56 protein-coding genes and 1 riboswitch (2 of these 57 running past the window's edge) are annotated in these 57,157 nt (G+C 63.2%); of the genes, 31 read left to right on the top strand and 25 right to left on the bottom strand.

Annotated features, from left to right (window positions below; genetic code table 11):
• Positions 1–186 carry the 5' portion of a DUF3100 domain-containing protein gene (locus AC4CS3_RS04800; protein ID WP_490782421.1) on the bottom strand. 1,224 nt of this gene lie to the left of the window's left edge, so the window shows 186 of its 1,410 coding nt (coding positions 1–186); its start codon is at positions 184–186; its stop codon lies beyond the left edge, outside the window.
• 209 nt (positions 187–395) lie between these two features.
• Between AC4CS3_RS04800 and AC4CS3_RS04795 the strand changes: the two genes are divergently transcribed.
• Complete coding sequence (locus tag AC4CS3_RS04795; protein WP_490782420.1) at positions 396–1,871, top strand: chlorohydrolase family protein; 1,476 nt, start codon at positions 396–398, stop codon at positions 1,869–1,871.
• A gap of 134 nt (positions 1,872–2,005) precedes the next feature.
• On the opposite strand, the gene AC4CS3_RS04790 is transcribed toward AC4CS3_RS04795, so the two are convergent.
• The 9 genes from AC4CS3_RS04790 to AC4CS3_RS04750 form a co-directional block, all read right to left on the bottom strand.
• The gene (locus AC4CS3_RS04790; protein ID WP_490782419.1) at positions 2,006–3,382 is read right to left on the bottom strand and encodes a hypothetical protein; all 1,377 of its coding nucleotides are present in this window, start codon (positions 3,380–3,382) and stop codon (positions 2,006–2,008) included.
• Between the two features lie 107 nt (positions 3,383–3,489).
• On the bottom strand, positions 3,490–4,440 hold the full coding sequence (locus tag AC4CS3_RS04785) for a hypothetical protein (protein ID WP_490782418.1): 951 nt from the start codon (positions 4,438–4,440) through the stop codon (positions 3,490–3,492).
• A gap of 100 nt (positions 4,441–4,540) precedes the next feature.
• Entirely contained in the window at positions 4,541–5,611 is a 1,071-nt protein-coding gene (locus AC4CS3_RS04780) for a Gfo/Idh/MocA family protein (RefSeq protein WP_490782417.1), read from the bottom strand.
• A 109-nt stretch (positions 5,612–5,720) separates the two neighbouring features.
• Positions 5,721–6,422, bottom strand: coding sequence for an ABC transporter ATP-binding protein (locus AC4CS3_RS04775; RefSeq protein ID WP_490782416.1), 702 nt, complete (start codon positions 6,420–6,422; stop codon positions 5,721–5,723).
• Between the two features lie 2 nt (positions 6,423–6,424).
• On the bottom strand, positions 6,425–7,852 hold the full coding sequence (locus AC4CS3_RS04770; protein WP_490782415.1) for an ABC transporter permease: 1,428 nt from the start codon (positions 7,850–7,852) through the stop codon (positions 6,425–6,427).
• 199 nt (positions 7,853–8,051) lie between these two features.
• The gene (locus AC4CS3_RS04765; protein WP_345450042.1) at positions 8,052–9,152 is read right to left on the bottom strand and encodes a substrate-binding domain-containing protein; all 1,101 of its coding nucleotides are present in this window, start codon (positions 9,150–9,152) and stop codon (positions 8,052–8,054) included.
• Between the two features lie 50 nt (positions 9,153–9,202).
• Positions 9,203–10,471, bottom strand: coding sequence for a multiple monosaccharide ABC transporter permease (gene mmsB, locus AC4CS3_RS04760; RefSeq protein ID WP_437772839.1), 1,269 nt, complete (start codon positions 10,469–10,471; stop codon positions 9,203–9,205).
• A gap of 44 nt (positions 10,472–10,515) precedes the next feature.
• Positions 10,516–12,072, bottom strand: coding sequence for a multiple monosaccharide ABC transporter ATP-binding protein (gene mmsA / locus AC4CS3_RS04755; RefSeq protein WP_441413964.1), 1,557 nt, complete (start codon positions 12,070–12,072; stop codon positions 10,516–10,518).
• 138 nt (positions 12,073–12,210) lie between these two features.
• Positions 12,211–13,401 carry an ROK family transcriptional regulator gene (locus AC4CS3_RS04750; RefSeq protein WP_284992024.1) on the bottom strand — a complete coding sequence of 397 codons (1,191 nt, stop codon included), beginning with the start codon at positions 13,399–13,401 and terminating at the stop codon, positions 12,211–12,213.
• 236 nt (positions 13,402–13,637) lie between these two features.
• Here AC4CS3_RS04750 and AC4CS3_RS04745 point away from each other — a divergent pair, with 236 nt between their 5' ends.
• The gene (locus AC4CS3_RS04745; RefSeq protein ID WP_490782414.1) at positions 13,638–14,450 is read left to right on the top strand and encodes a nitrilase-related carbon-nitrogen hydrolase; all 813 of its coding nucleotides are present in this window, start codon (positions 13,638–13,640) and stop codon (positions 14,448–14,450) included.
• 30 nt (positions 14,451–14,480) lie between these two features.
• On the opposite strand, the gene AC4CS3_RS04740 is transcribed toward AC4CS3_RS04745, so the two are convergent.
• The 7 genes from AC4CS3_RS04740 to alr all read right to left on the bottom strand — a co-directional run bounded on the left by AC4CS3_RS04740 (position 14,481) and on the right by alr (position 20,833).
• The gene (locus AC4CS3_RS04740) at positions 14,481–15,017 is read right to left on the bottom strand and encodes a hypothetical protein (RefSeq protein ID WP_490782413.1); all 537 of its coding nucleotides are present in this window, start codon (positions 15,015–15,017) and stop codon (positions 14,481–14,483) included.
• On the bottom strand, positions 15,014–15,331 hold the full coding sequence (locus tag AC4CS3_RS04735; RefSeq protein WP_490782412.1) for a hypothetical protein: 318 nt from the start codon (positions 15,329–15,331) through the stop codon (positions 15,014–15,016). Before AC4CS3_RS04735 ends, AC4CS3_RS04740 begins: the two co-directional genes overlap by 4 nt.
• Positions 15,315–16,742 (bottom strand): hypothetical protein, encoded by a 1,428-nt coding sequence (locus tag AC4CS3_RS04730; RefSeq protein WP_490782411.1) that lies wholly within the window; start codon positions 16,740–16,742, stop codon positions 15,315–15,317. The genes AC4CS3_RS04735 and AC4CS3_RS04730 overlap by 17 nt, the downstream gene beginning before the upstream one ends.
• Positions 16,743–17,510: an ATP-binding cassette domain-containing protein gene (locus tag AC4CS3_RS04725; protein WP_490782410.1), complete on the bottom strand. Its 768-nt coding sequence runs from the start codon at positions 17,508–17,510 to the stop codon at positions 16,743–16,745. It abuts the gene before it with no gap.
• A gap of 20 nt (positions 17,511–17,530) precedes the next feature.
• Positions 17,531–17,770, bottom strand: a complete 240-nt coding sequence (locus tag AC4CS3_RS04720; protein ID WP_490782409.1) for a hypothetical protein — start codon at positions 17,768–17,770, stop codon at positions 17,531–17,533.
• 245 nt (positions 17,771–18,015) lie between these two features.
• Positions 18,016–19,623 (bottom strand): PucR family transcriptional regulator, encoded by a 1,608-nt coding sequence (locus AC4CS3_RS04715; RefSeq protein WP_490782408.1) that lies wholly within the window; start codon positions 19,621–19,623, stop codon positions 18,016–18,018.
• Positions 19,613–20,833, bottom strand: coding sequence for an alanine racemase (alr, locus tag AC4CS3_RS04710; RefSeq protein ID WP_490782407.1), 1,221 nt, complete (start codon positions 20,831–20,833; stop codon positions 19,613–19,615). Before alr ends, AC4CS3_RS04715 begins: the two co-directional genes overlap by 11 nt.
• A gap of 219 nt (positions 20,834–21,052) precedes the next feature.
• On the opposite strand from alr, the gene AC4CS3_RS04705 reads away from it, so the two are divergent.
• Complete coding sequence (locus tag AC4CS3_RS04705; protein ID WP_490782450.1) at positions 21,053–22,483, top strand: amino acid permease; 1,431 nt, start codon at positions 21,053–21,055, stop codon at positions 22,481–22,483.
• Positions 22,480–24,204, top strand: coding sequence for a flavin monoamine oxidase family protein (locus AC4CS3_RS04700; RefSeq protein ID WP_490782406.1), 1,725 nt, complete (start codon positions 22,480–22,482; stop codon positions 24,202–24,204). Before AC4CS3_RS04705 ends, AC4CS3_RS04700 begins: the two co-directional genes overlap by 4 nt.
• Here AC4CS3_RS04700 and AC4CS3_RS04695 read toward each other — a convergent pair.
• From AC4CS3_RS04695 to purU, 3 genes are all read right to left on the bottom strand, one after another.
• Positions 24,201–24,725, bottom strand: a complete 525-nt coding sequence (locus AC4CS3_RS04695) for a gamma carbonic anhydrase family protein (RefSeq protein WP_490782405.1) — start codon at positions 24,723–24,725, stop codon at positions 24,201–24,203. The two genes, AC4CS3_RS04700 and AC4CS3_RS04695, sit on opposite strands and share 4 nt — an antisense overlap.
• A gap of 82 nt (positions 24,726–24,807) precedes the next feature.
• Positions 24,808–25,494 (bottom strand): class I SAM-dependent methyltransferase, encoded by a 687-nt coding sequence (locus AC4CS3_RS04690; RefSeq protein ID WP_490782404.1) that lies wholly within the window; start codon positions 25,492–25,494, stop codon positions 24,808–24,810.
• Between the two features lie 96 nt (positions 25,495–25,590).
• Positions 25,591–26,451, bottom strand: coding sequence for a formyltetrahydrofolate deformylase (gene purU, locus AC4CS3_RS04685; protein WP_490782403.1), 861 nt, complete (start codon positions 26,449–26,451; stop codon positions 25,591–25,593).
• Positions 26,452–26,487: 36 nt separating this feature from the next.
• Positions 26,488–26,573: riboswitch (ZMP/ZTP riboswitch) on the top strand.
• A 90-nt stretch (positions 26,574–26,663) separates the two neighbouring features.
• Between purU and glyA the strand changes: the two genes are divergently transcribed.
• From glyA to AC4CS3_RS04620, 13 genes are all read left to right on the top strand, one after another.
• On the top strand, positions 26,664–27,977 hold the full coding sequence (gene glyA / locus AC4CS3_RS04680) for a serine hydroxymethyltransferase (protein WP_490782449.1): 1,314 nt from the start codon (positions 26,664–26,666) through the stop codon (positions 27,975–27,977).
• Between the two features lie 8 nt (positions 27,978–27,985).
• Positions 27,986–28,897, top strand: coding sequence for a bifunctional methylenetetrahydrofolate dehydrogenase/methenyltetrahydrofolate cyclohydrolase (locus tag AC4CS3_RS04675; protein ID WP_490782402.1), 912 nt, complete (start codon positions 27,986–27,988; stop codon positions 28,895–28,897).
• 99 nt (positions 28,898–28,996) lie between these two features.
• Positions 28,997–30,127 (top strand): sensor histidine kinase, encoded by a 1,131-nt coding sequence (locus AC4CS3_RS04670; RefSeq protein ID WP_490782401.1) that lies wholly within the window; start codon positions 28,997–28,999, stop codon positions 30,125–30,127.
• Positions 30,124–30,789, top strand: a complete 666-nt coding sequence (locus AC4CS3_RS04665; protein WP_437772850.1) for a response regulator transcription factor — start codon at positions 30,124–30,126, stop codon at positions 30,787–30,789. Before AC4CS3_RS04670 ends, AC4CS3_RS04665 begins: the two co-directional genes overlap by 4 nt.
• Before the next feature lie 133 nt (positions 30,790–30,922).
• Complete coding sequence (locus AC4CS3_RS04660) at positions 30,923–31,222, top strand: SHOCT domain-containing protein (protein ID WP_345450074.1); 300 nt, start codon at positions 30,923–30,925, stop codon at positions 31,220–31,222.
• A 229-nt stretch (positions 31,223–31,451) separates the two neighbouring features.
• Entirely contained in the window at positions 31,452–32,381 is a 930-nt protein-coding gene (locus tag AC4CS3_RS04655) for an ABC transporter ATP-binding protein (RefSeq protein ID WP_437773973.1), read from the top strand.
• The gene (locus AC4CS3_RS04650) at positions 32,374–33,195 is read left to right on the top strand and encodes an ABC transporter permease (RefSeq protein ID WP_490782400.1); all 822 of its coding nucleotides are present in this window, start codon (positions 32,374–32,376) and stop codon (positions 33,193–33,195) included. The genes AC4CS3_RS04655 and AC4CS3_RS04650 overlap by 8 nt, the downstream gene beginning before the upstream one ends.
• Complete coding sequence (locus AC4CS3_RS04645) at positions 33,192–34,025, top strand: ABC transporter permease (RefSeq protein WP_490782399.1); 834 nt, start codon at positions 33,192–33,194, stop codon at positions 34,023–34,025. The genes AC4CS3_RS04650 and AC4CS3_RS04645 overlap by 4 nt, the downstream gene beginning before the upstream one ends.
• A gap of 67 nt (positions 34,026–34,092) precedes the next feature.
• Positions 34,093–34,665: a hypothetical protein gene (locus tag AC4CS3_RS04640; protein ID WP_490782398.1), complete on the top strand. Its 573-nt coding sequence runs from the start codon at positions 34,093–34,095 to the stop codon at positions 34,663–34,665.
• Between the two features lie 10 nt (positions 34,666–34,675).
• Complete coding sequence (locus tag AC4CS3_RS04635; protein WP_490782397.1) at positions 34,676–35,509, top strand: exodeoxyribonuclease III; 834 nt, start codon at positions 34,676–34,678, stop codon at positions 35,507–35,509.
• A 19-nt stretch (positions 35,510–35,528) separates the two neighbouring features.
• Complete coding sequence (trpS, locus tag AC4CS3_RS04630) at positions 35,529–36,620, top strand: tryptophan--tRNA ligase (protein ID WP_490782396.1); 1,092 nt, start codon at positions 35,529–35,531, stop codon at positions 36,618–36,620.
• Positions 36,621–36,624: 4 nt separating this feature from the next.
• Entirely contained in the window at positions 36,625–37,317 is a 693-nt protein-coding gene (locus AC4CS3_RS04625) for a 2'-5' RNA ligase family protein (protein WP_490782395.1), read from the top strand.
• Positions 37,205–38,341 (top strand): YihY/virulence factor BrkB family protein, encoded by a 1,137-nt coding sequence (locus AC4CS3_RS04620; protein WP_490782394.1) that lies wholly within the window; start codon positions 37,205–37,207, stop codon positions 38,339–38,341. Before AC4CS3_RS04625 ends, AC4CS3_RS04620 begins: the two co-directional genes overlap by 113 nt.
• Before the next feature lie 22 nt (positions 38,342–38,363).
• On the opposite strand, the gene AC4CS3_RS04615 is transcribed toward AC4CS3_RS04620, so the two are convergent.
• The 5 genes from AC4CS3_RS04615 to sdhC all read right to left on the bottom strand — a co-directional run bounded on the left by AC4CS3_RS04615 (position 38,364) and on the right by sdhC (position 42,764).
• A complete protein-coding gene (locus AC4CS3_RS04615; RefSeq protein ID WP_490782393.1) occupies positions 38,364–39,128 on the bottom strand; it encodes an alpha/beta hydrolase family protein in 765 nt (254 codons plus the stop codon).
• Positions 39,129–39,223: 95 nt separating this feature from the next.
• Positions 39,224–40,006, bottom strand: a complete 783-nt coding sequence (locus AC4CS3_RS04610; protein ID WP_078105990.1) for a succinate dehydrogenase iron-sulfur subunit — start codon at positions 40,004–40,006, stop codon at positions 39,224–39,226.
• A gap of 1 nt (position 40,007) precedes the next feature.
• The gene (gene sdhA, locus AC4CS3_RS04605; RefSeq protein WP_234751269.1) at positions 40,008–41,807 is read right to left on the bottom strand and encodes a succinate dehydrogenase flavoprotein subunit; all 1,800 of its coding nucleotides are present in this window, start codon (positions 41,805–41,807) and stop codon (positions 40,008–40,010) included.
• 93 nt (positions 41,808–41,900) lie between these two features.
• Complete coding sequence (locus tag AC4CS3_RS04600; RefSeq protein ID WP_284981097.1) at positions 41,901–42,380, bottom strand: succinate dehydrogenase hydrophobic membrane anchor subunit; 480 nt, start codon at positions 42,378–42,380, stop codon at positions 41,901–41,903.
• A 3-nt stretch (positions 42,381–42,383) separates the two neighbouring features.
• Positions 42,384–42,764, bottom strand: a complete 381-nt coding sequence (gene sdhC, locus AC4CS3_RS04595) for a succinate dehydrogenase, cytochrome b556 subunit (RefSeq protein WP_078105987.1) — start codon at positions 42,762–42,764, stop codon at positions 42,384–42,386.
• Positions 42,765–43,002: 238 nt separating this feature from the next.
• Between sdhC and AC4CS3_RS04590 the strand changes: the two genes are divergently transcribed.
• From AC4CS3_RS04590 to AC4CS3_RS04525, 14 genes are all read left to right on the top strand, one after another.
• A complete protein-coding gene (locus AC4CS3_RS04590) occupies positions 43,003–44,136 on the top strand; it encodes a mannose-1-phosphate guanylyltransferase (protein WP_490782392.1) in 1,134 nt (377 codons plus the stop codon).
• A gap of 76 nt (positions 44,137–44,212) precedes the next feature.
• The gene (locus tag AC4CS3_RS04585; protein ID WP_345450094.1) at positions 44,213–45,412 is read left to right on the top strand and encodes an amidohydrolase; all 1,200 of its coding nucleotides are present in this window, start codon (positions 44,213–44,215) and stop codon (positions 45,410–45,412) included.
• A 280-nt stretch (positions 45,413–45,692) separates the two neighbouring features.
• A complete protein-coding gene (locus AC4CS3_RS04580) occupies positions 45,693–46,127 on the top strand; it encodes a MarR family winged helix-turn-helix transcriptional regulator (protein ID WP_490782391.1) in 435 nt (144 codons plus the stop codon).
• Positions 46,128–46,187: 60 nt separating this feature from the next.
• Complete coding sequence (locus tag AC4CS3_RS04575; RefSeq protein WP_490782390.1) at positions 46,188–46,619, top strand: organic hydroperoxide resistance protein; 432 nt, start codon at positions 46,188–46,190, stop codon at positions 46,617–46,619.
• Positions 46,616–47,635 carry an NADP-dependent oxidoreductase gene (locus AC4CS3_RS04570; protein ID WP_490782389.1) on the top strand — a complete coding sequence of 340 codons (1,020 nt, stop codon included), beginning with the start codon at positions 46,616–46,618 and terminating at the stop codon, positions 47,633–47,635. The genes AC4CS3_RS04575 and AC4CS3_RS04570 overlap by 4 nt, the downstream gene beginning before the upstream one ends.
• 334 nt (positions 47,636–47,969) lie before the next feature.
• On the top strand, positions 47,970–49,076 hold the full coding sequence (locus AC4CS3_RS04565) for a BMP family lipoprotein (protein ID WP_236816176.1): 1,107 nt from the start codon (positions 47,970–47,972) through the stop codon (positions 49,074–49,076).
• A 164-nt stretch (positions 49,077–49,240) separates the two neighbouring features.
• Positions 49,241–50,791 (top strand): ABC transporter ATP-binding protein, encoded by a 1,551-nt coding sequence (locus AC4CS3_RS04560; protein WP_284990383.1) that lies wholly within the window; start codon positions 49,241–49,243, stop codon positions 50,789–50,791.
• Positions 50,784–52,157 (top strand): ABC transporter permease, encoded by a 1,374-nt coding sequence (locus AC4CS3_RS04555; protein WP_490782388.1) that lies wholly within the window; start codon positions 50,784–50,786, stop codon positions 52,155–52,157. Before AC4CS3_RS04560 ends, AC4CS3_RS04555 begins: the two co-directional genes overlap by 8 nt.
• On the top strand, positions 52,154–53,683 hold the full coding sequence (locus tag AC4CS3_RS04550) for an ABC transporter permease (RefSeq protein ID WP_490782387.1): 1,530 nt from the start codon (positions 52,154–52,156) through the stop codon (positions 53,681–53,683). The genes AC4CS3_RS04555 and AC4CS3_RS04550 overlap by 4 nt, the downstream gene beginning before the upstream one ends.
• Before the next feature lie 2 nt (positions 53,684–53,685).
• A complete protein-coding gene (locus AC4CS3_RS04545) occupies positions 53,686–54,096 on the top strand; it encodes a cytidine deaminase (RefSeq protein WP_490782386.1) in 411 nt (136 codons plus the stop codon).
• On the top strand, positions 54,093–55,403 hold the full coding sequence (locus AC4CS3_RS04540) for a thymidine phosphorylase (RefSeq protein WP_490782385.1): 1,311 nt from the start codon (positions 54,093–54,095) through the stop codon (positions 55,401–55,403). The genes AC4CS3_RS04545 and AC4CS3_RS04540 overlap by 4 nt, the downstream gene beginning before the upstream one ends.
• A 62-nt stretch (positions 55,404–55,465) precedes the next feature.
• Positions 55,466–56,116 (top strand): DedA family protein, encoded by a 651-nt coding sequence (locus AC4CS3_RS04535; protein WP_269993194.1) that lies wholly within the window; start codon positions 55,466–55,468, stop codon positions 56,114–56,116.
• A gap of 240 nt (positions 56,117–56,356) precedes the next feature.
• Positions 56,357–57,046, top strand: coding sequence for a DedA family protein (locus tag AC4CS3_RS04530; RefSeq protein ID WP_490782448.1), 690 nt, complete (start codon positions 56,357–56,359; stop codon positions 57,044–57,046).
• 28 nt (positions 57,047–57,074) lie between these two features.
• Positions 57,075–57,157: the 5' end (the start) of an adenosine deaminase gene (locus AC4CS3_RS04525; RefSeq protein WP_490782384.1), read on the top strand. Its footprint extends 1,072 nt past the window's final position; 83 of the gene's 1,155 nt are visible here — the first part of the coding sequence; its start codon is at positions 57,075–57,077; the stop codon falls past the right edge of the window.

The following is a 57,157-nucleotide window of genomic DNA, read 5'->3' as shown; positions in this document are numbered from 1 at the left end:
GATAGCGGCGTTTCCCAGGGGAATCTTGTGCGTTCCGGCCAGGATGGCCACGGCACAGACGGCAGTGGACAGCAGGATCATCGATCCCCATTGCCGTGCGGTCGGGGTGAAGAGGCGGGCCGGTCCGTGATCGACATTGACTACGGGCGTATCCACCTCCGGAGTGGTTGTGGATTGGTTCTTCATTGTTGTGCGCCCTTCGTGTGCTGCAGTGGCGAAGGACGGAGCCGTCCACACCATTTGGTATACCAAAGATGGTAAGGTGGATCACATCGCAATGCAAGACATGTCACAAATGCCGCTCATAAACCCGGAACCTAGAGCGTTCATGCGTTCCGCCAGTTTCGGACTTGATCTGCGGCTATCTGACCTGGGATACCAAACTTGGAGGGTTTATGATCACTCAGCTTTCTGCCCGGTACGTCCTTGGCTATGACGGGACCGGGCACGGGATGCACACGGATGGGCACGTCGTGATCCGGGATGACGAGATCATCTACGTGGGTACCGACTACACGGGTCCCGCTGACGAACGCCGGGACTTTGGACAGAGCCTCATCGCACCTGGCCTCATTGATCTCGACGCCTTGACGGACATTGATCACATGATCTTCGACTCCTGGCCCACAGACGAGACCGCCCCGGGCTTGCAATGGTCTGAGGACTACTTCCACAACCGCCGGCGCGATGTCTTCACCGCGGCGCAGCGCCAGAGCGTGCGAAAGTTCGCACTGGCGCAGCTGGCCTTGCACGGCGTGACCACTTACATGCCGATTGCTTCGGAGATCCACAGCTCATGGGCTGAAACCTTCGAAGAGATCAAGGGAATGGCGCAGTCCAGCATCGAGCTCGGCCTGCGCGGTTTCCTGGGTCCCGCGTACCGCTCGGGGATCAACGTCACCGACAACGACGGCCAACGCGTGATCCTCTTCGACGAGGAGGAGGGACATAAAGGATTCGCCGACGCCGCACGGTTCCTCGACTACGCCGACGAGCTAGGGCATCCGTTGCTTACCGGTGTCCTGCTGCCGTGCCGAATCGAGACACTTTCGGACGAACTGATGCGCCGGACTGCCGAGCTGGCCACCGAACGCAACGCATTGGTCCGCCTCCATTGCCTCCAGGGGGCGAATGAAGACGGGTTCCTCGTCAACCTCACCGGGCGCACCGTCCTGGAGCAGCTTTCGGATTCCGGCCTGCTGGACACACGGCTCCTCATCCCGCATGGGGTTGTCATCGACGGCACCGACCCGTCCTCCAGCGCAGAAGGCGGCCCGTTGGATGTGCTGGCCCGGCATGACGTCAGCATCATCCACTGCCCCCTGACGTCCTTCCACTACTCAGGCATGCTCAAGTCCTTTGACGCCTTCGCGGCTGCCGGGGTCAACATGTGTCTGGGAACCGACTCGTTCCCGCCGGACCTGATCAAGGGCATCGATATCGGCACGCACCTGGCGCGCATCGCGGAGGGTCGGCGCGACGCCGGCACGGTGTCGGCGTTCTTCGACGCTGCCACTTTGGGTGGTGCCAAGGCATTGGGCCGCGAAGACCTGGGACGCCTGTGTCCGGGCGCCCAAGCTGACATCATGGTCGCCTCTCTGGGGGACTTCCGTGATGGGGTCGTGGAAGATCCATTGCGCACGCTAATCCTCAACGGTTCGGCACGCAATGTCACCGACACGTACGTTGCAGGCCGCCCCGTAGTTGTTGGCGGCTCCCTCCCAGGCGTCGAACTGGATGAACTGCGCGGTGAGGGCCAGCAGCTTTTTGGACAGATGGTGGAAGCCTACGGTGAACGCGACTACCGGCGGCGCGATGCGTCCGAGCTGTTTGCCCCGGTGTACTCCCCGGCGGCGGTCCAGATCCAGTGAACCGACGGCGTAACGCACCGTAGGGTCGGAATTCCCGGTGAATCCACGCATGAACTCCTCCGCGGGGCTGTTTGCCCTGCGGAGGAGCCGGTAACGGGCTATATCCAGTGCGGTGGAGCAGCCCGAGCCAGTGATTATGCGGGAATTGTTGCCCGGATCGTCCGGCTACCTACCATCACGATGAGTCCAAGCAGCAGCAGAGCTGCCGCGAACAGCAACCACAGGCCATTGAAGCCAGTGCTTGCGAGAACGGCCGTTCCAGCCCCAACAGCAACCGCTGCGGTAACTGAGGCCGCATTGGCTTGTGCTGCAGTTCCGGATGCGATTGCCGACGGCGTCCCAACCGAAGGAACGGCTGCAGCCGGATCGACGAAGCCCTGGGAACCGATCGGCTGGTTGACGAGGGGCGGGGTGACTGTCGACGGGTTCGTGGCGCCAGAAGGCAGACCCAAACCTACCGACGCGGTGTCGATCGTCAGCGGGAGCCCCAAGGCTGAGATGAGTCCAGTCCCCGAGAGGATGCCGGTACCTGTCGGTGTGGTGCCGGGCAGGTTGACCGAGGCGTCACCGACGGTGACCGGAGCGGTTACAGGCACCGTGACGCCGGTGCCTCCGGTGGTTCCCGTCGGCGTAGTGCCGAGCAGGTTCAGGGGCGCGGTGAGTCCCGCACCCGAGAGGATGCCGGTGCCTGTCGGTGTGGTGCCAAGCAGGTTGACCGAGGTGTCACCCACGGTGACAGGAGCGGTTACCGGCGCGGTGACGCCGGTGCCCCCGGTGGTTCCTGTCGGCGTCGTGCTGAGGACGTTGACCGAGGTGTCACCCACCGTTGCCAGAGCGGTTACAGGTGCCGTGACGCCGGTGCCTCCGGTGGTGCCTGCAGGCGTGGTGCCGAGCAGGTTGACCGAGGTGTCACCCACGGTGACAGGAGCGCTTAACGGCGCCGCGACGCCGGTGCCTCCGGTGGTGCCGGTCGGCGTCGTGCTGAGGACGTTGACCGAGGTGTCGCCCACGGTGACAGGAGCGGTTACAGGCGCGGTGACGCCGGTGCCTCCGGTGGTGCCGCCTGTCGGCGTCGTGCCGAGGACATTGACCGAGGTGTCACCAACGGTGACAGGCGCGTTGACGGGAGCCGTCGCCTGGGTGCCAGAGGCCGTTCCAGGGGCGGAATTGCTCAGAACTGCCAGTGAGGTGGCTCCGATATTAACAGGGACCGATATCGGAGCCACCACCTGGGTTCCGGACGGGACGGCTGCTCCGCCGGAATTGATCGCCGGGGCCGGAACCGGGGCGAGTGCAGGGGTGGTGGTCGCGGCGCCCGAATTTCCAAGTATTGAGAGCGACGTCGACCCGAGGTTCACCGGAATGGACACCGGTGCAACGACTTGAGTGCCTGAGGCATTGCCTAGCGCACTTGTAGTGGTGTCTGCCGCGTTCGCGGCAGTTGCGCCGAGGGCTATCAACCCACCGGCAAAGAGGGTGCCAAGCAGCCCCTTGCGAATCATGCTGTGCATTATGTTGTTCTCCTGAACGAGTAGTTCCAAAAGGCGCATAGGAGCGCCCGTATCGGCCGTTTGCCGCGGCCCGGAATGAACTTCCGGGAAAGCGGCGGGGCTCGGAACTAGTCAGGTGAAGAACCCGGGTCAAACGACACCGGAGCCGGAACTCTGCCAGCAGCAGCTGTGGACACGAGGGTCCCAGTCAACGGGTAAGAAAGGTTCGTGCCTTGGAGCCACGCAGCGGCAGCCCCCGATGGATTGCTGGAAAGGACTGCAGATCCACTGACGGTGTCGCTGCCGCCTGGTGTACCGGGCGGGAATGTGCCGTCGGACCGGGACGCGGAAGGATCGTTGGAACCGCTAGTAGCGCGGACTGCCGCCTTCGAAGGAGTCCCATTCAGGCCCGGCGGGCCACTGTAGCCAGCGAGGCTGAGCAGCGGAGCCGCGACATCCTGAGCCACCGTTGAAGGGACTCCGGCAGCGGGCTCAATTACAGCGGGTCCCGCTGCAAGGGCTTCAACTATTCCGGTGACATCGGGGACGTGGATGGAAGGGACAGCTATCTCTTGGACGGTGACCGGAAGGCCGCCGATCAAGGAACCGACGCCTGACCCAACCCCGTCAACCGCGCTCGCTGCCGGCGAGACAACGCTTGCAGTCACGGCACCAACGGTCCCCTCAGGGAGGACTGCGCTGACCACGGGCGTGTTGGCCAGAAGTTGGTCGACGCTCCCGGTCAGCTGGGGAAGTTCGTTGACTACCGCGGGCGGCACCTGGACCGCTGGTAGCTGGACCTCGGGGACTGGAGCGGATGCTACGGCCGGGGCCGGCACGGATGCGACAACTGCCGCAACGGCATTGCCGGGGGTTCCGGGAAGTCCCTTTGCAGCGTTATGCACGACGTTTGACACCGCGGAGCCCGCGCCGCCCAGAAGGGTGTGGTTGTTCGTGCTTCCGGAATCAGCGCTTGCTGCCGTGGAAGAGAGGGCCATCCAAACGACAGCTCCGGCGCCAGCGAGCATGACGGAGCGGAGAATATGAAGAACGCGCGGCTTACCTTGCTCTGCTTCCATCTCGACACCCCCCAGCGTCAGCTTGGATCGACGATCGCTCCTATCCTAGGCCTCACTAGTTAACTAGTCCAGACGTTGGAGGACGGATTCGTCATTCAGTTCAGCGGGCGTCGTTGGCGTACCGGACTCCGAGCTGGGATCGCACCCCGTCGAAGAGGCGCATCGTGTTCAATGAATCGTCCAAGGGCATCACAGGACTTTCGGTCAGTCCTTGCTGGACACAGCGGGTAACCTCACGCAGCTCGTAGGTGTAGCCGATCCCTACCGCGTCGAAGCGTTCGGTCCGTGGTTCATCCCAGCCGGTTCGAATCAGAAGCTCGCGCGGATTGTTGATGGACCCCTGCGTCTGCAGGAAGCCCTTGGAGCCCGCAACGGATGCCGAGCGAGGACCATGGGCCAGCAACGAAGAGGTCAGCTGGGCGATGGCACCGCCGTCGTAAGCCAGCGTGAGCGCATTCTGGGAGTCGACGCCGTCGTCCGTCAAAGTGCCCACCGCGCTGACTGACTGCGGGAAACCGAGGGTGCCCAAAGGCCACAACAGAGCGTATACCGTGAGGTCCAAAAGTGCCCCGCCGCCGGCCGCCGGGGCCCAGATGCGGGCGGAAGGATCGAAGGGGGCAGGGAAACCAAGGTCGGCGCTGACCCACTTGATGTCGCCCAGTTCGCCCGACGCGGCAATGGCGAACGCCCTCTGCAGGCTGGGCAGGAACCGACTCCATACGGCTTCCATGAGGAACAATTTCCGTTCCCGGGCCAGAGCGACTAGCTCTGCCGCTTCACGGCCGTTGATGGTCAAGGACTTCTCGCACAGAACGTGCTTGCCCGCGTTGAGGGCGTCCTTGACGATCTCGAAATGCTGGGCATGCGGGGTGGCCACGTAGACGACGTCGACGGCGTCATCGGCGAGTAGCCGCTGGTAGCCGGGCACACCGCCGTCGTCTCCGTAGGACTTCATGACCCCATGCGCAGCAGCAAAGGCATCCGCGGATTCCTGGCGCCGCGAACTCACTGCGTAGAGGTTTGCGTCCTCGAGCTGGGCGAGGTCGCCGCTCACGGTTCTTGCGATCCCTCCCGTGGCGATAATGCCCCAGTTCAGGGCCTTGCCGGTGGCGGCGCGGGGATCCTGGTTCGGCTGGCTGAACAACCACGGCTTGGCGATATGCAGACTCATGCGGCCTATCCTCTCACTGCACCACCTGCGGTTTACAGCACAGGCTCAAGACGCGAGGGCCAGGAACCATGCGGTTCCCGGCCCTCTTTCCGTTGTTTGGAAAACGTGGTCAGGCCCCGGCAGCTACCCGCGGACGCACCGTTTCCTCGCTCAGTTTGCCCTGCTGGAGCCTGAAGCGCCGTTCGGTTTTCTGCGCCAGGCTCCGGTCATGCGTTACCACCAGAATGGTGGTGTTGTGGTTCCGGCTCAAGGAACTGAGCAGTTCGATGATGTGCTCACCGGTCTGCTCATCCAGGTTGCCGGTGGGCTCGTCGGCCAGGATGAGCTTGGGCTCGTTGGCCAGCGCCCGGGCAATGGCAACCCGCTGCTGCTCGCCGCCCGAGAGCTTGTTGACGCGGCGGGACTGTTTCTCCGGATCCAGCTGCACCTGCTCCAGGAGAGACCGCGCCCGTTCCAACCGGGCAGCCTTCCGCATTCCGGCGAACTCCATAGGCAGCATCACGTTGTCCACTGCCGAGAGGTTGGGGATGAGGTTGAACTGCTGGAAAACGAAGCCGATGTCCCGGCGCCGGTATTCGGTGAGTTTGCCGGCGGGCAGCCCGGCCAGGCTGACCCCGTCCACTACGACGTCCCCGCTGGTGGGCTTGTCCAAGGCGCCGAGCAGGGAGAGCAGGGTGCTCTTGCCGCTGCCGCTCTTTCCCACGATCGAGGCAAGGGTCCCCTTTTCGAGCTCGAAGCTCACTCCGTTGACGGGCTTGATGGTGCGGTCGCCGGATTTGAACTGGCGGACCAGGTCTTTGACTTCAATCATGGCTATTCTCCTCGGAGGACTTCGATGGGGCGGATGCGGGCTGTGAGCAGCGCTGGTACCAGGGCGCCCACGACGGCGACGCCGAAGACCGCGGCAACGCCGGCGGCAATGACGCCGGGGGAGGCGCTCGCCGTGACCGAGGTGAGCAGCTGGGAGGCTCCGCCGAACGGGTTTCCACCGGGACCGCCGAAGCCTCCGCCGCCGGGGCCACGCTGGCTCGTGGCCGCCGTCGAGCTGTTGGAACTGATCAGTGCAGAGGCAATGCCGCCGCTGGCGAAGGAAGCGATGGCAGCGCCAACGACGCTGCCAAGCGCCACGAGGACGAGGGCTTCGAGCACGAATTGCAGGCCGATGGTCCGGTTGCGGGCGCCGATGGCCTTCAGGACCCCGATCTCACGGCGGCGCTCGCGGACCAGCATGACCATGATGAGCAGGATGATCAGGCCGGCTGTGCCGAGGGCTGCGATAAAAGCCACGAGTGAGATGTTCTTGACGCTGTCCAGGGAACTGACAGCGGTTTCGAGGTTGCGCTGGCCCTGCGTGACGTCGGCTTTACCCGAGCCCAGGGCGGTCTGCAGTGCCGTCTTGGCGGCATCCACGTTTGCCATGCTGTTGACCGTCACCACCATGCTGGAGAGCTCGCCGGGGGTTGCGGCGAGGGCCTGGGCCTCGGCGAGTGTCGTGTACACCGCGTTGTTGCCGAAAGTGGTGCCGGCGTCGAAGATACCCGCCACCGTGAAGGTCTTGCCGGCGATGGTGAACGTTGAGCCGGCCTTGAGGTTGTTCTTTGTCGCGAGTGTGGTTCCGACGAGGGCCTTGGTGCTCGCCACGGTGTAATCGCCCAGGCCCGTGCCGCTGGTGATGTTCAAGGCCTTGCCGGCGGTGTCCACCTCGGCGCCGATACCTGTAGCGGTGATGGGCAGCGAGAACGCCGGCGCGGTTCCGGTGCTGCCTGCTGCCGTGTTTCCCGATCCGGTGCTGCCGCTGGTGTTGTTGCGGTTGCCGAGCGTGCCGGCGTCGATGGCTGCCTGAAGGTTCGTGGTGACGCTCGTACCGCCGCCGGGACCACCGCCCGGTCCGGCCTGTTGCGCCGTAGTACCGGTTGTTGAGGTGGAGGCCGCCGTTGCGGTCTCCAGCCGCAGCGCCTTGGTGCCCACCACGGAAACGACGTTCGGTACGGCTGCCGCCGTCGCGGTCTGGGCTGCGGTGAGCGGCTCGCCGCCGCCGTCGAAGCCCTGCGCTCCGGCGGGGTTCACAGTCAGGACTGTCCCCACGGAGGCGTTGAGCTCCTGGACTTTGCCGCCAACGGCTTGGTTGGCCACGAGCATGGCCAGCGCCAGCCCGATCGCGACGGCCAGCACTGCCACTACAGCCGCGGTTCTTATCTTGTTGCGGAAGGCATTGCCTACACTCCGGGCGAGGACGCTCACGATTCTCCTTCGGGACCTGGCCCGCCCCAGCGGCGCGCCTGCTCACCTAACAGTGCTCACCACGGCTGTGCGACTGTGCTGCTGAAGCTATGCGGGGCCTGTGAAGAGTTGCGCGACGGCGGATGGAACCGGAGACAGCGACGGCGGCCACCCCCTTGAGTGGGGATGGCCGCCGTCGTTGGTGCCTGGATGAGAACTGCTACTTGGTGATCGGTCCGAGGATCGGATCGTCCACGTAGGCCGTCTTCACGTTGGCGAGGGTCACGATGACCGGAGGCAGCAGGTATGCCGGCACGGTCTTGACGCCGTTGTTGTAGGACTTGGTGTCGTTGATTTCCGGGGTCTTGCCGGACTGGACGTCCTGGACCATGGTGATGGCGTGCTCAACGAGCTTGCGGGTGTCCTTGTTGATGGTGGAGTACTGCTCACCGGCAAGGATGGACTTGACCGACTCAACTTCGGAGTCCTGGCCGGTCACGACCGGAAGCGGCTTGCCGGCCGCCTTGACCGAGGTCAGGATGGCGCGGGCCAGGGTGTCGTTCGGGGAAAGTACGCCGTCCAGCGAAGCGCTGGTGTAGGTGCCTGCGAGCAGGGTATCCATGCGCTTCTGGGCATTCTCTGCCTTCCAGCCCTGGGTGACGGCCTGTTCGAACGACTTCTGGCCGGACACGACCTTGAGGGTTCCATCATCGATCTTCGGCTGCAGGATGCTCATGGCGCCGTCGAAGAAGACCTTCGCGTTGGCGTCATCGGGGGAGCCTGCAAACAGCTCAATGTTGTACGGGCCGCTCGGCTTCTTGGCCTTGAGTCCGTCCAGCAGGGCCTGGCCCTGCAGCACGCCGACCTTGAAGTTGTCGTAGGCCACGTAGTAGTCCACGTTGGAGGTGTTCAGGAGCAGGCGGTCATATGCAATGACCGTAGCGCCGGCGTCCTTGGCCTGCTTGAGCTGCGTGCCCAGCTGGGCGCCGTCAATGGCACCGACGATGATGAGCTTGTCGCCCTTGGTGATCATCGCGCTGATCTGGTTCTGCTGCTCCGAAACGCCACCGTTGGCGAACTGCACATCCGGCTTGAAACCTGCGCTCGTGAGCCCGTCGTTGAAGAGCTTCTCCGCCAGGACCCAGTTCTCACTGGTCTTCTGGGGGAGCGCGACGCCGATCGAGGAACCCTTGGGGAATGCCTCGCTGCCGCTGGATGAACCACCGGAGGTGCCGCTGTCCGTACGGCCGCAGGCCGTCAGCGCCAGTGCCGCGATCGCAGCTACTGCTGCTGCCTTTCCTGCTTTACCAAACATTCGCATATCTTGGTTCGCTTTCTTGTTGTGGATGGAACAATCCGTCTTGAAGCCGGTCAGGCTTCCTTGGAGATGACTTCCTTGGTTGAGGTCGTCTCGTCCGGGGCATTTTCGCTGCTCCGGCCGAAGTTTTTCATCATCATTCCGATGATCGATTTCTTGCCCTGGGTCTTGTTGTAGACGTCGAAGGCAACGGCTGCCAGCAGGACGAGGCCCTTGATGATCTGGGTGAGGTCCGCGCCGACGCCGAGCAGTTGGAGGCCGTTGTTGAGGACAGCCATGACGAGGCCACCAACGATGGAGCCGATCACGGTGCCCACGCCGCCGGTGACCGCTGCGCCACCGATGAATACCGCAGCGATCGCATCCAGTTCCCAGCCGACGCCGTCGAACGGACCCGAAGCGGTGGAGCGGCCCACGAAGATCATGCCGGCGAGGCCGGCAAGGATGGACATGTTCATCATGACCATGAAATTGACCTTCTTGGACTGAACTCCGGAGAGCTCAGCCGCGTGGCGGTTGCCGCCGACTGCGTAGATGTGGCGGCCGATGACCGTCTTGGCGGAAATGAAACCGTAGATCAGGACCAGCACGGCCAGGATGAGGCCCGGGATGGGGAACGAGGTGCCGGGGCGGCCAGTCGCGAACAGGTAGGTCGCGTAGAGGATGGCTGCATTGACGAGCACGAGCTTGGTGACCATCACCCAGCCTTCTTGTACTTCGGCGCCCAATGCCTGGGCGGTGCGGCGGGAACGAATCGCACTGACAATCACGAATGCGACGGCGATAAGGCCCAGCAGGATTGTCAGGTTGTTATACCCCGTCTTCGGCCCAATCTCGGGCAGGTACCCGGAGCCCAGGTACTGGAAGTCTTCCGGGACCGGAACGGTGTTGGACTTGCCGACGAACTGGTTGAAACCGCGGAACAACAGCATGCCCGCAAGGGTCACGATGAATGCCGGAATCCCGACGTATGCCGTCCAGAATCCTTGCCAGGCACCGATCAGGGCGCCGAGCAGGAGCCCGAACAGGACTGCCACGTACCAGGGCAGGTGCCAGTCCCTGATGGCGAGGGCCACCGAGATACCGACGAAGGCCGCTACCGAACCTACGGAAAGGTCGATGTGGCCGGCGATGATGACCAGGACCATGCCGATGGCCAGGATCAGGATGTAGGAGTTGCCGTTGAAGAGGTTGATGACGTTGCCCGGGGTGAGGGTGCGGCCCGAGGTGAAGATCTGGAAGAAGATGACGAGTGCAACCAGGGCGAAGATCATGCCGAATTGGCGGGTGTTGCCACCGAATAGCTTCTTGAGCGCGTTCATTGTTTTGGGTCCTTGTGTCCGTGTGGTTCTGGAGGTGACCGGGGTCAGGCAGCTTTGCGGCTGGATGTCATGAGCTTCATGAGGCTTTCCTGGCTGGCTTCGTCCTTGTTGAGTACGCCAGTGATGGAGCCTTCGAAGATGGTGTAGATACGGTCGGAGAGGCCCAGCAGCTCGGGAAGTTCGGAGGAGATCACAATCACGCCCTTCCCTTGGTTGGCCAGCTGCTGGATGATTCCGTAGATCTCGTACTTGGCCCCGACATCGATTCCGCGGGTGGGTTCATCCAGGATGAGAAGGTCCGGATCCGTGAACATCCATTTCGCGAGAACCACCTTTTGCTGGTTTCCGCCGGAGAGCTTCGATACGCCTTCCTCGACCGAGGGGGTCTTGGTGCGCAGCGACTTCCGGTATTGCTCAGCCACCATGAATTCCTTGTTGGTGTCCACAACAATGCCCCGGCTGATCTTCTTCAAGTTGGCTGACACCGTGGTGGTCTTGATGTCGTCCAGGAGGTTCAGTCCCAGGCTCTTGCGGTCTTCCGTGACGTAGCCGAGACCGGCGTCGATCGCCTGGCGGACGCTGCGCATGGTGATCGGCTTGCCGTCCTTGTACACCTGTCCCGAGATGAAACGGCCGTAGGAGTGGCCGAAGACAGAGCGGGCGAGCTCGGTGCGCCCGGCACCCATCAGGCCGGCAAAGCCGACGATTTCACCGCGGCGCACATGGAAGCTGGAGTTCTTGCAGACCAGGCGGTCCTGGATCTGGGGATGCCCAACGTTCCAGTCTTTGACCTCGAAGAACACCTCGCCGATCTTCGGCGTGTGGTCCGGGAAGCGGGACTCGAGCGTCCGCCCGACCATGCCCTTGATGATCCGGTCCTCGTCGACGCCGTCTTCCACGACGTTGAGCGTCTCGATGGACTTGCCATCGCGGATGATGGTGATCTCGTCCGCGATCTGCTCGATCTCATTGAGCTTGTGGGAAATGATGATGGACGTGATGCCCCGGCCCTTGAGGCCAAGGATCAGATCCAGCAAGTGCTGGGAGTCCGATTCGTTGAGGGCCGCAGTGGGCTCGTCGAGGATGAGCAGCTTGACGGACTTGTTCAGGGCCTTGGCGATTTCCACGAGCTGCTGCTTGCCGACGCCGATTTCCTTGATGGGGGTATCCGGGTCCTCGCGCAGGCCAACCCGTGCGAGCAGTTCGATTGAGCGCTTGCGTGCCTCGGCCCAATCGATGATGCCGCGACGGACGGGTTCGTTGCCGAGGAAGATGTTTTCCATGATGGACAGCTCGGGAATCAGCGCCAGTTCCTGGTGGATGATCACGATTCCCGCATGTTCGCTGGCCCGGATGTCCTTGAACTGCTGGACTTCCGCCTGGTACACGATGTCGCCGTCGTAGCTGCCGTAGGGGTAAACCCCGGAGAGCACCTTCATCAACGTGGACTTGCCTGCACCGTTTTCACCGCAGATCGCGTGGATTTCGCCCACCTTGACCCGGAGGCTAACGTCCGAGAGCGCCTTCACGCCGGGGAATTCCTTGGTGATGGACCGCATCTCGAGGAGAACCGGATCCTGGTGCGTAATGGGGGTCGACATACCCTTGCGCCTCCAATGTTTGACGTCGTTGTCGGCTCGGGGATGGCGAGCCTATCTGATGAGAAAGTAAACTGGATCACACCGCTTGTCGTCAAGACTTTAACGCAAGACGGCGATAACAGCGTGGTAACGAAATGTTTAGGACTGCTTGATTCCGGCGTGCTGGAACACCAAAGCGGCCGCCCCGAGGGCCTCCGCCCGGGCGCCGAGCGAAGACATCGCCAAGTGCGTTGTCTCGCCGATCACGGGCACTGCATGGCGGACGAGGCCGCGCCGGATCGGGTCCAGGAGGATGTCGCCGAGGCCGGCCAGGGGGCCGCCCACCACGATGACTTCGGGGTTTATGAGATTCGCCACATTGCCCAACGCCCGCCCCACCGCGAGCCCCGCGTCGTCCACCACGCGAAGGGTCGCCGGATCCCTCGCCAGGGCGTTTCGGACAATGTCCTCGGGCTCGAGGTGCAGCCCCGATCCCTTCCCGAGCAGCTCGATCATGGTGGTGGTGGAAGCCATCGTTTCCAGGCAGCCCCGGTTGCCGCAGCGGCAGATTGCGCCGTATTCGTGGATGGTTGCATGGCCGATTTCTCCCGTGATCCCCACCGCCCCGTAGTAGGGCGCACCATTGATGATGAGTCCCGCTCCAATGCCCGAACCGATCTTGAGGAACATGAGATTGCTGATCCCGCTGTGGGGCCCCCATGTGACCTCGGAAAGGGCGCCCAGATTGGCGTCGTTGTCAACGTATACGGGAAGATCGAGGGCTTCCTCCAGTCGTTCGAGAATCTGGATCCCCACCCATTCGGGCAGGATGGCACCCTGTGCCACGGTGCCGGAACGGCGGTCGATGGGGCCGGCTATGCCGGCGCCCGCTCCAACTACCGCGCTTCGGTCAACCCCGCTTTCGAGCAGGAGTTTGTTGAGGAGCGCGACGGCGGCGCTGATGCCCTGTTCGGCGTGGTGCCCAAGGGGCAGCGTGACCGTCTCCTCGACGATGATGTGATAGCCCAGCGAGGCCAGGACCACCCGCAGGTGCCGCCGGCCAAAATCGATCCCGACGGCGACAGCACCGTTGCTGTTGAGCCTGACGTTCAGTGCCCGGCGTCCGGAGCTTGTGATCGGTTCGGTAGAGACGAGCCCCGCGTCCTGCATGATCTTGACGATGTTGGACACCGTTGCCGTGGAAAGGCCTGTCTGCCTGGCGAGTTCGGCCTGGGTGGATGGACCGCTCAGTAGGCATTCGATGAGCCGCTGCTGGTTCAGGTGGCGCAGCGCTGATTGCGAGCCGGGGTTTTTGCGGTGGCTCTTCGTCGAGCTGGATGTTGCGGGCATGACAAGAAGCGTGCCTCAAATCACAGTTGCAGTCAAGAAGTTAACGCAATGGAGCAAACTTGCATCGGCGTCATGAACTATGCCGCAGATTTGTACGATCCATCCCCGGCGGGCCATCCGCGGGTCCTTTTGTCCCGTGGGACCGGCCTGGTGCTGGCTAGGCTGGAATCACGAGTAATCCCGGGTGTGTCTCCCATGAACGCCTGACGGGGATGCAAGGTGCTATCGAGGTGGTAATGATGCTGCTGTCCGTTCTGCAGGCCAACGCCGTTGTCCTGGACATCGACGCCAATCTAAAGACGGTCGATGCGGCGGCGCAGCGCGCTGCCGCGGCGGGGGCCTCCTTGTTGCTGACGCCCGAGCTCTTCCCGGTAGGCTATGCGCCGCTGAGGCTCCACGCGGAGCTGGATCCTGCAGTTCTCCCAAGCATCCGGGGGCGCCTTGCGGACATTGCGCGTTCGCGGGCCATCGGGCTCGTTTACAGCCTTCCCGCACCGGCTGCCGACGGCGGCTGGCATATCTCCGCCACTCTTCTGGATGCGCACGGATCCGTGCTCCTGGACTACGACAAAGTGCACCTCTTCGGCGAGGAGGAGCGAAAGGCGTTCTCAGCCGCCCGAGTAGCTCCCGGCGTCGTGGACTTCAACGGGATCAAAACGTCGCTGCTGATTTGCTACGACGTCGAGTTTCCCGAAAGCGTCCGCGCTGCGGTCATGCGAGGCGCTGACCTTCTGCTGGTTCCCACCGCCCTGTCCGCGGGCTTCGACGCCGTACCGCAGGTCCTGATCCGTGCCCGGGCGATGGAGAGCCAACTCATCGTGGCCTACGCGAACCACAGCGGCCACGAGGACGGCTGTGACTTCCTTGGCGGGAGCGTGGTCGCCGGTCCGGATGGTTCATTGCTCGCTGCCGCCGGGGACGGTGCGGCATTGCTGTTCGCCGAGATCTCCACGGAAAGCGTCAAGGCAGCCCGCGAACAGGTGCCCTACTTGCGCGAACGCCGTCCGGAGCTGTACCGCGAGTGGGAAGACCCTGCCTGGAAAGCTTGAGGGCGCGAAGGGTTAGGGCGGAAGGGTAGCTCAGCAGTTGATCCCGGGCGCGTGTAAGGCAATCGGCCGAGCCCATTCTCTGATTCCGAGTATCAGGGCCCGTCCATCGCCAAAGTTTGGCAAGAGGAAGACTGCATGCAACAGGAACCAGTACTGCAGGAATGAACCAGGTGCGAGTAGGGCAACCAGCGCCCCGGCCAAGCATGATGCACTCGGGCCAAATATCGCCACGATTGCGATCTGCCACCCGTAGAGACGCCCGACGGGAATGACGGAGAAGCGAAGGACGCCGGCAGATACCACGACGTCGGAAACCCCGTGAAACAGCCTCATGCCCGCAACGTGAGACCACTCATGCACCAGAAAACCGCACAGCAGGCAAAGCACATGCACAAGAAGCCACAGGCCAGCCTGGAAAAGTATCGGGTCAGTGGTCATGGCGGCCAGGAAGGTGCACGCCGTGAAGCCGAGAGCCGCGGCGGCAAAAGACAATCTGCACGACCATATGAGTTGCTTGGCTATCAGCCCGGCAGTCACATCCCCGAGGGCGAACTTTCGAACGGTCAACCCTGGTCCGCTTGCAGGAGTCGCTTCTTGTGGAGCTTTAGGCGTTCCAGGACTGATGCAACGACAACATAAAAGACCAGCGATGCCGCGAAGACAAAAGCGATGGGCGCGCCGTTCGACACCCCGATTTCCAATGCGGTCGCCCCGTCGGGCTGTTCATGGGGCTCGAAGAAGAGCGCGCCGAACAGGCCAAATTTCCTGACTCCTATTTCTGACGCAGAGAACATCGTGGTGATGAAACTTGCGACAACGACGATCATGGTGACAACAAAAGAGACTGTCAGCCCGACGATGAATCTAAGCAGCCACTTCATGGCGTGCAATCCTTTCCATTCTTCGCATACCCAGGATGCTGTAAAAGACGACCAGAATGTTAAGCGCGGTGAAAATTCCCGTACTGATCATTGGATCAAAGTTAAAGACGTTCAAGCCAAGTGACACAATCATGACGACTATCACCGTGAGCAGGACCCCGATGATGACAGTGAATGGGTTTCCTTTCTCGGGAGGGAAAGCGATGCCAACCAAGGTTGATATGAGAACGTTGCTCAAGCAGAATCCCGCCACGGGCAGGCACGCTTCGATGGCAACTCCCTGTGCCAAGGAAATTGCGATGACTGGAATGCCCACAGTTATCAGGAGGACGCCTTGCGAGCCTATGAGGCGTAAGTAGTTCGCGGCGGTGCTGCCCGGATAGGTCACCATGCGTCGCAGGGGCTCCGAGTTTGAAAATGCATAGACTCCCTGAAACGTTATGAGGGCAAGCGCGTAGGGTGGCAACACCAAGTGCTCGATCCAGGTAAAGACTGAATAGACGATGACAAAAGAGACGGCCACCATTGTTTCGAAACTCCGAAACAAGACCAGAGTGTAAACGCCGAACTTCCGCCCTGCCAACCATGAAGGCAGGAAGACGAAGAAGCGAGGCATTGGGACGTAGTTCCTGGGTGCGACCGCCACTATTGCTGGAATTAGTGCTGCTGATGTCGCAAGCAGCACTAAAGTGGAAAACCAGAGCCCGACGTCTTCCTGCAGCTTTGCGTAGAGCAAAGCAGGCGCGAAGTAGTCCCGCCCGTTTACGTAGCTTTCGGTGATCTGGCTGCCCTGTTCGTTGGTTTGAGGAAAGGCGACCGCCAGCCCGAAAGCAAGCACCATCGGGACTATCAGGCCACGAAGTCGAGCTATCCTGAGGGCCTGTAGAGCACGTTCAAGCAGATAGTAGCCGAGGCTCAGAAGCAGGTACGTTGAAATAGCGGGGAACCAGATGGACGCCAGAACCCTCGGAATGTAATCTGTCCCCTCGATCAGCACGGTTGAAATTGAGAAAGCACCGAAAATGAACACGGTCACGAGGAGGACGAGGGACGACTCAAAGAGCGCAAATGCCATGGTCCTTTCCTTGTTGGTCACCGGCAGATTGAAGGAGAGCCTTAGAAGCTCATCGGCCTTCATAAACAGCACCCGGATTAGTGTGTACGCAATAAGTACCCAGAATCCGACGGATGCGTTGGCTACTTGAAGAACAGGCTCAAGTAGGCCGGTTCCACCGAGATACTGGCGGATGACCACATAGCTCAACGCGTTGAATCCGGCGAACGCGACAACGAGTAGGAAAATGGCAGAAAGCCGAGCAGCCGGGCTGGCCAGCAGTCCTCGTCCCAGGACGCGTCTCACGATGAAGAGCCAGAACAGTCGAAACAGCAGGACAACGCTCTTGAGGCGCATTTATGATGGTTCCATTGCTTGAATGAATTCGTTGGCAAGGTCAGCTATCGTGCCGTGATCTTGGATAATTTTCCGGACCGGAGCCTGAACCACCAGTGCCCCTTGGATGAGAAGCGCCAGCTCGTCAGCGACGTGTTCCAACATGGTGAAGTCATGACTGCACAGCAGAACTGACCGGCCTTCTGTGGCAAGTTTCCGGATGTCGCGTTCAAAGAGGTTGATGGCGTCGATGTCGACGCCATTGAGGGTTTCATCGATTACGGTAAACCTTCGTCGGAGCATGAACGCGGCGATGAGTTGCAACTTCTTCCTCATGCCGTGTGAGTAGTCTTCGATTAAGTCGCGGTGCCTGTCGCGCATGGAGTACCTGGCGAATTGCGTCCTCAGTGCCGCGTGATCCATGGGTTCTCCATAGAGCCCGTGCATGAAGCGCACATATTCCTCGCCTGTGAGGAACTCAGGGAGGTAATCATTGCTCGACAAGTAGATCGAAGACATTTTGGCACTGCGGCTCTGACTACTGTCAGACCCGATGCAGACGCGGCCGCTTTGAAGTTGAAGCAGATCCAGGATGACCTTTATCAGGGTGGACTTCCCGGACCCGTTGGGACCAATGAGGCCCATGACCTGGTCCTCGGTGATCGTGAACGAGACATCATGAAGTACTTGGGTTCTGGAGTTGTAGGAGTAGTTGACGTTGGCAACACTGAGGGTCATGAGGCGAATTCCGATGCTCTGGTCGTGCTGGCAGCTTGTCAGTGCCACCACGACGGTTGGCTTGCAGCTGTTTACCTGCATTCAACGAACACAGAGACGCCCCATTGGCTCCAACTCCAGTTGCCAGTGAACCGGCCTCGTCCCTGCGTCAAGCACCAGATGGCCATCGCTGCGAGCAATACAAAAGCAAGCGCCATCAAGACGGCGAGAAACACCAGAAACCAGCCATCGTAACGAACAATCATTTCGTCAATCTTGGTTCGTGCCGCTACCATCGTGCTGCTTGCATTCAATGCGGTCGTAGTGAGCATTTCGTTCCTCCACTTCGATTTGAGCTACTGGCGGACGCCGTGTAGCCGGCAGTCGAATGCTAGGCCCGGAAAACCCCGTCTCAGTGGTCAAACGGCGAAATTAAGTGGTGGAACCGGCCAAAATACGTGCAAAATCGACGTTTCTCAGTGTGCCTGCGGCCCCGTCTACGTGTTTTAAGCAGCACAACACGTAGAAAGTGCCGCCGCCAGCAAATGCCGGGACGACAGCTAGGCACGGCCCAGAACTAGGCGTCCCCTCCGCCCACTAACCCGTCCGTGTACTGCAGCGCGATCCAGAGTTCCGCGCGCACTGGTGCCTGGTTCAGGTCGGTGTCGAGCAGTTCGGCGAGCAGTCCGATCTGGCGGCGCACGCTGTTGCGGTGCAACCCCAGCAGTTTGGCGGAGGCGTCCCAGCTGCCGTTTTCGCTCAGCCAGCCCCGGAGCACTGCCAAGAGGGGATCGCGCCGGTCGGCTTCCAAGGCAAGCACCGGTTCAAGAAGCCTCGCGGCCAGCATGGACCCGGCCTCGCGTCCCAGGAGCCCGGTGATGGACCAGGTCACCTCGTCAACTCTGGCGCTCCGCCCGCTGGACTGGACCCGTGAACGGAGCGACGTCACGCGCTGGTGTGCCGCGCCGAGCCCGGTCAGTTCCGTCGGGTCCCCGATGACCAGCCGCCAGCCGAGCTTTTCGACGTCCGCCAGGAGCGCGTCGTCCACCTTCAAGCGAGTGATCGCAGCGAATCCGTAATCGGTGATTTCCACCAATTTGGTGTCGAAGAGGCGCCGCCACTGCAACAGCTCACGCACAGGGCTGTCGCCGGCGGGCCACTCGGGGGAGTCCACCTTGATGCCTTGAACCACGCGCAGGGGAGCGGATCGCGTGGAGGACAGGCTTTGCGCGAGGAGGTCCTTGAGCCCGTTGATGTGCCGTGTCCCGCCGGTGGCAAGGCTTTCAGGGTGCAAAAGCAACGCCGTCGCCAATTGACTCGGCGCGAGCGAGCCGCTGGTCCGTTGGCGGACGAGCAACTCCAGCAACCCCACGACGGACTGCACCACGCTGTTCTGGGCGGGAGTCAGCGCAGCGTCCGAGCCCAGGATCAGGGCGCCCAGGTTGGCATCCTTGGTGCTCCGCAGCGGGTGCCCGAAAACCATCGCCGATCCCGGCTGCTCAAAGCCGTCCACTTCAACCCGCGGTCCGCTGCCCGAAAGGAGCCGTTCCAGCATGGGCTCCAGTAACGAGTGCTCGACGCCGGTGCTGCCGCCGGCAGCGTGGGCGCGCGCACGTACCCGCCCGTCCGCTCCGACGAGAAGGGCCCAGACGGGTACCTTCTGGACCAAAGCGGCGAGCAGCTCGTGTTCCGGCCGAGGGGAGAGGACTGCCCGCATGAGTTGCCTGTTGGTCTCCGCGAGCTGGCGGAAGACCTTCGCATTATCCGATTCCAGGAGTTGGGAGAACTCAAGCCCGATCGCGGCGAACGGGATGGACTCCGGGATCTCAATCAAGGTGAGCTGGTGCCGTCGGCACGCCTTGAGCAGCTCGGCCGGGACGGCGTCGAAATACGGCCTGATCCCGAACCCCAGCGCCGCCACCCTGGCCCCCACGAGCCGCTTCACGTAAGCATCCACGTTTTCCCTGGACCCGCCATCCCCAAGGAAAGGGAGCCCCGCGGTCAGCAGGAATTCTCCTTCCGGCAGGTAGGGGGTGGGATCGTCCAGTTCGCTCGGTTCAACCCAGCGCAGCAGCTCCCCGCCGCTGCCGCCGTCGTGGAGTATCTCCAACTCGGGCGGCAGCTGCTTCAGGAACTGCTCAAGCGTGACGAAGCTCAGGCGGCCGGGGGTCGGCTCAGGCGACATCGCTCGAGGCCTCCTGGTAATCGGGGCACTCGTAGGCACCGGACTCATACACGCGGGGGAGCCGCGGTGCGATTCGGTTGATGATCTCGTCGCCGTGGCTTCCGATGGCGGCGCCCCAATCATCGGCGCTCGCAGCCCCTCCGGCCGGATCGCCGAACAGGACCGCCGTGTCTCCGACCTCGATCCCAGAAGCATCGGGACCCAGGTCCACCATGAACTGGTCCATGCACACCTTGCCGATCACGGGGACTTTCCGCCCGCCGATCTGGACCAGGCTCCGGCCGCTGATGCCCTTGGGGATGCCGTCGGCGTAACCCAGGGGGATGAGTCCGAGATAGCGCGGCTCGTGCGTGATGGCCTGGTGTTCGTAGCTGACGCCAGTCCCTGCCGGAACTTTCTTGACCATGACGAGCGGTGCGGTGACGCTCAAGGCGGGGCGCAGTCCGAAGTCGGCAGGATCCAGGTGGTCCGCCGGGGCCAATCCGTAGATCGCCAGTCCGGCGCGGACCATATCGAAATGGAATTCGGGCCGGTCCAGGATGTTTGCCGAGCTCGACACGTGCCGCAGCTGCGGGTCCAGACCTGCAGCGCGCGCTTCGCGAACGGCGTCTTCGAACTCCGCCACGGCTGCCGCGTTTCCGGGGTGGGCGGGAACATCGGCCCAGGCCAAGTGGGTCCAGATGCCGCGGACCAGAACCGTGCCGTCCTGCTCGCCCTTGCGAGCCTGGGCTACGAGTTCGGGCCAGTCTTCCTTGCGTGCACCGCCGCGGCTGAGGCCGCTGTCCAGCTCCAGGTGCACGACGGCGGGGCGGCCCAATTGCCTCGCGATCCCTGCCAGGACCTCAAGTTGACCGACGCTCCCAAGCGAAACGTCGACGTCGTACTCGAGTGCCTCACGGATCGTTGCGCTGGTCTGGGATGCCAGATATAGCCACGACAGGACCGGCACGGTGATGCCCGCCTGGCGAAGTGCAATGGCTTCGCTCAACTGGGCGGTTCCCAGCCAATCAGCGCCTGCCGCCACCGCCGTCCGGGCCACATCCACGAGGCCGTGACCGTAGCCGTTCCCCTTGACGACGGCCATGAAATGCGGCGCGGCGGTGCGCTTCTTGAGTGCTTTGATGTTGTCTGAAATCGCAGACAGGTCAACGCTGACCTGCCCGGAAAGCGCCGCTTCCGGCGTCGTTTCTGATTGTGCAATACGTCTCATGGTTGATCACTATAGGTCATTTTGCACCGCCGTGAGAGCTGGCTCACAGGCTTACGGTTGTCAGGGGAAACCGCCAACTACTCTGAAGGGACGTCAACGGTGACTGTGCCTACCTCCACCCAGACCAAGCCAACGCACGCCACGAATACAGATGCCGGCAATGCCGCCCGCCGCCCGGGACTCGGTTCGCAGCTCCTGCGCCGCAAGCCGATCGGGCAGATGGTGAGCGAAGCCGGAAGCAGCGAAAGCGGTACGCCGCTCGTCCGCAGCTTCGGCGTCCTCCAACTGACGATGATCAGTGTCGGCGCGACCTTGGGCACCGGCATCCTTGTGATCCTGGGTGAATCCGTGCCGCTGGCCGGTCCCGCAGTCTGGATCTCTTTCGTGGTGGCGGGCCTCGCCGCTTTGTTCTCGGCCGTGTCCTATGCCGAAATGGCGGGCCTTGTGCCTGTTGCCGGATCCAGCTACTCCTACTCCTACGCCACGATGGGCGAGGGCATGGCCTGGATCTGCGGTTGGTGCCTCGTCCTCGAATACGCGGTCTCCGTGGCTGCCGTGGCCGTCGGCGCAGGGCAATACGTGAACGAAACCCTCGCCGCGTTCGGACAGTTCCTGCCGGACTCGATGTCCCAGCCACCGGGCAGCGGCGGCGTGGTCAACATCCCGGCCATGCTGATTGTGGTCCTCGCGATGATCCTGCTGGTGCGAGGCGCCAAGGAAAGCGCCTGGATCAACACCGCGATCGTGAGCATCAAGATTGTCATCCTGCTGTTCTTCTGCGCCGTTGCGTTCACTGCGTTCAACGCCGGGAACTTCGAACCGCTCATGCCCATGGGCGCAGCAGGCGTCTCGGCCGCCGCATCCCGGGTGTTCTTCTCGTACATCGGCTTCGACGCCGCGTCCACTGCCGGTGAAGAGGCCCGCAACCCCAAGCGCGACCTGCCCCGGGCCATCCTGCTCTCCATGGTGATCGTGACCAGCATCTACGTCCTGGTTGCCGTCGCCGCAATCGGCGCCCGCCCCTGGGAATGGTTCGGCGGCACCGAGGCGGCCCTGGTGCAAATCCTCGAGGAAACCACCCACCAGCCCTGGATCGCGCTCGTCTTCTCCATCGGAGCCGTGCTCGCCATCGCCAGCATCGTGCTGACGGTCCTCTACGGCCAGACCCGGATCCTGCTCTCCATGTCCCGCGACGGACTGGTCCCAGAGGTTTTCGGCAAGATCTCCCCGCGCACCGGCACCCCGGTGGCCGGAACGCTCATCGTGGGCACCGCCGTCGCACTCACCGCGGGGCTCGTCCCGCTCGGCGCGCTCGCCGACGCCACCAGCATCGGCACCCTCTTCGCATTCGCGCTCGTGAACGTCGCCGTCATCTACCTGCGGCGCAACCGTCCGGAGCTCAAGCGCAGCTTCCGCGTGCCGCTCTACCCGATCACCCCTGTTCTCGGCACGCTGATGTGCGCCTACCTCATGGCCAACCTGGGTGCTGACACCTGGGTGGTATTCGGGGGCTGGATGCTTGTGGGAATCGCCCTCTACTTCGGCTACGGACGCCGGAACTCGAAGGTAGCGGCCCTGAGCGAACAGGAATACCGTGAACTATCCGCCAGGGTCGCCGACCCGGAAACTGTGAAGGCAGAACTTTCATGACCATCGCCACCGAATTGCCCACGGAACCCACACCCCGCCCAGGGGATGCCGGAATTTCCCAAGCAACGCCGGCCGACGCTCCCATCACCATGCTGAACCCGGACTTCCCGTTCAGCTACGACCACTACCTGGCCCACCCCGACGGCCTGGCGGTTGTTCCGCCGGAGCTGTACGGCACGGAGGTCGCGGTGATCGGTGCCGGCCTCTCGGGACTCGTCACAGCATACGAGCTCATGAAGCTCGGGCTGCGCCCCGTGGTCTACGAGGCCGACCAGATCGGGGGGCGGCTGCGCACCGCGAGCTTCCCGTCGGCTCCCGGAGTGGTGGCAGACCTCGGAGGCATGCGATTCCCCGTCTCCGGCAAGGCGTTCTACCACTACGTGGATCTCCTCGGCCTGGACACCCAGGAATTCCCCAACCCCCTCGCGCCTGCAACATCAAGCACCGTGATCGAGTTGGCCGGGCAGAAGCACTACGCCGCCACCTCTGCTGAGCTGCCGGAGTTCTTCCACGAGGTTGCCGCAGCGTGGAAGGCCGCAGTGAATGACGGCGCTGCGTTGCAGGAAATGCAGGAGGCGATCCGTGCCCGCGACACCAAGCGGATCAAGGAGCTGTGGAACGAGCTGCTACCGCTCCTGGATGAGCAGACTTTCTACGGCTTCATCGCCGCAAGCAAGTCCTTCAAGGAGGCCGGATTCGCGCACCGCGAGGCCTTCGGGCAGGTAGGTTTCGGCACCGGCGGCTGGGACACCGATTTCCCCAACTCCATCCTCGAAATCCTGCGCGTCGTCTACACCGACGCCGATGACCAGCACCGGCTCATCACCGGGGGAGCGCAACGGCTCCCCGAGGCACTGTGGCACCACGCGCCGTCGGGCATGGCTCACTGGCCCGAAGGCACGTCGCTCGCATCGTTGCATTCCGGTTCCCCTCGCGGAGCCGTGGACCGCATCGAGCGCGGAGAGAACGGCGATCTCATGGTGCGCGAACGTTGGGGCCGCGAAACCGGCTACCCCGCCGTCGTGACCACGTGCCAGTCCTGGCTGCTGTCCACTCGCATCCACACCCAGGAAGCGTTGTTCCCCTCCGAACTGTGGACCGCGATCGAGCGCTCGCACTACATGCAGTCGTCCAAGACCTTCGTGATGGTGGACCGGCCGTTCTGGAAGGACATCGACCCCGAAACGGGCCGCGAAGTGTTGTCCATGACGCTGACCGACCGGCTTAACCGGGCAACGTACCTGCTCGACGACGGCCCGGACAAGCCTGCTGTCATCCTGCTTTCCTACACGTGGAACGACGACGCCTTGAAGTGGCTCTCGCTCAGCGCCGAGGAACGCGTCAAGCTCATGCTTCACTCGCTCGAGCAGATCTACCCCGGTGTGGACATTGCGAGCCACATCGTGGGCCAGCCCATCACCGTTTCCTGGGAGGCCGACCCCAACTTCATGGGTGCCTTCAAGGCCAACCTGCCCGGGCACTACCGCTACCAGCAGCGACTGTTCACGCACTTCAAGCAGGACAAGCTGCCGGAGAGCCAGCGGGGCATCTTCCTGGCCGGCGACGACGTCTCGTTCACCGCAGGCTGGGCCGAAGGCGCCGTCACCACGGGGCTCAACGCTGTGTGGGGCGTGGTGAACCATCTTGGTGGTTCGTCCGTGGCAGGCAACCCCGGTCCCGGTGACTTGTTGGACGAGCTGGGTCCGATCAGCCTGGACTAGCTTTGCGCGTGCATCTCGCGGTGCGCCGCCGCTAGCTCCCGGTAGTGGGCCGCGTTGCGCTTCACGCCGTCGAGCTCTTCCTCGCTCAGTTCGCGGCGCACTTTGGCGGGCACCCCGGCAACCAGGGAGCGCGGCGGGATGACAGTTCCTTCAAGCACGACGGCGCCTGCGGCCACAAGCGAACCGGTACCGATGACGGCTCCGTTCAGGATGGTGGCGCTCATGCCGATGAGGCAGTCGTCCTCCACGGTGCATCCGTGGACGACGGCGCTGTGCCCGACGCTGACGCGCTCGCCGACGGTGCAGGGGAATCCGGGGTCGGCGTGCAGGACTACATTGTCCTGGAGGTTCGAGCCGGCACCGACGCTGATTGCGGCGGTGTCGGCACGGACGGACACACCATAGAAGGCGCTGGAGTCCGCGCCGAGGGTGGCTTTGCCGATGATGGAAGCCGTGGGTGCCACGAAGGCGGTGTCATGGATGGCCGGGGTATCCCCGGCGAACGTGTAAATGGGAGCCATGGGGCAAGCCTAGAACACGCTGGTCCCAACCCAACTGACTCGCAGTAGGTGTCGTTTTGACGCCTCATAACGACACCAACTGCTAGTCAGTTGGGCCGGAAGGCGTCCGGAGGACCAGGAACTGGTAATGCTGGGTCCAATGACCCGCACCGGGTCCAGACTCGGCTCCCGTTCCCTCGGGCCAGGTTTCAAAGTGTTCCACCGTGCCGTGCGCACCAAAGATGCGGCGCAGGGTGTCATCGCTCCGCCGGCTGAAGAACCGCCGCGGCTCGTCCTGGTCCTCGGGGTTGAGGACTTCTTCATCGTCACCGGACCAGAGCCCGACGGCGATCGGCGCACCAGCCGCGCTGACCCGCACGAGTTCACGGACGACGTCGTGGATTACCGCGTTGTTGACGTGCAGGAGGGTGCTCATGGTCCACACTGCCGGGAACGCGGCGTCGGCGAACGGCAGGGACCGGCCGCTGGCTACGCTGGTGTCCAGACCCTTGGCACGGGCGACGTGGATGCTCTCTTCGGAGAGGTCTACTCCGGTGTAATGCAGGCCTGCTCGAACGAACTCCAGTCCTTCCACGCCGGTACCGCAGCCGAGTTCGAACAGTGAGTGCCTGTGTTCCTCCTTGAGCAGGCGAATGAACCACTCGCGGCATTCCGTCCGATGCGGCGTCAGGGCCCGGGTGTTCCCGAAAGGGGCCTGCCGGTCGTAGTAGACGAGGTCCGCTTCGTGGTCGGCGCTTTCGTTACTGAATGCCTTGCGGGTGCCGTCCATGCACCCAGCGTAGAACACCCAACTGACTAGCAGTAGGTGTCGTTATGAGGCGTCAAAGCGGCATTAAGTGCGAGTCAGTTGGGTGGGCCGGGAGCGCTAGTTGAACACCACCGTGCGGGTGCCGTCGAGCAGGACACGGTGTTCGGCGTGCCACTGCACCGCCTGTGCCAGCGTGCGGCCCTCGACGTCGCGGCCCATCTGCACGAATTGCTCGGCCGTGCGGGCATGGTCCACGCGGATGACTTCCTGCTCGATGATCGGGCCCTCGTCGAGGTCCGCCGTGACGTAGTGGGCGGTGGCGCCGATGATCTTCACGCCCCGGGCATGCGCCTGGTGGTAGGGCTTCGCGCCCTTGAAGGACGGCAGGAAGGAGTGATGGATGTTGATGGCCTTGCCGCTGAGCTCGGTGCACAGCTCGTTGGAGAGGATCTGCATGTAGCGCGCCAGAACGGTGAGCTCGATGCCGTGCTCATGGATGAGCTCGAGCAGCTTCGCCTCGGCCTGGGGTTTGGTGTCCGGAGTGACAGGGATGTAGTGGAAGGGGATCCCGTAGAACTCCGCAAGACCTTCCAGGTCCCGGTGGTTGGACACGATGGCCGGCACCTCGATGGGGAGGGTGCCAGTGCGCTGCTGGAAGAGCAGATCGTTGAGGCAGTGTGCGTCCTTTGATCCCAGGATCAGGGTACGGACCTTCTGGCCCACCGGGTTGATCTGCCATTTCATGCCGAATGCTTCTGCCACCGGGGCCAGCGCCGAACTCAGTTCGGCCTCGGTCGAGGACGTCGTGGCTTCCACCCGCATGAAGAAGTTTCCCGTGCTGGGGCTGCCGTATTGCTGGGAATCGGCGATGTTGCAGCCGGCCTCCAACAAAGCGCCTGCAACGGCGTGCACAATTCCGGGCCGGTCCGGGCAGGACAGGGTTACAACAAAAGACGTAGGCAGGGTGGAGTCAGTCACACGATCAAGCCTACCGTTGCGCACCTGTTGTACTGTTTAAGTCGTCGCGACTGGCGTTGGGTGGTGTACCACCAGGGAGCGGCATTGATGAAGACCACGGATCGTACGCCTGGGCCGAGGGTCACGTTTTACCGCCGCTGTGCCATGCCCCGTAATCAAAGGCATGGAAAAAACCCAGCCGGTAGCCTGACCTGTAGAAATACCCGTTGCCTATCCAGGAGATCTTCGTGACCACCACCACCATCACCTCCGCGACCATCAGCAACCAGCCGCTTTCCGAGCTCGACCCCGAGATCGCAGCAGTTCTGGAACAGGAACTCGGCCGCCAGCGCGGCACCCTGGAAATGATCGCTTCTGAGAACTTTGCGCCCCGCGCCGTCATGGAGGCCCAGGGCTCGGTCCTGACCAACAAGTACGCCGAAGGCTACCCGGGCCGCCGCTACTACGGCGGCTGCGAATACGTGGACATCGCCGAGCAACTGGCCATCGACCGCGTGAAGGCGCTCTTCGGCGCTGAGTACGCCAACGTCCAGCCGCACTCGGGTGCGCAGGCCAACGCCGCAGCCCTGTCCGCCATGATCACTCCTGGTGACAAGATCCTCGGCCTTTCCCTCGCCCACGGTGGCCACCTGACCCACGGCATGAAGCTCAACTTCTCCGGCAAGCTTTACAACGTAGCTGCCTACCAGGTTGAAGAAGACAACTTCCGCGTGGACATGGACAAGCTCCGCGAACAGGCCATTGCCGAGAAGCCGCAGGTCATCATCGCCGGCTGGTCCGCTTACCCGCGCCACCTCGACTTCGCAGCTTTCCGTTCCATCGCCGACGAGGTTGGCGCGCTCCTCTGGACGGACATGGCCCACTTTGCGGGTCTTGTCGCAGCAGGCCTGCACCCGAGCCCGGTGCCGCACTCCGACGTCGTCACCTCCACGGTGCACAAGACGCTAGCTGGACCCCGTTCCGGTGTGATCCTCGCCAAGCAGGAGTGGGCTAAGAAGCTCAACTCCAACGTGTTCCCGGGCCAGCAGGGCGGGCCGCTCATGCACGTGATCGCCGCCAAGGCTGTTGCCTTCAAGATCGCTGCCGGCGAGGAATTCAAGGAGCGCCAGGAGCGCGTCCTCGAAGGCGCCAAGATCATCGCCGATCGCCTCAACCAGGCCGATGTCGCCGAAGCAGGCGTTTCTGTGCTGACCGGCGGCACCGACGTCCACTTGGTCCTCGTGGACCTGCGCAACTCGCAGCTGGACGGCCAGCAGGCCGAAGACCTCCTCCACTCGGTGGGCATTACCGTCAACCGCAACGCCGTTCCGTTCGACCCCCGCCCGCCGATGGTCACCTCCGGCCTGCGCATCGGTACGCCGGCCCTGGCTACCCGCGGCTTCGGTGCCACCGAATTCACCGAAGTTGCCGAGATCATCGCTTCGGCGCTGAAGGCCGGCTCCGCTACCGACGTTGAAGCCTTGCAGGCCCGGGTCGACAAGCTGGCTGCAGACTTCCCGCTGTACCCGCAGCACGAGCAGTGGTGAACCCGTCCATGGCGCAGACCGCGAAGATCCTTGACGGCAAGGCCGCCGCCGCCGCCATTAAGTCTGAGCTGACTGAGCGTGTCGCTGCCCTGAGGGCCCGCGGCGTAACTCCGGGCATTGCCACTGTGCTCGTAGGTGCGGACCCTGCCTCGCAGCTTTACGTGTCCATGAAGCACAAGCAGTCTGTGGAGATCGGGATGAACTCGATCCAGCGTGAGCTTCCGGCGGACGCCACCCAGGCCCAGGTTGAGGCCCTGATCGACGAACTCAATGCGGATCCCGCCTGCCACGGTTACATCGTGCAGCTGCCGCTGCCCAAGCACCTGGACACCGACGCCATCCTCGAGCGGATCGACCCCGCCAAGGATGCCGACGGCCTGCACCCGACCAACCTGGGCCGGTTGGTGCTCAACGTCAACGGAGAGATCACCTCGCCGCTGCCGTGCACACCCCGCGGCGTCATCGAGCTCCTGGAGCGCAACGGCTACAGCCTCGCCGGCAAGCACGTTGTGGTGGTCGGCCGCGGCGTCACGATCGGCCGCTCGATCGGCCTGCTGCTCACCCGGCGGGCCGTGAACGCCACCGTGACGCTGACGCACACCGGCACCAAGAACCTCTCGGAGCTGCTGCGGCAGGCGGACGTGATTGTGGGCGCGGCGGGTGCCAAGCACATCGTCAAGGCTGCGGACGTGAAGCCGGGCGCGGCCGTGCTCGACGTCGGTGTCACCCGTGAAACCGACCCCGAGACGGGCAAGAGCAAGGTCCACGGCGACATCGATCCCGCCGTTGCCGACGTGGCGGGCTGGATATCGCCGAACCCCGGCGGAGTGGGTCCCATGACTGTGGCGCTGCTCATGACCAACGTGGTCGAAGCCGCGGAACGCCAATTGGCCGCGGGAAGCGCCTCCGGCATCGCCTAGTTCCGGATTTCAGCAGGTAGGGCGCCTACTCCCGCGGGAGTAGGCGCCCTACCTCGTTAACCCGACGACGTCGGCGCCCTCCGCGGCTAGGCTCGGAGCATGCAGCGGCGTTTCCAGGGTCCGCCCACGAGTTTCATCGTGATTGCGGTGGCCCTGATCCAGGTCTTGGGGACTGTATTTTCGGCGAGCCATCAGGCTTCCCTGCGCCCCTTGGACCCGCTCGCCTTCATGCTGCTGTTGGCGGGCCCCGCGGCCTTGGCTTTCCGGACCCGCAGGCCCGCGGTCATGCTGCCGATCACCCTCGCGGCCACGTCCAGCTATTTACTCCTCGGTTACGCCTGGGGTCCGATTGTGCTGTCCCTGGCTTTCTCGATCGTCCTCACCGCCGCCGCAGGGCTGCGCTGGCAGGCCTGGCTTGGGGCGGGAATTTGCGCTGCAGCCGTCGTTCTGATGGCGGTCCTCGCAGGGGATGAGACAGGGCTGGTCCGGGCCTCTGCCGGTGTTGCCTGGGCGGCGATCCTTGTCCTGATCGGTGAAGGCTTCCGACGGCGGGGCGAGCGGATGGCCGAATACCGACGACGGCGGGAGGCCGCGAAACAGGCCGAACGGGACGAGTACCGTCTCACGCTCGCCCGCGATATCCACGATGTGGTGGCCCACTCCCTGTCGATGATCAACGTCCAGGCTTCCGTGGCGCTCCATCTGGGAACGAACGATCCCGAGAAGCTCCGCCCGGCGCTGGAAGCCATCAAGGCAGCGAGCAAGGAATCCCTGGCCGAAGTCCGTCAGCTCCTCGGTGTGCTGCGCGACGACGCCCCGCTGAGTCCCGCGGCGCCACCAAGCCTGGGGCGGATCCCGGAACTCGTGGACGACGCGAGGCGAGGCGGCCTGGAGGTGCGGTTCGAAAACTCGGTAGAGGCGGACAGGGCAGACACAGCGCAGCAGGAAGCCGCCTACCGGATCGTCCAGGAAGCCCTTAGCAACGTCCGCAGGCACGCCGGCGCGGCGTCCGCCGTCGTACTTCTGGAATTGGCCGGGAATGCGCTCAGGGTGAGGATCGACGACGACGGCGGCGGCCTCCGGGGAGCTCCCGCAGGGAACGGGCTCAGGGGCATGCGGGAGCGCGTCGAGGCCCTTGGTGGCACGCTTGGCCTGACGCCGCTGGAGCCCGGGCTGCGCGTGGAAGCGAACCTCCCTCTGAACTCCAACAAGGGAGAACGCCAGCCATGATCCGTTTGCTGTTAGCCGACGACCAGAACCTTATCCGGGCGGGATTCCGGGCGCTCCTGGACGCTGAACCGGACATGGAAGTGGTAGCGGAAGCGGGTACCGGCCGGGATGCCGTCAGGCTGGCCGAGCGTGAGGCGCCCGACGTCGTGCTCATGGACATCCGCATGCCTGATGGCGACGGGCTCGCCGCAACGCGGCAAATCCTGGCCAACCCCCGCCTTGCGCACACCCGCATCATCATCCTCACCACGTTTGAGCTGGACGAATACATCGCCGAGGCCGTGCGCGCGGGTGCTGCCGGCTTCCTCGTCAAGGACACCGAACCGGAGGAACTGATCCGCGCCGTGCGGGTAGTGCACGACGGCGACGCGCTCCTTTCGCCATCCGTGACACGCCGCATCATGGCCCAGCTCGCCCTGCACAGCAAAGCTGCGTCGAAGACAGTGCCCCTGGGCCAAATCACCGAGCGCGAACGGGAAGTCCTGGCGCTGGTAGGCGAGGGCCTGAACAACGCAGAGATCGCCGAGCGGCTGTTCATCACCCCGCTGACAGCGAAGACGCACGTTTCACGGATCATGACCAAACTGCTGGTCCGGGACCGTGCGCAATTGGTGGTGCTGGCGTACGAATCCGGATTGGTCCGGCCGGGCTGGAGCAGCTAGCCCCGGCCCGTAGTCTCCCGGGGGAGTAGGCGGCAGGGCGGAAGTGACTCCCTGTGGCCGACGCCTTTCGATGGGCCAAAAACCAGACTGGAACCAGAGCCGAGATACGGCCTGTTGAGAGTTTGGACTGGACATGTTGACATCACTGAGTACCACCATCGGCGCCGCGGCCGCGCAGCTTCCCGCCGACGTCGTCCATGGGCCGGGGGACGGATTCGTCTTCTGGCCGTTTTTCCTCCTGATCCCGCTGTTTTGGTTCCTGGTCATCGGTTGCTTCATCTTCTTCGGCCGCCGGATGTGGCGCCGGAACCACTACTGGGCAGCAACCCAGGGCGCCGAAAGCGTGCTGAGGGAGCGCTACGCACGCGGGGAAATCGACGAGACCGAGTACCGCCAGCGCCTGGAAGTTCTGCGGGCACATCCGACAAAGTGAGGAACCGGCGGATTCTGCTGGATCATTCGTCTGGATAAACCATCAGGCCTTGGAATCACGCGGTTCCAGGGCCTGAGGTGCCGAATGATCCAGCAGAATGCCGCGCAGGGTCCAGAGGTTTAATCCAGAAAATTGCGGAATACCTCTTTCACGTATTCCTTGGCTCTACTAGTCTGCTGGGGTGCACAATGAAGCCACCCGCTCTTTCTCCACGTCAGCCAGCTTCCAGATGAACCCACCCGCAGTCATCACAGCCGAAAACCTCACCAAGAGCTACGGCGAGCTCACCGCCGTCGACGGTATCTCGTTCGAGGTTCCGGCAGGGGAGTCCTTCGGCCTGCTCGGCCCCAACGGCGCCGGCAAATCGACCACCATGAAAATGATCGGCGGAGTCTCCCAGCGCACGTCCGGGAAGCTCAGCATCATGGGCCTGGACCCGGAAACCCATGGGCCGGAAGTCCGTGCGCACCTCGGGGTGGTGCCGCAGCAGGACAACCTGGACGAGGAACTGAAGGTCCGCGAAAACCTGATTGTCTACGGCCGCTACTTCGGCCTGCCCTTGAGCTACTTGCGTCCCAAGGCCGATGAGCTGCTCGAGTTCGCCCAGCTGACAGACAAAGCCAAGTCCAGGGTCGATGCCCTCTCGGGCGGCATGAAACGGCGTCTCACCATTGCCCGCTCGCTCATCAACGAGCCCAAGATCCTGCTCCTGGACGAACCCACTACGGGACTGGACCCGCAGGCCCGGCACATCCTTTGGGACAGGCTGTTCAGGCTCAAGGAACAAGGCGTCACGCTGATCCTCACCACGCACTACATGGACGAGGCCGAACAGCTTTGCGACCGGCTGATTGTGGTGGACAAGGGCCGGATCATGGCCGAGGGCTCTCCGGCCAGCCTGATCCGCGAATATTCCACGCGCGAGGTGCTGGAACTCCGCTTCGGTTCGGAACGCAACGCCACCATCGGCGTCGAACTCGCGGGCATCGGCGAACGCGTCGAGACGCTACCGGACCGCGTGCTCATCTACGCGAACGACGGCGAATCGGCCCTGGAGCAAGTCTCCGCGCGACGGCTTCGTCCCCTCACTTCGCTCGTGCGGCGTTCTTCGCTGGAGGACGTCTTCCTCCGGCTGACCGGACGGAGCCTCGTTGACTAGCGCCCACTCACCGGCCGTTTCAGCAAGCCGGGCGAAGCGCTGGGGATCCTTCTTCTATGCCGAGCAGGTCCTGCGGGTGATGCGTGGCTACGGCTGGTCCGTGTTCTTGTACAGCGTGGGACAACCGGTGGCCTATCTGTTCGCGATGGGCATCGGGCTGGCGAGCCTGGTGGACGCGAACAGCGCGGCGGTGTTTGGTGAAGTGAACTATTTGACCTTCATCGCGCCGGCGCTGTTGGTCTCATCCGCGGTCATGACCGCGTCGGGCGACTTTTCCTACCCGATCATGGACGGCTTCAAATGGCGCCGCGTGTTCTACGGCCCGCACGCCTCCCCGTTGGTACCGCAGCAGATCGCCGCGGGCCACATCATGGCAAGTGCCTTGAAGTTCCTCGTTCAATCAGTGGTGTACTTCGCCATCGTGGCCATGTTCGGGGCCTCGCCGAGTCCGTGGGGCTGGGTGTCGGCGATAGTTGCCACAGTGGCCGGTTTGTCCTTCGGGCTGCCGCTCATGGCCTATGCCTCGAGCATCACCAAAGACTCCGGCCAATTCGCGTTGGTGCAGCGATTCATCGTGGTGCCTCTGTTCCTGTTTTCGGGCACCTTCTTCCCGCTGGATTCGCTGCCCCTTGGGGTGCGCTGGATCGGTTGGATCTCCCCGGTGTGGCACGGTACGCAGCTGGGCCGCGTCTTCACCTATGGACTCGAGGAGAATCCTTTGTTGACCCTGACCCACGTCCTGTTCCTTGTGGGCGCCGCCGCTGCAGGTTGGACGCTGACGCGGCGCCAGTTCGTCAGGAGGATGGGGGCATGAGCGTTCTTACCGGGGGCCACAGCGCCACTGACGCTGCCCGTGAGCGTACCTTCGGCCCTCTGTACTCCCGCAACGCGCTGGCTGTTGTGTCCCGGGGCCTCATGGCAGCGAAAAGCAGCACCTGGTTGATCCTCGTCTCCGGGTTCTTCGAGCCGGTGCTGTACCTGATTGCCATGGGCGTGGGACTCGGCCCGATTGTGGGTACCGTGGCGGGACCGGGCGGCCAGGAAATCAGTTATGCGGCCTACATCGCTCCCGCGCTCCTGGCCGTATCCGCCATGAACGGCGCCGTCTATGACTCCACCTGGAACGTCTTCTTCAAGATGAACTTCGCCAAGCTGTACCAGGGAATGCTCTACACGTCCCTCGGGCCGCTGGACGTAGCCATCGGGGAAATCTTCCTGGCCCTGCTGCGCGGACTCCTGTATGCCACGGGGTTCACCGCCGTCATGGCCGTCATGGGACTCATCACCACGCCATGGGCCATTCTCGTCATTCCGGCCTCGGTGCTGATCGCTTTCGGCTTTGCGAGTTTCGGCATGGGCATCACCAGCTTCATGAAGACTTTCCAACAGATGGACTGGATCAACTTCTTCATGCTGCCCATGTTCCTTTTCAGCGCCACCTTCTACCCGCTGAGCGTCTATCCGCAATACATCCAGTGGCTCATCCAAGCGATGCCGCTATGGCACGGCGTGGAACTCCTGCGGCAAATCAGCATCGGTTCCTTCAGCCCGGCCACGGCAGTCCATATCGCCTACTACCTCGTGATGATCGCCCTCGGCATCACGCTCACTACCGGAAGGTTGCGCAAGCTCTTCCTGAAATAGCCGGGCAGGCTGTTCGCCGGGGGTGGAAGAGAGCGGTTCGCCGCGCGGAGTTTGCGACAATGGGTGCATGCGATCCCTCGGCGACTCCTCGTCATCTGTTCCCTCGTCCGCTTCCGCCCGGAGCCCTTTCAAAGGCTTCCGCATCGGTGGACTGGGCATGACAGTGGTGCTCATCGCTTTCCTGGTAGCCGTGATCTTCGCCGCCAACCATAACGACGTCGTCGGTTGGATCGTCGCCGTTGTCTCCTTCGGCTGGCTCGCGCTCGCCGCCTTTGTGGTCTTCAGCATCCAGAAGGCTGCCAGGCGGGCCGGTGAAAAACTCACCGAAGCCCAGAACGCTTTCAACGCGGCAACCGGCCGCGCGCCGTCGTCGTCGAGCGCCAACCACGGTGGCACCCGGGTGGTCTCGGAACGGAACGAAGCGGATGAAATCCGGGACCTCAAATTGGACCACTCCTTCAAGATTGTCCAGGTGCAAGTACGCGTGGTCGAGGACGAACGAGCCAAGGGCGACGCAGCGGACCAGGACACCATCGATCGCGCCCTGGAGACCATCGCCATCACGTCGAGCAATGCCCGGGACATGATCAAGTCCTCCGGCGGCGGCGACGAGCCCGTCTCGGGCACCATCATCGACTAGAGTAGGCGGGGTGAGCTCGGCATTGAAGAAGGACTTCCTTCGCATCGCAACGGTCAACGTCAACGGCATTCGCGCCGCCTACAAGAAGGGCATGGCGGAGTGGCTGGAACCGCGCGACGTCGACATCCTGTGTCTGCAGGAAGTCCGCGCGCCCGATGAGGTGGTCCACCAGCTCATCGGCGAAGGCTGGTACATCCTTCACGCCGAAGCCGAGGCAAAGGGCCGCGCCGGCGTTGCGATTGCCTCCCGGCAGGAACCCGTTGCCACCCGCGTCGGTATCGGCGACGACTACTTCGCCACCACCGGACGCTGGGTCGAGGCCGACTATGCCCTTCGGGACGGCGGTGGCAAGGACACTACCCTGACGGTCGTCAGCGCTTATGTGCACTCCGGCGAAGCGGACACTCCCAAGCAGGTGGACAAGTACCGCTTCCTGGATGTCATGACCACGAGGCTTCCGGAACTTGCCAAGCACAGTGAGCATGCACTGGTTGTCGGCGACCTCAACGTGGGCCACACCGAGCTCGACATCAAGAATTGGAAGGGCAACACCAAGCGTGCCGGTTTCCTTCCTGAGGAGCGCGCGTACTTCGACCGCTTCTTCGGCGACGAGATCGGATGGAGGGATGTCCACAGGGGCCTGGCAGGAAATGTCGATGGCCCCTACACCTGGTGGTCCCAGCGCGGTAAGGCCTTTGATACTGACACAGGCTGGCGCATCGACTACCACATGGCCACTCCTGGACTCGCGGCAGCCGCACTTTCGGCCGTCGTTGACCGGGCGCCGTCGTGGGACACCCGTTTCTCCGACCACGCACCGCTGGTAGTCGACTACCAGCTCTAGGCTTTCGAAAGTTTTCCTCATGACCAGTTCCACCACGACTGAACCCGCTGCTGCAGCAGCCAAGGCAACATCCACCAAACTGGCCGCCGGAGCAAAGCACCGCGTGCTGTCCGGCATGCAGCCCTCTGCCGACTCCCTCCACCTGGGCAATTACCTTGGTGCCTTGGTCAACTGGGTCCGCATGCAGGACGAATATGACGCCATCTTCTTCATCCCGGACCTGCATGCCATTACGGTGCCGCAGGATCCCGCCGAGCTGGCCCGCCGGACACGTGTCACCGCTGCGCAGTACATCGCCGGCGGCGTAGACGTGGACAAGTGCACCCTGTTCGTCCAATCCCAGGTTCCTGAGCACGCCCAACTGGCGTGGGTCCTCGGCTGCATCACCGGCTTCGGTGAGGCCTCGCGCATGATCCAGTTCAAGGACAAGTCGCTGCAACACGGTTCCGACCACGCGAGCGTCGGGCTCTTCACGTACCCGATCCTGCAGGCAGCCGACATCCTGCTGTACCAGCCGCACGGGGTGCCCGTGGGCGAAGACCAGCGGCAGCACATTGAACTCAGCCGCGACCTCGCCCAGCGCTTCAACAGCCGCTACGGTGAGACGTTCCAGGTGCCGCAGGCCTTCATCCAGAAGGAAACGGCCAAGATCTACGATCTCCAGAACCCCACGGCGAAGATGTCCAAGTCCGCGGAGTCGCCGGCCGGGTTGATCAACCTTCTCGATGACCCAAAGGTCACGGCCAAACGCATCAAGTCGGCCGTCACGGACACCGAGACGGAAATCCGCTTCGATCGCGAAGCCAAGCCCGGGGTGTCCAACCTCCTGAGCATCTACTCGTCCATCAGCGGCAAGCCGGTGGAAAAGATCGTCGCGGACTACGAAGGCAAGATGTACGGTCACCTGAAGGTCGACCTCGCTGAACTCGTTGCGGCCCATCTCGGGCCAATCCGGGACCGCGCCAACGAGCTGCTGGCCGATCCGGCCGAGCTCGACCGGCTCCTCGCCCACGGGGCGGACAAGGCCCGCGAGATCGCCTCGGCCACGCTCGCCGACGTCTACGCCAAGGTGGGCTTCCTGCCTTACGGCGGACCACAAGGAATCCGCTAAAACCATGTGCGCAGCTGGCAAGATCAGCGTCCAGGTCGGCTCTCTTTCAAGGGGAGCCGGCCAGGCCGCTGACGCCCGCCCGGCCACGGGCGCACACCAGTCTGCCAGCGCGTGCGGGGACAACATGTGCGTAGGGGTCATCCTGGGTTTCCCCCGTGAAGTCGCCCAGGAACTGCAGCAATGGCGTGCATCCTTCGGTGATCCCATGGCGGAAGTCATCCCGGCCCACATCACCCTCGTCACGACGACGCCTGCCCAGGACTGGGAAGCCACCCTCGAGCACGTTCGCGATGTCGCCCGGCGCCAGGCACCATTCAAGATCACGATTTCCGGCACGGGCTCCTTCCGTCCGGTATCCCCGGTGGTGTTCCTGAAGGTCGAAGACGGTTTCGAGGAGTGTGTGGGCCTGCACGAACAACTGCAGACCGGCCCCCTCGAACGCGACCTTCCTTTCCCCTACCACCCGCACGTGACGGTAGCCCACGACGTCGCTCCCGAAAGCCTGGACGAAGCCGAAACGGTGCTCAAGAACTACAGCGCCACTTTCCCTGTGGTTAGCATGGGACTTTACGAGCACGACGACAATGGCATTTGGCAGCTACGGGAAGAGCTCGACTTTGGCGGCGACGCAGACCAAGCACGGAAAAGCACAGCACAACGACCGGCAGCAGGCGGAAAGGCCACCGCTGCCGACTGAAGGGGCGCAGCTGAAGCTGCAGCTCATTCACCGTCAGGTCGAGTGGGGAAAGGCCCGGCGCTCAGGAAATAGGGGCGCCACGATTCCGGCGTTCATCAACTTGGCCCTCGCCCGGCTGAGCAACTTCCGGCCGATGCGTGCCTTCAACCTCTACAACCTGCGCCATGGTCCACTGTTGAGCGCCGGCATAGGCTTCACCATGTTCTTCTCCATCACAGGCCTGCTGGCCACGGGATTCGCGGTGACCGGCTTGGTCCTCAATGGGCAGCCCCAACTGGTTGATTCAATCGTCTCGAGCGTCTCCACGGCGGCCCCGGGACTCCTGAAAACCAGCGGAGGCAAAGGCCTGGTGGATCCGCATGATCTCCTGAACCCCACAGGCCTTGGCTGGACGGCCGTCATAGCCGCCGTCGTCACGGTCTTTACCGCGCTCGGCTGGATCGCCGGGATCCGGGAGGGTCTTCGCGGAGTCTCCGGGCTCGAGTCCGTACAAGAGAACCCCCTGCTGATGAAGGCCCGCGACGCCGGGACCCTCCTGCTGCTCGGCGCAGCCTTGGTGGTCAGCGCCGGTGTTTCGCTCGTGTTCGGGACAGCGGCCGGATGGATCATCGAACGGCTCGGGTTGGCCGACGCCGTTGCCGGCCCCGTCACGTGGCTCGTTCGCACGGCCGTTCCACTTGTCCTCAACTGGGCGACGGCGGTGATCATGTTCCGCTTCGCAGGCCGCTTGAAACTTCGCCGCCAAGCGTTCGTGGAAGGAACAGTGCTGGCCGGCATCGGGACCACCATCCTCCAGATCTTCAGCACGGAATTGCTGGCGAACGCCGGACGGAACCCCATCCTGGCCTCATTCGCCATCATCATCGGGCTTCTCATCTGGTTCAACCTGGTCAGCCAGGTCTACTTGGTCTCCGGGGCGTGGGCGGCCGTCAGGGAAGCGGATACCGGCGCTCATGACCACCCCAAGCCGGCCCTCGGATCACGGCACCCTTCGCCCCACACGTTCCACGCAAAAGGCTCCTGACGGCAGCCAGCTGGGTCCCGCGCTAGTCGCCGAGGTACTGCCCGGCCAAGGCCGAGATGATCCCCGCGACCCGGGCGGCTTGTCCCTTGCCCGTCAACAGGTGGTCACTGCCTTCAAGCGAAATAAAGCTCCGCGGGTGCCGTGCTGTTTGGAAGATCTCGCTGGCATTGTCGATGCCCACGGTGTTGTCTGTGGGGGAGTGCAGCACCATGAGTGGTCTGTGCAGGGTACGGATGCAGTCCCTGAGGTCGGCCTTCTCCACGTCCTCAACAAAGTGGCGGCGAATCTCCATGCGCCTGCCGCCCAAATTGACCTCTGCGCTGCCTTCGCTGAGAATCGTGCTGACTTCGGCGTCGAACATGTGCTCCACATGCCTGGGCTGGAATGGGGCGCCGACAGTCGCAACGGCCCGTACCTCGGGGAGGCTGAGGGCGGCGGCCAACACAGCGGCCCCGCCGAAGGAGTGGCCAACGAGCAGGGAGATTTCCTTACCATCGGCACGCATGAACCCGGCGGCGCGGATGGTGTCCGCCACTTTCACGCTGAACGATCCTGCGGACCAATCGCCAGCGGAGTCGCCGAGTCCAAGGTTGTCGAAGCGAAGCATGCCGACGCCGAGATCCGCCAAGCCCTTGCAGATACGCGAGGCTGACGGGCTGTCCTTGCCGAGGGTCAAACCATGGGAGAACACACCCCAGCCCCGGACCGGGCCCTCTGGCACGTCCACGATCCCTGCCAGGAGATCTCCGGTACTGCCTTCGAAGCTGATCTTCGTGGACTTCGACACCCTGTCCGCCTTTCGTTTTGCGAGCGAGTCTTAAACAACGACGACGGCGGACCCCGCCAAGGGGACGCCGTCGTCGTCGTATTCTAAATTTTGGACTAGATCTTGCGTGCCAGGATGGCCTGCTTGACCTCGGCGATTGCCTGGGTCACCTGGATGCCACGCGGGCAAGCCTCCGAGCAGTTGAAGGTGGTGCGGCAGCGCCACACGCCTTCCTTGTCGTTGAGGATCTCCAAGCGCATGTCACCGGCATCGTCTCGGGAATCGAAGATGAAGCGGTGCGCGTTCACGATGGCGGCCGGGCCGAAGTACTGGCCGTCCGTCCAGAACACGGGGCAGGACGACGTGCAGGCAGCGCACAGGATGCACTTGGTGGTGTCGTCGAACCGTTCACGGTCCTCGACCGACTGCAGGCGTTCCTTGGTGGGCTCGTGGCCCTTGTTGATCAGGAACGGCATGACCTCGCGGAAGGACTGGAAGAACGGCTCCATGTCCACGATCAGGTCCTTCTCCACAGGGAGGCCCTTGATCGGTTCAACGGTGATGGGCTTGGAGGTGTCCAGGTCCTTCAGCAGGGTCTTGCACGCGAGGCGGTTACGGCCGTTGATGCGCATGGCGTCGGATCCACAAACGCCGTGTGCACAGGAACGGCGGAAGGACAGCGAGCCATCGATCTCCCACTTGATCTTGTGCAGGGCGTCCAGCACGCGGTCGGTGCCGTACATCGTCAGCTGGTGGTCTTCCCATACGGGCTCTTCCGAGACCTCGGGGTTGTAGCGTCGCACTCGCAGCGTGATGTTGAAAGTGGGGATTTCCCCGCCTCCACCAATGTGCGCGGGCAGCTCGATCTTGGATGCTGGCTCAGCAAGTTCAGCAGACATCTTAGTACTTCCTCACCATCGGCTCGTAGCGCGTAAAGACAACAGGCTTGGTGCCGAGTCGGATGCCCGCGATTGCTTCCGCAGATCCGTCCGCCGGGGCGTGCTCATCCTTATACGCCATGGAGTGCTTCATGAATTTCTCGTCGTCGCGCTCCGGGAAGTCCTCCCGGAAGTGGCCTCCACGGGACTCCTCGCGGTGCAGGGCAGCAACTGTCATGACTTTGGCCAGTTCCAGCAGGAAGCCCAGTTCCACCGCTTCGAGCAAGTCAAGGTTGAAGCGCTTTCCCTTGTCCTGGACGCTGATGCGCTGGTAGCGCTCTTCGAGGGACGCGATATCCGTGAGCACCTGGTTCAGGGTGTCCGCAGTACGGAACACCTGCATGTTGGCATCCATGGTGTCCTGCAGTTCCTTGCGGATCGCGGCAACCCTTTCGCCGCCATCGGAGGTGCGGACGTGGTTCAGCAGATCCAGCGTGTACGCTTCCGGGTCTTCCGGGAGCTCCACGAAGTCAGCAGTCTTGGCGTATTCGGCTGCTGCAATGCCGGCACGCTTGCCGAAGACGTTGATGTCGAGAAGCGAGTTGGTACCCAAGCGGTTGGAGCCGTGGACCGAGACACAAGCAACCTCGCCGGCTGCGTACAGGCCCGGCACGATGGTGTCGTTGTCCTGCAGGACCTCGGTGGTGATGTTGGTGGGAATGCCGCCCATGGCGTAGTGCGCCGTCGGGAACACCGGAACCGGTTCCGTGTACGGCTCGACACCGAGGTAAGTGCGCGCGAATTCGGTGATGTCCGGAAGTTTCGCGTCGATGTGGGCCGGCTCAAGGTGGGTCAGGTCCAAGAGGACGTAGTCCTTGTTCGGGCCGCAGCCGCGTCCTTCACGGACTTCGTTTGCCATGGAACGGGCCACGATGTCGCGGGGAGCGAGGTCCTTGATGGTGGGGGCGTAGCGTTCCATGAAACGCTCACCCTCGGAGTTGCGAAGGATCGCGCCTTCGCCGCGGGCAGCTTCCGAGAGGAGGATGCCCAAGCCGGCGAGACCGGTCGGGTGGAACTGGAAGAATTCCATGTCCTCCAGCGGGATTCCGCGGCGGAAGGCGATGCCCATGCCGTCACCGGTCAGGGTGTGGGCGTTGGAGGTGGTCTTGAAGACCTTGCCTGCGCCGCCGGAGGCGAACACCACCGACTTGGCCTGGAAAACGTGCAACTCGCCGGAGGCGAGGTCGTAGGACACGACGCCGGCTACGCGCTTCTGCTTGTACGGCGTTCCGTCTTCGCGGACGGCGTCTTCCTCGACGGTCAGCAGGTCCAGGACGTAGTACTCGTTGTAAAACTCAACGTTGTGCTTGACGCAGTTTTGGTACAGCGTCTGCAGGATCATGTGGCCAGTGCGGTCTGCTGCATAGCAGGCGCGGCGGACCGGAGCCTTGCCGTGGTCACGGGTGTGGCCACCGAAACGGCGCTGGTCAATGCGGCCTTCGGGCGTGCGGTTGAACGGCAAGCCCATCTTCTCCAGGTCCAGCACGGCGTCGATGGCTTCCTTCGCCATGACCTCGGCTGCGTCCTGGTCAACCAGGTAGTCGCCACCCTTGATGGTGTCGAACGTGTGCCACTCCCAGTTGTCCTCTTCGACGTTGGCCAGGGCTGCACACATGCCGCCCTGGGCTGCGCCAGTGTGGGAACGGGTGGGGTAGAGCTTGGTCAGTACTGCAGTGCGTGCGCGCTGACCGGATTCGATCGCGGCGCGCATGCCGGCGCCGCCGGCACCGACAATAACGACGTCGTACTTATGGACCTGCATACCAGATGCTCTTTCTCTCTAAGTCAGATGGTCGGCGGAGCCTGCTCCGCGTGTTGTGCACAGCCGGACTAAGCCGGTGGTGCAGCGGAGCCGCTACGGCGCCGGGCAGAACCCGCCCGGCAGCTGAACGCCGTTGACGACGGGGCACGGGTTGAACGTGAAGATCACCAGCGTGCCAAGAACGACGATGACGACGGTAGCCGCGTAAAGGACCACCTTGAGCCAGAGGCGGGTGGCGTCCTTCTCGGCGTAGTCGTTGATGATGGTGCGGACGCCGTTGGTGCCGTGCAGCATGGCGAGCCACAGCATGGCCAGGTCCCAGAACTGCCAGAACGGGTCGGCCCACTTGCCGGCCACGAAGCCGAAGTCGATGCCGTGGATGCCCTCGCCCACCATCAGGTTCACAAAGAGGTGGCCGAAGATCAGGACCACGAGCACGACGCCGGAGAGCCGCATGAACAACCACGCGAACATCTCGAAGTTCCCCTTGGAACCGGTGCCGCGACGGTACTGCGGAGCAATTTTCCCGCTGCCGATTTTTCCACTGCGTGGGGTCTGAATGTCAGTACTCATGGCTTAGTGGCCTCCCAGTGCGAGGGACAGGTGGCGGATGGCGAAGGCCCCGAAAACGACCAGCCACAGAACCAGGACGGTCCACAGCATCTGGCGCTGGTACTTTGCGCCCTTCTTCCAGAAGTCAATGGCGATGACGCGCAGGCCATTGAAGGCGTGGAAAACGATCGCTGCGACGAGGCCCGTCTCGCCCAGGGCCATGAGGGGGTTCTTGTAGGCGCCGATGACGGCGGTGTAGGCCTCCGGGGACACACGCACCAATGAGGTGTCCAGCACATGGACCAACAAGAAGAAAAAGATCACAACACCGGTAATACGGTGTCCAACCCAGGACCACATGCCTTCACGGCCGCGGTACAAGGTGCCAGCTGGTTTTGTCGGCACTGAATAAACCTTCCTGCAACACAGCGGCGCTTGCACGGGATCCATGCGGGGGGAACGCCAGCCGCGAGAGCACTCGTAGCTCAGCCTAAATCTAGGCTTCGCTCACAGCTTATTCAATTTAGGCACCCCTTCTTGTAACGAGAGTGCGGGTGTTCGCCTGAATTCCGGTCTTTTCGCCGCAGGGGTGAGACGAAGACCACAAAGTGGGACTTGCGCGGGTGTCGGATAAGGTGTTGCGGTGAGTATAGAAAACGCTGCAAGCCCCGAATCGCCATTGCGTCACTTCCATGCGGTTATTCCGGCCGGCGGAGTGGGCACGCGCCTGTGGCCGCTTTCGCGCGCAGCTGCGCCCAAATTCCTGCATGACCTCACGGGTTCGGGAAGCACCCTTCTACGGGCTACCTACGACCGCCTCGAACCATTGGCCGGCAACCGCGTGTTGGTGGTCACGGGTGTGGCGCACCGGGTTGCTGTCTGCCGCCAGCTTCCCGAAGTGGGCGACGACGAACTGGTCCTCGAAAGCGAACCGAAGGACTCGGGCGCCGCGATCGGCCTCGCCGCCGCCATCCTCTACCGTCGCGACCCGGACACCATCATGGGTTCCTTCGCAGCCGACCATGTCATCAGCCCGGACAACCTCTTCCAGGAAACTGTCCGCGAGGCAATCCACACGGCTGCCGCCGGAAAGATCGTCACCATCGGCATCAAGCCCACGCACCCCTCGACCGGGTTCGGTTACATCCGCACCGGGGACTTGCTCAACATCGATAACGCACCGAACGCGCATGCCGTGGTCGAATTCGTCGAGAAGCCGAGCGAGGACATTGCCAAGAAGTACCTCGAGACGGGCGACTACGTCTGGAATGCCGGTATGTTCGTCGCCCCCGTCGCGCTCATGCTCAAGCACCTGGAGGCAAACCAGCCGGTCCTGTTCGCCGGGCTGGAGGAAATTGCCGAGGCCTGGGACACGCCGGAACGCGACGAAGTGACTGCCCGGGTGTGGCCCACGCTGCCGAAGATTGCCATTGACTATGCCGTGGCTGAACCCGCCGCAGCGGCGGGGGATGTCGCCGTCGTGCCCGGTACCTTCCGCTGGGACGACGTCGGAGACTTCGCCGCGATCGGTCGACTCAACAATGCCGGCGACGTCGATGAGGTGACCGTCCTGGGCGAAGGCGCCCGTGTCTTCACCGAGAACGCCAGCGGCGTGGTTGTCTCCGACACTAAGCGCGTGATCGCCCTTATCGGGATCAAGGACGTCGTGATCGTTGATACGCCGGACGCCTTGCTTGTCACCACGAAGGAACACGCCCAGCGGGTCAAGGGTGCGGTGGACGCACTCAAGGCGAGCGGCGACACAGACGTTCTGTAGCGCCTTCTTGCGGCGCTGTCCGTAACCAAGAGACCCCTTTCGCTATTCGGGGGGAGTGGATGGCTAGAGTTGTGAGGTGCGCAATTTCACTACCGAAACCGAGCCGACCCCAGTGGTGAAGCCGTGGCTTGACGATCTCTTGCCGGAACTCCTTGAATTCCGGAGGGATCTGCATGCGCACCCCGAACTTTCCTTCAAGGAATTTCGCACCACGGACAAGTTGGTTGAACGGCTCGAAGCGGCGGGGCTTGAACCCCGCCGGCTGGAAGGGTCGGGGCTGACGGTCGACGTCGGCGAGGGGCCTATCGCGACGGCCCTCCGCGGCGACATCGACGCCCTCCCCATCATCGAAGAGACCGGGCTTCCGTTCGCGTCGAAGAACCACGGCGTCACCCACGCGTGCGGGCATGATGTCCACACCACGAGCATGCTTGGCATTGCCTTGGTGCTGCACGCCATGCACCAGGAATCCCCCTTGGGCGGCACGGTGCGCATCATCTTCCAACCCGCAGAGGAAACCATGCCCGGCGGTGCCCTGTCGTGCATCGAGCAGGGGGTGCTCCAGGGTGTCCCGCGGATTCTTGCGCTGCACTGTGATCCGCGTATCAACGTCGGCAAGATCGGCACGCGCATAGGCGCCATCACCTCGGCGTCGGACACCATCAAAATCGAACTGACCGGACGTGGCGGCCATACTTCCCGTCCGCATTTGACCGAAGACCTGGTCTTCGCGCTGGCCCAAATCGCCGTCAACGTCCCGGCCGTTCTATCCCGTCGGGTGGATGTGCGCAGCGGCGTTTCGGTGGTGTGGGGCCAGATCGCGGCAGGTTCCGCACCCAACGCCATCCCCGCCAACGGCTACATGGCCGGCACCATGCGTTGCCTCGACAGGGACGCCTGGCACAGCGCGGGGGAGTTGCTCGACGACGTCGTCCAGCAAGTTGCCGCGCCGTACGGCGTGGACGTGCACCTCGAGCACACCCGTGGCGTCCCTCCGGTGGTCAACTCGGAACACGAGACTGCCCTCATCGAGGCCGCGGCCCGTGCCGAACTAGGCGAGCACGCCGTCGTCCTGACGCCCCAGTCCATGGGTGGCGAGGACTTTGCCTGGTTCCTGGCCGATCTGCCGGGCGCCATGATGCGCCTCGGAACGCACACGCCCGGCGGCGAGGAATACGATCTCCACCGCGGTGACTTCATTGTGGACGAGCGTGCCCTCGGCTTCGCCATCCAAGTCCTGGCCGCCGCCGCGCTGCGAACCATCCGGGATCTCTAAGCCTCCGACGCTCGCTCACTTATGCCGCGTTCTGGCCGGACGCTCGCTCACTTATGGCGGGTTCTGGCCGGACGCTCGCTCACTTATGCCGGGTTCTGGCCGGACGCTCGCTCACTTTTGGTCGAAAGGCCGGGGATCCTCTTGCAGATCATCTGCAAGAGGATCCCGTCGTTTCGGCTTGTTTGTGAGCGGGCGTTGCCCGGGGTGGGGTTGTTTGTGAGCGGGCGTCGTTGGGGCCAATTGGGTTGTGCACAATTTAATTGTGAGCTATCGTTATTCCATGAGTGAAGCCCCCCGCCTCGACCGCCAGGTCTGTTTCGCCCTCTACTCCGCATCCAAGGCCGCCACTGCGGTCTACCGGCCGGTGCTGGACGAGCTCGGACTGACGTATCCGCAGTACCTCGTGATGTTGGTGCTCTGGGAAAACGAGCCTCGAAGCGTCCGGGAACTGGGTACCGAGCTGGGACTCGACTCAGGCACCCTGTCACCGCTGCTCAAGAGGCTTGAAGCCTTGGGCCTCGTGGAGCGCCGGCGTTCAGCCGAGGACGAGCGACGCGTCGAGATCCACCTGAGCGACGCCGGGCAGTCCCTCAGTGCCAGGGCGGGGGCTGTACCGCAACGCCTCGCTGACGCCGCGGGCCTGAGCGCCGCGGAGCTTGCGCAGCTTCACGACACCCTGGGCCGGCTCACCGCCGCCCTCCATTCAGCCATCTGATCGTCCATCTCAAAACGTCCATCCCAACACGTCCATCCCATCAAAGGAAAAGGAACCACAGTGAAGACTTTGTACATAGCCGAGGCACTCGCCTCCGGTGAAGGCCGCGAAGGCAACGCCCGCACGAACGACGGCAAGCTGGACGTCGCTCTCGCCAGCCCGGTGGAACTGGGCGGAAACGGCCAGGGCACCAACCCCGAGCAGCTCTTCGCCGCCGGTTACGCGGCTTGCTTCCACTCGGCACTCAGGCTGGTAGGGCGCAAGGCCCGGGTGGATCTGACTGATTCCGCCGTCGCCGCCAAGATCCATTTCGGTGCCTTGGAGGGCAGCGAGGGATACGGCCTCGCCGCGGAGCTTGAGATCGCGCTGCCTGCCCTCGACCGGGAAACCGCCGAGCAACTCGTGGCCAAAGCCCACCAGATCTGCCCCTACTCCAACGCGACCCGCGGGAACATCGCCGTCGACATCAAGCTTGTGGAGGTGGCAGCATGAGCTCCGCGCTTCCCAAGAGCACCCGCGAAATCCAGCTGGCATCCCGCCCGCAAGGACGCCCTATCCAGGAGAACTTCCGGCTGGCCGAGACCGATCTGCCGGAGCTGCAGGACGGCCAGATCCTGGTCCGCAACGAGTTCATGTCGGTCGATCCCTACATGCGCGGCCGCATGAACGACGCGAAGTCCTATTCGGCGCCCTTCCGACTCGACGCAGCGCTCGACGGCGGTGCGGTGGGTGAGGTGATCTCGTCCCGTTCCGAGGCGCTCAAGGTGGGTGACGTCGTCGTGCACCAGCTCGGCTGGCGCGAATACTCCGTGGTGGATGCGGCAAGCGCGACGCCGGTTCCGGCCGGCCTGGCGCCGACGTCGGCATTCCTGGGAGCGCTTGGCATGACGGGCCTGACTGCGTATGCCGGGCTGCTCAAGGTGGCTGAGTTCAAAGCCGGCGACGTCGTCTTCGTTTCAGGTGCCGCAGGCGCAGTGGGTTCGATTGTCGGCCAGGTCGCCAAGGCCATGGGCGCCTCCAAGGTGATCGGCAGCGCCGGTTCCCCCGAGAAGGTGGCGCGCTTGCTGGAACTCGGCTTCGACGCAGCCTTCGACTACCACGACGGTCCCGTCGTGAAGCAACTTCGTGAGGCTGCGGGGGAGCGTGGCATCGATGTCTACTTTGACAACGTCGGCGGCGAACACCTCGAGGCCGCCCTCGCAGTCCTCACTGTGGGTGGCCGCGTGGCAATGTGCGGTGCCATTTCGCAGTACAACTCCACAGAGCCCGCATCGGGCCCGCGGAACTTAGCCGTGGCCATCGGAAAGCAACTGACCCTGCGCGGCTTCCTCGTGGGTGGCCAGCGACAGCACGCCGGCGAGTTCGCGCAGAAGATGGCCGGATGGCTGGCCGATGGAACGGTCCGCTACGACGAGACGATCGTCGACGGGCTCGAAAACGCGCCGAAGGCTTTCATCGACCTCCTGGACGGAGCCAACACCGGCAAGATGCTGGTCCGCCTGCCCTGAGTCTAGTTCCGCAGCGGCGCGAACTGGCGGCAGATGCCCGCAAAAAGCGATTTCGGGGTCATCTGCTGCCAGTTCGCGCCCGCGGGAGATCGCATCCTAGGACCGTTCGCTGGGAGTTCCTCTACTGCTTGGTAACAAAAGGTCAACAATCTTCGGGTTGTTGGGCTTTTGTGTTACCCGGGTGTGTTCAATCCCACTAAAGTTGTGCCATCAGTGCGCCCCAGGCGCAGTGCTGCGAAGCATCAGTGAAAACAGAATTTCAGACTCGAGTTTTCGAAACGGACACTCATTGACCAACTGTCGTAGCATCAATCACTTTCTTCCTGGAGGAAAATTGAAGCAATCACTGCGTGCCACACTAAAGCGCGGTTCATTTGCAGGCGTCGCAACTGCGGGCGCCGCTGCACTTTTGCTGGCAGGCTGCGGTAGCGCACCGTCTGCTTCGAGCTCGGGCAGCGCCACCAAGTCGGACTACACCGCATGCATGGTGTCCGACTCCGGCGGCTTCGATGACAAGTCGTTCAACCAGTCAGGCTACGAGGGCCTTCAGGCCGCAGCCAAGGACCTGAGCATCCAGGAGAAGCACGTCCAGTCCAAGGCCGACACGGACTACGACCCCAACCTTCGTTCCATGGTCCAGCAAGGCTGCAAGCTGACAGTTACGGTCGGCTTCCTGCTTGGCGACGCCACGAAGAACATCGCGACGGCGAACCCGAACAGCCACTTCGCCATCATCGACTACTCGGACCCCACCTTCCCGAAGAACGTCAAGCCGATTGTCTATAACACTGCCCAGGCCGCGTTCCTGGCCGGGTACCTCGCGGCCGGCACTTCCAAAACGGGCAAGGTTGCGACCTTCGGTGGCCTCAACATCCCCACCGTGAGCATCTTCATGGACGGCTTCTCTGACGGCGTGAAGTACTACAACCAGAAGAAGGGCAAGTCCGTCCAGCTGCTTGGCTGGGACAAGGACAAGCAGGACGGAACGTTCGTCGGCGACTTCAAGCAGGTCGACAAGGGCAAGGTCCTCACCCAGGGATTCCTGGACCAAGGGGCCGACGTCGTCCTTCCCGTCGCTGGACCGGTTGGAGCGGGCGCCGGAAGTGCGATCCTTGACGCCAAGGCAAAGGGCACGGACGCAAAGCTGATCTGGGTCGACTCGGATGGCTACCTGACCGCACCCGCGTACAAGTCGGTCATCCTGACTTCGGTCCAGAAGACCATGGCGACCGCCGTCGAAACGGTCATCAAGGCCGACAAGGACGGCAAGTTCGACCCCAGCCCGTACGTTGGCACGCTCGACAACGGGGGCGTGGCGCTTGCCCCGTTCCACGATCTCGACTCCGCTGTTCCGGCAGACATGAAGAGCGATCTTGACCAGTTGAAGAAGGACATCATCTCCGGCGCAGTCAAGGTCGAATCGAAGTCCAGCCCCAAGTAAATATCCGGGCTAAACCGCGTCGCGCTGCCCTTCAGCCGAGTTTTGGCAGAAGGGCAGCGCGTTCTGCGTTGCCTTCAATTTTGCTCTTCGACACTCCTGGGCCGAGCACTATGCTGGGAGCACGGTGATGACGAGGAGCCATCCTTTATAGATGGGTTGGAGTTTTGAAACTCGAACTGAAAGGGATCACGAAGCGCTTCGGATCCCTCGTAGCCAATGACCACATCGATCTCGTGGTTGAACCGGGCCAAGTCCATTGCCTCCTGGGCGAAAACGGTGCCGGCAAATCCACCCTGATGAATGTCCTTTACGGACTCTATGACCCCAGCGACGGCGAAATCCTGGTCGACGGCAAGCCTGTCGTTTTCAAGGGCCCCGGCGATGCGATGGCGGCGGGGATCGGCATGGTCCACCAGCACTTCATGTTGATTCCGGTATTCACTGTCGCCGAAAATGTCGCGTTGGGAAACGAAGCTACCAAGGCGGCCGGTTTCCTGAACCTGGATGAAACCCGCCGCAGGATCTCCGAGATTTCCAAGCAGTACGGATTCCACGTCGACCCCGATGCCCTCGTGGAAGACCTGCCCGTGGGCGTGCAGCAACGGGTCGAGATCATCAAGGCACTGGTGCGTGACGCCGAAGTCCTGATTCTTGATGAACCGACCGCGGTTCTCACCCCCCAGGAAACCGATGAGCTCCTGGACATCATCAGGCAGCTCAAGGCCGCCGGAAAATCAATTGTTTTCATTTCGCACAAGCTGCGTGAGGTCAAGGAAATTTCTGACATCATCACGGTGATCCGGCGCGGCAAAGTAGTCGGCTCGGCCGATCCCTCGGCGTCCCCGACGGAACTCGCCTCGGCAATGGTAGGCCGGGCGGTCAGCCTGACCCTGGAAAAGAAGCCGGCCCAACCGGGTGAGGCGACCTTCAAGGTCCGGGACCTGACCGTCGTGGACCACAATGGCCAGCACGTCGTGGACGGGCTGAGCTTCGACATCGCCAAGGGTGAAGTGCTCGCCATCGCCGGTGTTCAGGGCAACGGCCAGACGGAGCTCACGGAAGCCATCCTCGGCGTCCAGCAGCACGTCACCGGGTCCATCGTCCTCGACGGCGTCGAGCTGCTCGGCAAGAGCGTCAAGCAGGTCCTGTCCGCCGGCGTCGGGTTCGTCCCTGAGGACCGCAAGATCGACGGGCTGGTGGGAACGTTCTCCATTTCCGAGAACATGATCCTGGACCTTTACGACAAGGCGCCTTTCGCCCAAGGCATCGGCATGAAACCGGCCTTGATTGCTTCGCACGCGGAGAAGAAGGTCGAGGAGTTCGATGTGCGGACGCCGTCGATCGATGTCGCTGTGGGTACGCTCTCCGGAGGCAACCAGCAAAAGGTGGTCCTGGCCCGGGAGCTGTCCAGGCCATTGAGGCTCTTCATCGCATCGCAGCCCACCCGAGGGCTCGATGTCGGCTCCATCGAATTCGTACACAAGAGGGTCATTGCGGAACGGGACAACGGAACTCCGGTGATGATCGTGTCCACGGAACTCGATGAAGTCCTCGAGCTCGCTGACAGGATCGCCGTTCTCTACCGGGGAAAGCTGGTCGGGATCGTTCCCGCCGGTACGTCCCGCGATGTGCTGGGCTTGATGATGGCCGGCGTTCCGGAACATGAGGCAGAACTGACTGCGCACAAGACCCTCGAGGGAGGAACCCATGTCTGAGTCCAATACCCCTCGGCAGGAAAACGAGGTCGAGCCGGAGCGCCCGGAAACATTGGACGACGAGGTCGTCCTGGATGTCGCGCTGGACACGGCGGACGGTGCAATGGCCCCGTCTGTAATACCGGCTGCCAGCCAAGGCGGACAGATCCCGCACGCCGCCGGTGGTTCAGTCTTCCGGCAGATCGTGACCGGAAACGCCATGGTCTCGGTGTTGTCCGTGCTGCTCGCCATTGTGCTTGGCGGCATCCTGATGGCCGTGACGAACCCCAAAGTTGCCGAAACAGCAGGCTATTTCTTCGCGCAGCCGTGGGACATGCTCACCGAGGTCTTCAGGCCCTACGTGGCGTTGGTCCAGGGCGCGATATTCAACTGGGCCGGGGCCGACGCCGCAGCCCAGCTGTACCCGATCACTGAAACCCTGACGGTGTCCACGCCCCTGATCCTGGCAGGACTCGGCGTGGCCTTGGCCTTCCGCGCGGGCCTGTTCAACATCGGTGCGCAAGGGCAGATCATTTTCGGCGCCCTGTTCGGCGCCTACGTGGGCTTCACCTGGCACTTGCCTTTCCTGGTTCACCTGCTGCTTGTCATCGTTGCCGGATTTGTCGGCGGCGCGGTGTGGGGCGGCGTCGTCGGCCTCCTCAAGGCCCGGACCGGTGCGCATGAGGTCATCGTGACCATCATGCTGAACTACATCGCGAACTTCCTGCTCCTGTTCCTCCTGACCACTCCGGCTTTCCAGCGCAAGGGCTCGACCAACCCGATCTCGCCCTTCCTGGACCAGTCGGCACTGTTCCCGGAGTTGCTCGGCCCCCAGTTCAGGCTCCACGCGGGCTTCCTCCTTGCTGTGCTGGCAACGGTCTTCGTCTGGTGGCTCCTGAAGCGCTCCACGCTCGGCTTTGAATTCCGGGCCGTGGGCGCCAACCAGAGCGCGGCACGCACCGCCGGAATCAACGTTCCCCGCGCCGTGATACTCGTGATGGCGATTGCGGGTGCGCTTGCAGGCCTGGCCGGCATTGCGCAGGTATCCGGAACGGAGAAATACCTCTCCGGAGGCGTCGCTGCCTCCATCGGATTCGATGCCATCACGGTCGCGCTGCTCGGCCGTTCGACGCCGTGGGGAACATTCTTCGCCGGGCTCTTGTTCGGCGCGTTCCGTGCGGGAGGCGTCGCGATGCAGGCTGAAACACAGACCCCCATCGACATCGTCTTGGTCATCCAATCGTTGATCGTCCTGTTCATTGCGGCACCACCGCTGGTGCGAGCGATCTTCGGGCTGAACCCGCGGAAAAAGAAGAAGGCCGCTGGCGGCCCCGGCTCCGGAACCATCCCCTCCGGAAAAATCGAGAGCGGAGCTGCAACAGCATGAGCACCACAACAACTCAGCCTGGCGGTGGCACCCCCGCCGGAAACGCCCCGGCGAGCCCCGGAAAAACGGGTGCCACCGAGCTGGTGAGCTGGAAGGCCGGCATTGGACTATCCCTGCTCGCAATCCTAGGAACCGTGCTGTTCGGCTTCATGTCCAATTCGAAGTCGGCAGGCTTCGGCATTGCCGAGGCCGCCAATGAAGCGGCCTCCAGTGTCGCTGCTTTGGTCACGTTCGTCCTGGCACTTCTGCTTTCCGTTGGTCTCGGATACCTGTGGTTCGTCCGCCGTCGTTCAGGCCTCACCTCCGGTTCAGGCACGGCGTCAGGTTCAGGCACGGTTCCGGGTTGGCTGCCCCCATCCACCGTTGCCGCCGTCGTGGTCCTCGCCCTTGCCGCGCTCGGAGTGGCAAAGGTTTCCAAGATCACGCTCCCTTCCGCGGCCATCGGCTGGATCGCTGCGGTGATCCTTCTGGGCCTGGCCGGCTACACGGTGTATCTCACCCAGGCGAAGCGGGCTGCACCCCGCTGGGTGGGCGGCACGTTTGCCGCAGTGTTCCTCATCGGGTTCATGGTCTGGATCGTCGCTGGCGGAAATGGCGATGAGCCGTCGATCTCCCTCGCCGGACTGATCGCAGGATCCGTCACCTTGGCCGTGCCGCTCGTCTTCGGATCCCTTTCCGGTGTCCTGTGCGAACGCGTTGGCGTGGTCAATATCGCCATTGAGGGGCAGCTCCTTCTGGGAGCATTCTCTGCAGCGGTCGTTGCCACCGTGACGCACAATGTGTACGCCGGGCTCGTCGCGGCGGCCGTCGCCGGAACGCTTGTTTCCTTGGTCCTGGCCGTGGTCAGCATCAAGTACCTCGTCAACCAGATCATCGTCGGCGTCGTGCTCAACGTCCTCATCAGCGGACTGACGAGCTTCCTCTTTTCGACGCTGCTGACGGCTGACCCGGATGGGCTCAACAAGCCGGGGCGCTTGCCTCCGGTGGACATTCCCTTCCTGTCCGATATCCCCATCATCGGCCCCATCCTGTTCCACCAGTCCCTCGTGGGCTATCTGATGTACATCGCAGTGATCGTGGTTTACCTCGGCCTTTTCCACACGAAGTGGGGACTGCGCGTGCGGGCCGTCGGCGAGCACCCACAGGCGGCCGACACCGTGGGCATCAACGTCAACCGGACCCGATTCTGGAACGTGCTCATGGGCGGTGCGATCGCGGGCATTGGCGGCTCGTTCTTCACGCTCGTATCCGTGGACGCGTTCAGCAAGGACATGTCCGGTGGCCGCGGGTATATCGCCTTGGCGGCGCTGATCTTCGGCCGCTGGAACCCGATCGGCGCCTTCCTGGCCGCGTTGCTGTTTGGCTTCGCGGACAACCTCCAGAGCGTCATCACCATCATCGGATCGCCCGTTCCGAGCCAGTTCATGGCCATGTTGCCTTACGCCTTGACGGTCTTTGCCGTCGCTGGATTGGTGGGCAGGTCCCGGCCGCCGGCGGCGAGCGGCATACCGTACGTCAAGGGCTGACCGTGGCGTTCACGGATACCGAAGTGGACTGGGCGGCCCTCGAGGCCGCCGCGGTCGCCGCCATGGGGAAGGCCTACGCTCCGTATTCGAAGTTCCCGGTGGGGGCTGCCGCCCTCACCGAGGACGGGCGGATCGTCAGCGGATGCAACGTCGAGAACGCCAGCTATGGACTCACTCTGTGCGCCGAGTGCGCCTTGGTGGGAGACCTCCATATGGGTGGCGGCGGCAGATTGCGGGCGTTCTATTGCGTCGACGCGAAAGGCAATGTCCTCATGCCGTGCGGCCGGTGCAGGCAATTGCTGTATGAATTCCGGGCACCCGGCATGCAACTCATGACAACGCAGGGCATCAAGACCATGGACCAAGTGCTGCCAGATGCCTTCGGTCCCGACAACCTGGAGGAGAACCGGTGACACAGACTGAAGCGTTCGACGCCGTACAGATCATCAGCATCAAACGGGACAAGGGAACCCTGAGCCCGGAGCAGATCGACTGGACCATCGATGCTTATACCCGCGGCGTCATTGCCGATGAACAAATGGCGGCCCTGAACATGGCGATCCTGCTCAACGGGATGGACCGTTCCGAGATCTCGCGCTGGACAGAGGCGATGATCGCTTCGGGCGAGCGGATGGACTTCTCGAGCCTTCGGCGTCCCGACGGCGGCGTGAAAGCCACCACCGACAAACACTCCACCGGGGGTGTCGGGGATAAAATCACCCTTCCACTTGCGCCGCTCGTGGCGGTCTTCGGGGTGGCGGTTCCCCAGCTGTCGGGCAGGGGACTGGGCCACACGGGCGGCACGCTCGACAAGCTCGAGGCAATCCCCGGTTGGCGGGCGAACCTCAGCAACGAGGAAATCCTGGCCCAGCTGCAGGACGTGGGCGCTGTCATTTGCGCCGCCGGCACGGGTTTGGCTCCGGCGGACAAGAAGCTCTATGCCCTGCGCGACGTCACGGGCACCGTGGAAGCCATTCCCCTGATTGCCTCGTCCATCATGAGCAAGAAGATCGCCGAAGGCACGGGCTCCCTGGTACTCGACGTGAAGGTGGGCTCCGGGGCGTTCATGAAGGACGAAGCCCGTGCCCGGGAGCTGGCCGAAACCATGGTGGCCCTTGGCAAGGATGCGGGCGTCAACACGGTGGCCCTCCTGACCAACATGAGCACGCCGCTGGGCTTGACCGCGGGTAATGCCATCGAGGTGGAGGAATCGATGGAGGTGCTTGCGGGCGGCGGCCCGGAAGACGTCGTCGAGCTGACCATCAGGCTCGCCGAAGAGATGCTCGCCTGCGCCGGAGTGCACGACGCCGACCCCGCGGCCGCCCTTAAGGATGGCCGCGCGATGGACGTCTGGAACCGCATGATCGAAGCCCAAGGCGGCGATCCGCGTGCCGCCCTGCCGGTGGCCAAGGAATCCGAGGTCATCCCGGCACCGGCCGACGGCGTCTTGGTGGAACTCCACGCCTTGTCCGTGGGTGTGGCTGCCTGGCGCCTCGGCGCCGGACGTGCCCGGAAGGAAGACATCGTCCAGGCCGGTGCAGGGGTGCGGATGCACGCCAAACCAGGTGCGTTGGTCCGGGCGGGGGAGCCACTCATGACCCTCCTGACCGACACCCCGGAAAAGTTCGAACGGGCCAAGGAAGCCTTGGAAGGCGCGGTGCTCATCGCGCCGGAAGGCTCACGGCCGGCGCAACGGCTCATCATCGACCGGATCTCCTAGGTTGGTCTCCCGGGCATTTTGGGCCCGGGAGACAATCCCTACGGCCATTCGTTAGAAAGACCGTGCAAGCCTTCAACGACTTCATCCTCGCCGCAGCCGGACAGCCTTGGGTCTTGCTTCTGGTTTTTGCCTGCTGTGTGATCGACGGTTTCTTCCCGCCCATTCCCAGCGAGTCGATGGTGGTGGGACTCGCGGCCGTCTCCGCGACGGCAGGGACGCCTAACGCGTGGCTGCTCATTCTGGTGGGCGCCCTTGGGGCTTTCACTGGCGACAACATCGCCTACTTGATAGGCCGCAAAATAGGTGTTCGCCGCTGGCGGTGGATGCGTTCCCAAAGGATGCAGGGTGCCTTCCGTTGGGCTGGGCGGGAACTTCGACGCCGGGCCGCGTCACTGATCATCGTGGCCCGGTTCATCCCCATTGGACGTGTGGCGGTCAACCTCACAGCCGGTGCAACGCATTTCTCGCACGGCATGTTTGTGGCGCTCACGGCCATGTCTGCCGCTCTGTGGGCCAGTTACTCCGTAGCCATCGGTTTGTTCTTCGGCCAGTGGTTCGAGCACAATCACCTGCTCGGAGCGACCATCGCGATCGTTGCGGCCGCCATCCTGGGAATCATCGTGGACCGGGTCATCAGCAAAGTCCGCGGTGCCACGCCCGCCACCGAAGAGGACGAGGAAGCCGGGGAGCCCGAAGAGGAACCTGTCAGATAGCCAGGAGTGCGTAGCCAAGGGGCGCTATCTCCTCCCTGGGTATGACGTGCTTGGCACCGGAAGATCCATCCACAGGTGGATGCTTCCATTTCGACTTTCGAGCTAGCCTTAAAGTGTGTGCCACCCCGGCCGGGGCGTAGCGAACGACGCCCGGGCCGTGGGACACTGGATAGCGATCTATGTCACGCGACCGTGTGACTTTCCTTGAGGAGCAATGCCTGCGTGGAATTCATGAACCACATGCTCGAGCATGCCGCCGGGCAACCGTGGATCTACCCGGTGCTCCTGGTTTTCTTTTTCATCGACGGCTTTGCCACGATCCTTCCCAGTGAGACCGCGATCGTCGGGCTCTCGGCCCTTGCGATGCACCGGGGTGAGCCCAACCTGTGGCTCCTCGGCGCTACTGCGCTTGTCGGGGCCATGGCCGGCGACAACATGGCCTACATGCTGGGCCGCAAGATCGGCCTGGACCGCTGGAAATGGATGCGCAAGCCGAAGGTCCAAAAGATGTTCGCTTGGGCGCACTATGAGCTGGACAAGCGCGGCGCCGTGCTCATCTTCACGGCCCGATACATACCGTGGGGCCGGGTGGCGGTCAACTACGTCGCCGGACAGACTGGCTTCCGCCACAAGACCTTCTTCTTCCTGGATGCCTTTGCCTGCTTCACGTGGGTAGGTTACTCGATCGGCATTGGATCGCTGGCTGGCCACTGGGTGCACAACAACCCGCTCCTCGGCGTGGGGATTGCCGTGGCATTCGCCGTGGTGCTGGGCGTCATTGTGGACCACACCTTGCGTTGGTGGCACAAACACCTCGAAAAGAAGGATGACGAGAAGAAGGAAGCAGCTTCCGCGGAATCAGCCGCAGCCGACGCAGCCACCGCGGTTAACGCGACGGCCGGCGTCGACCGCTCAAACCCTGCTGGCTAAGCTTCTTCCGTCCCCCTAGAGTTGAGTGGTGACTGAGCCCATTGTTGATGCCGCCCCTGCCCTTGACTTCGACCTGAAGAGCCTGCCGAAGGTTTCCCTTCACGACCACCT

Source organism: Arthrobacter sp. SE2 (assembly GCF_058244265.1).
Note: the sequence above shows the minus strand (reverse complement) of the source record. Positions and strands in the feature narration are given on the sequence as shown.

Coding starts and splice junctions, on each gene's coding strand:
- AC4CS3_RS04750 (WP_284992024.1), bottom strand. CDS start 13,401: ATGCCCGCAACATCCAGCTCGACGAAGAGCCACCGCAAAAACCCCGGC.
- AC4CS3_RS04700 (WP_490782406.1), top strand. CDS start 22,480: ATGACCATCGCCACCGAATTGCCCACGGAACCCACACCCCGCCCAGGG.
- sdhA (WP_234751269.1), bottom strand. CDS start 41,807: ATGCAGGTCCATAAGTACGACGTCGTTATTGTCGGTGCCGGCGGCGCC.
- AC4CS3_RS04600 (WP_284981097.1), bottom strand. CDS start 42,380: ATGAGTACTGACATTCAGACCCCACGCAGTGGAAAAATCGGCAGCGGG.
- AC4CS3_RS04675 (WP_490782402.1), top strand. CDS start 27,986: ATGGCGCAGACCGCGAAGATCCTTGACGGCAAGGCCGCCGCCGCCGCC.
- trpS (WP_490782396.1), top strand. CDS start 35,529: ATGACCAGTTCCACCACGACTGAACCCGCTGCTGCAGCAGCCAAGGCA.
- AC4CS3_RS04735 (WP_490782412.1), bottom strand. CDS start 15,331: ATGAAGTGGCTGCTTAGATTCATCGTCGGGCTGACAGTCTCTTTTGTT.
- mmsB (WP_437772839.1), bottom strand. CDS start 10,471: ATGAACGCGCTCAAGAAGCTATTCGGTGGCAACACCCGCCAATTCGGC.
- AC4CS3_RS04720 (WP_490782409.1), bottom strand. CDS start 17,770: ATGCTCACTACGACCGCATTGAATGCAAGCAGCACGATGGTAGCGGCA.
- AC4CS3_RS04570 (WP_490782389.1), top strand. CDS start 46,616: ATGAGCTCCGCGCTTCCCAAGAGCACCCGCGAAATCCAGCTGGCATCC.
- AC4CS3_RS04620 (WP_490782394.1), top strand. CDS start 37,205: ATGGCATTTGGCAGCTACGGGAAGAGCTCGACTTTGGCGGCGACGCAG.
- AC4CS3_RS04765 (WP_345450042.1), bottom strand. CDS start 9,152: ATGCGAATGTTTGGTAAAGCAGGAAAGGCAGCAGCAGTAGCTGCGATC.
- mmsA (WP_441413964.1), bottom strand. CDS start 12,072: ATGTCGACCCCCATTACGCACCAGGATCCGGTTCTCCTCGAGATGCGG.
- AC4CS3_RS04625 (WP_490782395.1), top strand. CDS start 36,625: ATGTGCGCAGCTGGCAAGATCAGCGTCCAGGTCGGCTCTCTTTCAAGG.
- AC4CS3_RS04530 (WP_490782448.1), top strand. CDS start 56,357: ATGCTCGAGCATGCCGCCGGGCAACCGTGGATCTACCCGGTGCTCCTG.
- AC4CS3_RS04550 (WP_490782387.1), top strand. CDS start 52,154: ATGAGCACCACAACAACTCAGCCTGGCGGTGGCACCCCCGCCGGAAAC.
- AC4CS3_RS04795 (WP_490782420.1), top strand. CDS start 396: ATGATCACTCAGCTTTCTGCCCGGTACGTCCTTGGCTATGACGGGACC.
- AC4CS3_RS04645 (WP_490782399.1), top strand. CDS start 33,192: ATGAGCGTTCTTACCGGGGGCCACAGCGCCACTGACGCTGCCCGTGAG.
- AC4CS3_RS04555 (WP_490782388.1), top strand. CDS start 50,784: ATGTCTGAGTCCAATACCCCTCGGCAGGAAAACGAGGTCGAGCCGGAG.
- AC4CS3_RS04775 (WP_490782416.1), bottom strand. CDS start 6,422: ATGATTGAAGTCAAAGACCTGGTCCGCCAGTTCAAATCCGGCGACCGC.
- AC4CS3_RS04665 (WP_437772850.1), top strand. CDS start 30,124: ATGATCCGTTTGCTGTTAGCCGACGACCAGAACCTTATCCGGGCGGGA.
- AC4CS3_RS04695 (WP_490782405.1), bottom strand. CDS start 24,725: ATGGCTCCCATTTACACGTTCGCCGGGGATACCCCGGCCATCCATGAC.
- AC4CS3_RS04745 (WP_490782414.1), top strand. CDS start 13,638: ATGATGCTGCTGTCCGTTCTGCAGGCCAACGCCGTTGTCCTGGACATC.
- AC4CS3_RS04580 (WP_490782391.1), top strand. CDS start 45,693: ATGAGTGAAGCCCCCCGCCTCGACCGCCAGGTCTGTTTCGCCCTCTAC.
- AC4CS3_RS04610 (WP_078105990.1), bottom strand. CDS start 40,006: ATGTCTGCTGAACTTGCTGAGCCAGCATCCAAGATCGAGCTGCCCGCG.
- alr (WP_490782407.1), bottom strand. CDS start 20,833: ATGAGACGTATTGCACAATCAGAAACGACGCCGGAAGCGGCGCTTTCC.
- AC4CS3_RS04715 (WP_490782408.1), bottom strand. CDS start 19,623: ATGTCGCCTGAGCCGACCCCCGGCCGCCTGAGCTTCGTCACGCTTGAG.
- AC4CS3_RS04655 (WP_437773973.1), top strand. CDS start 31,452: ATGAACCCACCCGCAGTCATCACAGCCGAAAACCTCACCAAGAGCTAC.
- AC4CS3_RS04670 (WP_490782401.1), top strand. CDS start 28,997: ATGCAGCGGCGTTTCCAGGGTCCGCCCACGAGTTTCATCGTGATTGCG.
- AC4CS3_RS04640 (WP_490782398.1), top strand. CDS start 34,093: ATGCGATCCCTCGGCGACTCCTCGTCATCTGTTCCCTCGTCCGCTTCC.
- AC4CS3_RS04690 (WP_490782404.1), bottom strand. CDS start 25,494: ATGGACGGCACCCGCAAGGCATTCAGTAACGAAAGCGCCGACCACGAA.
- AC4CS3_RS04660 (WP_345450074.1), top strand. CDS start 30,923: ATGTTGACATCACTGAGTACCACCATCGGCGCCGCGGCCGCGCAGCTT.
- AC4CS3_RS04790 (WP_490782419.1), bottom strand. CDS start 3,382: ATGCACAGCATGATTCGCAAGGGGCTGCTTGGCACCCTCTTTGCCGGT.
- AC4CS3_RS04705 (WP_490782450.1), top strand. CDS start 21,053: ATGGTGAGCGAAGCCGGAAGCAGCGAAAGCGGTACGCCGCTCGTCCGC.
- AC4CS3_RS04785 (WP_490782418.1), bottom strand. CDS start 4,440: ATGGAAGCAGAGCAAGGTAAGCCGCGCGTTCTTCATATTCTCCGCTCC.
- AC4CS3_RS04730 (WP_490782411.1), bottom strand. CDS start 16,742: ATGCGCCTCAAGAGCGTTGTCCTGCTGTTTCGACTGTTCTGGCTCTTC.
- AC4CS3_RS04780 (WP_490782417.1), bottom strand. CDS start 5,611: ATGAGTCTGCATATCGCCAAGCCGTGGTTGTTCAGCCAGCCGAACCAG.